Here is a 57,087-nt window from a genome sequence, read left to right on the forward strand (position 1 = left end):
GTTGCCGGCCGGCCGGCCGCCAACCCGAGGGCGGTACGCGCACGAGCAGCACGCCGAGTGTCATGAGGACGGCGTAGGTCACGCCGTGCACGAGGAAGGTCTTCGCGATCCCATCCGTGTCGCTGCCGAAGGCGGAGAGCATCTGCGTCGACCAGGGAGAGGCGATCAGTGCGCCACCGCCGAAGCCCATGATCGCGGTGCCGGTGGCCATGCCCGGCCGGTCGGGGAACCACTTCATCAGGGTGGACACCGGCGAGATGTAGCCGATGCCCAGGCCGATCCCGCCGACGAAGCCATAGCCGAAGACCACCAGCCAGTAGGAGCGGGTGGCGACGCCGAGTGCGGCGATCAGGAACCCGGTGGAGAACGCCACCAACGAGACGAGCATGGCCCATCGCGGACCCCTGCTCTCGACGAGGGTGCCGCCGAAGGCCGCGGAGAGCCCCAGTACGAGAATGCCGACCTGGAACGGTAATGCGCTGGCCGCCCCCGAGATATGCAGCGCGCTCTCCAGGGGTAACTTGAAAACGCTCCAGGCATATACCTGGCCTATCGACAGGTGGATCGCCAGCGCAGCCGGGGGCACCAGCCAACGACTCCATCCTGGTCGCGCGATGATGCGGGAATGCTCAAGAAGTCGCACCGGCGGTCTACCTCCCGGGCCTGGGCAGAAGTAATTGAAAGGCGAATTGCCTGGATGCATGTCCAGCGGCCAAGCGGTGGCGAGTGTAGGGCAACTGATCGCCTCTGCCAATGGTTTGACCTGTCTGCTGTCGAGTGTGGCGACGTTTGCCGGAGGGGAACACTCTGCGCGTAGAGCGGCGCTTTCGGGCGATGTCGGACCACCGGCGACGATGGCCGGAGAACTGCTGGCGATGGTTCGTCAGAAAGCAGCGTGATTCGCCCAGGCAACGGGTAAACGGGTCGAACGGCCCCGGGCCCCGGAGAGAGGTCGGCTCCCCCCGGTGGGCCTCAACCGGAACGGCTGCTACTGTCCGGTAGTGGGCCAACTCGTCGCCGGTCCAACGCCTTTGACTGCACGGAGTGGACCACTACACTCCCTGCCTCAACGGCTGTAGGTGGACCGGTCAACGCGCCGAAACCTGGAGAGAATCATGACGAGAGACATGCGGCCTCCCGCTCCACCCCCCTCGGCGCCGACCACCGGCCACGGATTATCGGCCCCTTTCACTAAAGCCTGCGACCAGCCCTTGTGCGGCCCGGCAGGCGAGCCCGACTTTGCGGCGATCCAGGCCAGCCCGGAGTTCACCCGGCTTCGCCGACGGCTGCGGCTGTTCGTCTTTCCGATGAGCGCGCTTTTCTTTTGCTGGTACCTCACCTTCGCCCTGTTGTCCGCCTACGGTCATGAATTCATGCGGCGCAAAGCCGTCGGCGAGATCAATGTGGGGACCCTCTTCGGCCTGCTGCAATTCCTGTCCACGATCATGATCGTCGTGACCTATGCGCGCTTCGCCAAGAAGCGGCTCGACCCCCAGGTCGACCGGATTCGCGAGCAGGTGCGGGCCGACGCGGAGGTTGGCAGAAAGTGATGGTGCCGATCGCGGCCGGCACGACCGGCAGTCCGACGCTCAATGTGACCGTATTCGTCGCCTTCGTCTGCATCACCTTGTACGTGGTCTACCGGGCCAGCGGCAGCAGCCCCACCGCCTCCGACTACTACGCGGCAGGCAGCGGTTTCAGCGGGATGCAGAACGGCATCGCGCTGTCCGGCGACTTCCTCTCCGCGGCCTCCTTTCTCGGGATTTCGGGAGCAATCGCCGTCCACGGCTACGACGGGTTCCTCTACTCCGTCGGATGGTTGGTCGCCTGGCTGGTCGCCCTGCTGCTCATCGGCGAACGACTGCGTAATACCGGCCGGTTCACCGTGGGCGATGTGATGGCCTTCCGGATGAAACAGCGCCCGGTACGGGCGGCGGCGGCCAACGCCACCCTGGTCATCACGTTCTTCTACATGCTGGCCCAGATGGCCGGCGCCGGCGGTCTGATCGCCCTGTTGCTCAATGTGCACAGCAAGGGCGGGCAGGCCCTGGTCATCACGGCCGTCGGCATCGTCATGGTCTTCTACGTCCTGGTCGGCGGCATGAAGGGCACGACCTGGGTGCAGATCATCAAGGCCACCCTGCTGCTGCTCTGCGTGACCTTCATCAGCGTCTTCATCCTTGGCAAGTTCGGCTTCAGCCTCTCCGGACTGCTGGGACATGCGGCGCAGAACAGCCCCTTGGGCGAGCGCTTGCTGGAACCGGGCGGCTGGTACGGCCAGAACGCGATGAGCAAGCTCGACTTCGTCTCGCTGTCCCTGTCGCTGGTCCTCGGCATCTCCAGCCTTCCGCACGTGCTGATGCGCTTCTACACCGTGCCGGATGCCAAGGAGGCACGCAGGTCGGTGGTGTGGTGCTCCTGGTCGATGTTCACGTTCTACCTGGGGATCCTCATCGTCGGATACGCCGCCACCGCACTGGTGGGCCCGGACAAGATCTTGGCCGCCCCTGGCGGGGAGAACTCCGCGGCACCGCTGCTCGCCTTCCGGATCGGCGGCGCGGTGCTGCTCGGCGTGGTCTCCGCGGTGGCCTTCGCCACCATCCTGGCGGTGGTCGCCGGTCTGACGCTCGCCGCTTCCGCGTCGTTCGCGCACGACGTCTACGCCAACGTACTCCGGCACGGCAAGGCGGATCCGCGGTCCGAAGTACGGGTCGCCCGCCTGACGGCGATCGTGATCGGTTTCCTGGCCATCATCGGCGGCATCGTGGCCAACGGCCAGAACGTCGCCTTCCTGGTGTCGCTGGCCCTGGCGCTCGCCGCGTCCGCGAACCTGTCCACCATGCTCTACTCCCTGTACTGGAAGCGGTTCAACACCACGGGGACGCTGTGGAGCATCTATGGCGGGCTGGTGTCCGGACTGCTGCTGATCGCCTTCTCACCTGCGATGTCGGGCACGCCCACGTCCATCGTCAAGGGCGTCGACTTCCACTGGTTCCCGCTCACCAACCCGGGCATCGTGTCGATTCCGCTCTCCTTCCTCTGCGGGTTCCTGGGCACGGTCCTCAGCAAGCAACCGGCGGATCCCGACAAGCAGGCGGAGATGGAGGTACGAGCACTGACCGGCATCGGCGCCAAGCACTAGCGTCGTCATCCACGCCGGCTCCCGACTCGTCGTCACCGCCGGCCGACCGGTCACGGGCAACCGCAAACATTGCTGATCATTGACGGTCCTCAAGGCGCTGCGGAGCCTGGCCCGAGACGAACGCCTGTCAATGCCGACCCGTGACGACTTCCTGAAGGTGTACTTCTGGTGGACCGGGCCCACGACGACCGCTTCCGCATCACTGAGGAGGCTCGCCGACGAGCTGGGTGCCGACCTCGGCCTCCGACTGTCGGACCGCTCCCCACCTGCAGTTTTGTTTGGGGCCTCTGCCCGTCAGAGACCGAATAGGAATTCGGGGCCCGGCACCACCGATGACAGGCAGCCCCGAACGCCGCCCGGAACCAGAGAAACCGGCCGCTACGAAACCCGGGGCAGCTCAGAGTGTCGGCGGCTGGTGCGGCCGGGGGACGGGCCGGTGTGCGGGCGGTCACCTGGAGCCGCAGCCCGCGGGGGATCAGCGTGGCGACGCGACCGTGGCACGGATAGGCCGTTCGACACCGGCGCGGAGGTGGCGGCCACCACCTGGCTACCCAAATCGGTACATTGCCCGCTAGGGCAGACCAGGATCCCAGGCGCGGCGATGGTTGCGCCCTGTGCTCATGAACCTCGCGGGCGAGGAGAATATGTTCGAATTGAGTGCGCCGATCGTGGCCACGTTCCTCGTGTATGCGGTCGCCATGATCGGAGTAGGTGTCTGGGCGTACACCCGCACTCACACCTTCGCCGACTTCGCCCTGGGGAGCCGCAGGCTCAGCGCGTTGGTCGCCGCCCTGTCCGCAGGGGCCAGTGACATGTCCGGCTGGCTGTTTCTCGCGTTTCCCGGAGCGGTGTACGCGGCCGGCATCGGCGCCAGCTGGATCGCCGTCGGCCTGGCGGTCGGCACCTACCTCAACTGGCGGTTCGTCGCGCCGAGACTGCGCACGTACACCGAGCGTGCCGAGAACGCCTTGAGCCTGTCGGCCTACCTGGAGGAGCGGTTCGAGGACCGCACCCGGATGCTCAGGATGGTCTCGGCGGCGGTCACCCTCGTGTTCTTCACCGTCTATGTCGCCAGTGGTCTGGTCGCTGGGGGGTTGCTGTTCGAGCATGCCTTCGGCGTCCGTTTCGGACTCGGGGTGACCCTGACGGTCCTGGTGATGGTCATCTACTCGGGCCTGGGCGGCTTCCTCGCCGTGAGCCTGACGCACGTGATGCAGGCGACGCTGATGTTCCTCGCCCTGCTCGTGGTCCCCCTGACCGGCATCGGGTCCCTCGGAGGCTTCCGGGAACTGCGCGATGCCCTCGACAAGAAGGCACCGGGCCTGCTGCAGATGGGGGCCAAGGTCAACTACGCGGACGGGCAGTGGTCGGCAGGCGGGTCGCTCGGCGCCGTCGCGATCATCTCGCTGCTCGCCTGGGGTCTCGGCTACTTCGGTCAGCCGCACATCCTGGCCCGCTTCATGGGCATCCGCAGCATCCGGGCCATCCCCGCGGCCCGCCGTATCGGAACGGGGTGGGTCGTCGTCGTACTCGCCGGTGCCACCCTCGTCGGCCTCGCGGGAATCGGGCGGCTCGGCACGCCGCTCCACGACCCCGAGACGGTGTACATCGTCCTGAGCCGCGTCCTGCTCAATCCCTGGATCGCCGGAGTGATGCTGATCGCCGTACTGGCCGCGATCATGTCGACCGCGGACAGCCAGCTTCTCGTGTCGTCCGTCGCGCTCACGGAGGACTTCTACCGCGCGTTCCTCAACCGGCGTGCCTCGGACAAGGTGCTGGTGTGGGTCGGCCGCGGGGCGGTCGTCGTGGTGATCCTGGTGGCCTTCGTGATCGCGCTCCACGGCGGCGGGCTGCTGGGCATTGTCGCCTACGCCTGGGCGGGTTTCGGGGCCGCCTTCGGGCCGGTCGTCCTCCTCTCGCTGTACTGGCCGCGTATGACCTGGGCGGGGGCCATGGCGGGGATCGTGTCGGGCGCGACCACGGTGCTTCTCTGGAAGGAGATCAATCCACTGCTCGGGCCGCTCAACTCGGGCGTCTACGAAATGGTCCCGGGTGTACTGGTCGCCACGGCCGCCGCACTGGTCTTCGGCAGGTTCGTCGGCCGGCCGCCGAAACGGGCCTTCTGGCGGATGCCGGGAGGCGGGGTGAGCCAGCTGATGCTCACGCCGTTCCTCACCCACGCACCGGTCGGCATGGCCGTCCTGGACACGGATCTGCGCTACGTCTGGGTGAACGAGCCACTGAGCCGCCTGATCCCCCTCGAACAACGACTGGGGCGGCAGGTGGGAGAGGTGCTGCCCAGGCCGGAGGCGGAAGCGTTCGAGGAGCGGATGCGCAGGGTTCTCGAGACCGGGGACCCGGTGCTGGACTACGAGTTCCGCGGCCCCAGCTACACCGACCCCGACCGCACGCGCGCGGCCTCCGCCTCCTTCTTCGCCATGAAGGACCGCCAGGGCCGGTACGTGGGCATCTGGTACATGGTCATCGACGTCACCGAGCGCTGGCGGGCCCAGGAACGCCTGGCTGTGCTGAACGACGCCGGTGCCCGTATCGGCAGCACACTGGAAGTGACGCTGACCGCGCAGGAACTGGCCGACGAGGCCGTACCGGCCGTCGCCGAGTTCGTCGCCGTCGACCTGCTGGACTCGGTCATGAGGGGCGAGGAGCCGACCCCCGGACCGGTCGGCATGACGCCCGTCATCCGCCGAGCGGGGCAACAGTCGGTGCGCGAAGGCTGTCCGGAGGCGTCTCTGGCCGTGGGCGAAACGGTCCGGCGTGCGCCCTCGTCGCCCGTGACCCGCTGCCTGCTGGAGAGCAGGACTCTCGTGGAACGGATCCTGGACCGCGCCACCAGCGCCTGGGTGACCGAAGACCCGTCACTGGGCGCCTCCATCCGCGAGTTCGACTTCCGCTCCCTGATGGTGGTTCCGGTGCGGGCGCGCGGCGTCACCCTTGGCGTGGCGACGTTCGCCCGCTCCCGGCGTCAAGGGCCCTTCGAGGACGACGACGTGCGGCTCGCCGAGGAACTCGTCTCCCGCGCGGCGGTGTGCGTCGACAACGCGCGCCGCTTCACCCGCGAGCGCAGCGCGGCCCGCTCCATGCAGCGTTACCTGCTGCCGCAGGAGCTCGCGGGAGGGTCCGCTCTGGAGGTGGCGTCGTGGTACCTCCCGGCGGATGCCCCCAGCGGTGTGGGCGGTGACTGGTTCGACGTGATTCCGCTCTCCGGAACCCGGGTTGCACTGGTCGTCGGGGACGTCGTCGGACACGGTATGAACGCGGCGGCGACCATGGGGCGTCTGCGTACCGCAGTACGCACGCTCGCCAATCTGGACCTCTCCCCGGACGAACTGCTGGCTCATCTGGACGACCTGGTCATCGGCCTCATGGGGCCGGCGGAGGCCGAGGACGAAACCGCTGCTGCCGCGTTCATGGGAGCCACCTGTCTGTACGCCGTGTACGACCCGGTCAGCAGACGGTTCACGCTGGCCCGGGCCGGTCACCTCCCACCGGTGATCGTCCGCCCGGACGGCACCGCCGACGTCCTCGACCTGCCCGCCGGACCGCCACTCGGCCTCGGGTACCTCCCCTTCGAGTCCGTCGAACTGGAGCTGGCCGAAGGCAGCCTCATCGCCCTCTACACCAACGGCCTCCTCGAGACCTTCGACCGGGATCTCGACGCCGGGCTCTCCCGACTGGGCGAGGCCCTCGTGGAGCCGAGGCCGACCCTGCAGGAGACTGGCCTGGGTGCGGTCGACGCCCTGCTGACCCATCCGCCGTCCGACGACGCGGCCCTGCTCCTCGCCCGGACCCGCGTCCTGGCTCCGGACCGGGTCGTGTCATGGAACCTGCCCAGCGACCCGGCAGCTGTGGCGAACGCCCGCACCCTCGCCGGCCGACAGTTGACGGAGTGGGGCATGGACGACCTGACGTTCACCACGGAGCTCATCGTCAGCGAACTGGTCACCAACGCCATCCGCCATGCCACCGGACCGGTGAGTCTGCGCCTGATCCGGGACCGCGGCCTGATCTGCGAGGTCTCCGACGCCAGCAGCACGTCGCCGCGCCTGCGCCATGCCCGGACCACCGACGAGGGAGGACGGGGTCTCCTGATCGTGGCCCAACTCGCCCGACGATGGGGCACCCGCTACACGACGACCGGCAAGATCATCTGGACAGAGCAGGACATTCCCGCCGACATGGGTGCCCGGTGGTGAGCGGGTCCCGCATTGGCCGGGCGAGACGGTACCCCGGATCCAGCGGGCCCGCGTCGTGGGCGGACCGCGCTTCTGCGGCGCGCACTGACCGCCTGCGTCGAGGGCTCCGGTCACGCGGCATCGCCCACCGCATCGCCCGCAAGTGCATCGAGTCCTCACAGCGGCTCGGCCGTCACCGTTGGGTGGTCGAGAGGACCGTTTCCTGGCCGGCCGGCTGTCGACGCCTGCACCGTCGCCACGAACGCACGGCGGAACACTTCCTCACCTTCGTCGCCATCGCCGCAGCCCTCATCGGCTATCGCCACCTCATCTGAAGGAGCGGCACCTTCACCACGGCTCATCCACGCCGGCTCATCCACGCCGGCGGATCACCGCTTTGCCCGCATCCAAGTCGATGCCCGTCCGGGGCGGAGCTCCATCATGCCGATTGTCCTGCAAGGTCAAATCCACTCGGCGCTGTTCCAGTTGTATGTGCTTGTTGCCATTCCACATCGCGTGCAGTTCCTCGGTCATGGTGGCACCCAGGCCCACTCCGCCGGTGGGAGTACGGCCGGCCAGGCGCCGACGCAGCCACACCGGACGACCAGACCTGAGCACCACCTGCCGCGCTGCGGCCAGCAAGAATCCACCGATGACAGGCACCAATATGGCCATCAGGCTCGCGAGCATCACCATGCTCACCCAACACCCAGGCGCGACCCACGGTTCCTCGCCTTCGAGGTGCTACGCGGACAACCACCTTCGGGCAGCATCGCCTCACCAAAAAACGACGTCCAGGCCAAATGAAACAGACAGGGGCAGGCCCTACACCGGGTCTTCACCGCACGCGATGAAGACCCGATGCTCCCGGAATGTTGAGCGCACGGGCGCCAAGAGCGGAATGAACCGTTTCTTGACCTCCCGTACCCTATGCGCCTGTTCGCTCGCCTGCCAGGGTTCTCGTGCAAACCGCTGAGGTACGGGGAGAGGGGACTCTCGGTGAACTTAAAGGTGAGATCGGCACTGGTGGCCGGCGTGCTGGCGGCTGCGGCAGTGGCGGGAACAGCGGGCACCGCCCAAGCGAACACCTACCAGTACAACGTGATGCTCCAGGACTACGCCACCGGCTACTGCCTGGACTCCAACGGCGGCGATGTCTACACCAATCCGTGCCAGCCCGGTAATCCGTGGCAGCGGTGGAACGTCGTGTCCTACGACGGCAACGTCGGTGGCTACTACGACCGGGTGCAGATCGTCCATCGCAAGGAGGGCAACTGCCTTCGAGTCCAGTGGTCGCACTCCGTCTCGTCTCCCAGCGGCTGGTTCGCAACCCGCGCGGCCGGGTGCAATTCGAGCGACTACCACGACCAGTGGAACATGACCTGGGTCGGCAACAGCTCCGGCAACCCTCGTAACAGTTGGCAGTTTGCCAACTACCAGGCGGACACCAATCTCAACGAGGTGCTCTGCCTTGATCGCGGGCAGGAAGGACACTGGAACCAACTGCTGTGGGACCAGGGCCACCCGCAGAGCGCCCCGGTCGCCAAGACCACCTGCTACAACCACACCAACCGGTACCAGATGTGGAACATGGTCCATTAGAGCGTGTCCGAGGGGACGGGTGACGGACTCGTCAGCAGATTGTTCCGTCAGTTGTGGGACGGGGCGATCTGTGCGACACCGCGTGTGCTCGGATGGAGCCGCATCCTCCGAAGAACGTGGGCGGGGGCGGGGGCGGGGGCGGGGGCGGGCGATGGAAGAACCACCGCACAGTCATCAACGGCACCCTCTTCCGCCAGCAGACCGGCACACCGTGGCGTGACTTGCCTGCACGCTTCGGGAAGTGGAAGACAGTGCATGACCGTCACCAGCGATGGCCGGCGGACGGCACGTGGGACCGGATCCTTCGAGCCGATGCTGATGTGGAGGGGCAGATCGACTGGAGCGTGGTGAGCGTGGATTCCACGGTATGCCGTGCCCACCAGCATGCCGCCGGGGCCCACCATCGGGCAGCGCGGATACCAGGACGACAACGTCGCCCTTCTCAGCATCGGTCCGATGAGGCGGTGGGCCGCTCACGCGGCGGGTTCACCACCAAGATCCATCTGGTGAGTGACGGCAGGTACCGGCCGCTGGCTATCCTGATCACGCCCGGACAGTGGGGTGACGCACCGCAGCTGATCTCAGTCCTGGACCGTGTTCGCGTTACAGCTCTCGCCGTGACCGCCGTTACCCGCGGCGTCGGCAGATCCGCACACCATCCCTGAGCGCAGGGACCAGCGGGTCTGGGTCGCGGCCAAATAGCCGCATGGCCACCTACACCTCGATCATCTACGTCACCCACTCCGGCTACTGGGTCAGCGAGCCCACCTGCAACGTCAGCGACAACCCGGGCACGGAAGGCGACGGCCTTGTCGGGCCGGGGCAGGGCTCAGCCACCATCCAAACCGGGCTCGAAGACGGCCCCGTAAAGGTCATCGTCGACAACCTGAACCCCTGGCCCGCCGGGCAGACAGGGCCACAGCCACCTGAACCCCAGCCGCCACCGGCCTCACGGCCCCACACCGACACACATCAGCACGCCGAGGAGGCTCCATGCGCTGGGACAACCTGAGCGTACGGGCTGCGCGCGACAAGGCGGCGTCCCCGCGGGCGAGGTGTCGGGCAGCTTTCCGGGACGCTCCTTCACACCGAGATACGTACCGAGGAGCGGGTCGAGGGCGGCGAGGTCTTCGACATAGCGGTCGGCGACTTCACGGGGCAGCGGGTTCCGGGAATCTGACGTACGCCATCTTCGTGCGGAGTGGGGGTGCGCGTCAGCGGGATTCTGAGCTGCTCTTTCGCTCGGTCCGGTCGGGTTCGGGGGCGGGAGCGCCCTCGGGCCGGGGCGGCAGCAGCGGTCCGCAGTCCCACTGCTGGAAGATCAACCGGGTCTCGACGCGCGCCACTTCGGGCCGCGAGGTGAACCCGTCGAGGACCAGTCGCTGCAGATCCGCCATGTCCGCGACCGCGACATGGACGAGATAGTCGTCGGGCCCGGTCAAATGGAAGACCGTAATGGACTCCGGCAGCGCCCGGATCCGCTCCACGAACGGCCCCACCAACTCCCGCCGATGCGGTCTGACCTGCACGGACAGCAGTGCCTCCAGGCCCCGGCCCAGCTTCGCCGGGTCCAGTCGCAGCTGATGGCCGAGAATCACTCCCGAGCGGCGCAGCCGGGTCACCCGGTCCAGGCAGGTCGACGGCGCGACACCGACCTGCGCGGCGAGATCGCGGTACGTCATCCGCGCGTCGTTCTGGAGCAGCCGCAGCAGATCGAGGTCCACCGGATCCAGTACGACAGAATCGGTCATATTTCGAACGTAACACGGGGTCCGGCACTCCGACCCCGCTCGGTGTTCAGAATCCTGAGCATGGACTCCGGCAGCTTTGACGCATACGACGTACCGGCCGACCCGCAGGGAACCGGCCATGATCTCGACAGCACCGGTCGTCGTGTCCCGGGCGTGCCCGCACCCCGGGCGCTCGCCACCGAGGCGGTGCACGCCGGGCGGGACGACCTCGCGCGGCAGGGAGTGCACGCCCCGCCGATCGACCTGTCCACGACCTACCCCTCGTACGACAGCCGGGGCGAGGCCGCCCGGATAGACGCCTTCGCGGCCGACGGCGCCGAACCGGAGGGCCCGCCCGTCTACGGCCGCCTCGGCAACCCGACCGTCGCCCGCTTCGAGACCGCCCTCGCGCGTCTTGAGGGCACCGAGAGCGCGGTCGCGTTCGCCACCGGGATGGCCGCGCTGAGCGCCGTGCTGCTCGTACGCAACGCGATGGGCCTGCGCCATGTCGTCGCCGTACGACCGCTGTACGGATGCAGCGATCACCTGCTCACCGCAGGGCTGCTGGGCTCCGAGGTGACCTGGGTCGACCCGGCGGGCATCGCGGACGCGCTGCGCCCCGACACCGGCTTGGTGATGGTCGAGAGCCCGGCCAACCCGACCCTCGCCGAACTCGATCTGAGAGCCGTCGCGCACGCCTGCGGTTCCGTCCCGCTGCTCGCCGACAACACCTTCGCCACGCCCGTGCTGCAACGCCCCGTCGAGCAGGGAGCCCGTCTCGTCCTGCACAGCGCCACCAAGTACCTGGGCGGCCACGGAGACGTCATGGGCGGCGTGGTGGCCTGCGACGAGGAGTTCGCCGGGCGGCTGCGCCAGGTGCGGTTCGCCACGGGCGGAGTGCTGCATCCGCTCGCGGGCTATCTGCTGCTCCGCGGTCTGTCGACGCTGCCCGTACGGGTCCGAGCCGCGTCCTCGAACGCGGCGGAGCTGGCCGGCCGGCTCGCCGCCGACCCGCGCGTCGCCCGCGTCCACTACCCGCGCATCGGAGGCGCCATGGTCGCCTTCGAGGTAGTCGGCGACCCCCACGACGTCATCGCGGGCGTCCGACTGATCACCCCGGCCGTGAGCCTCGGCAGCGTCGACACCCTCATCCAGCACCCCGCGTCCATCAGCCACCGCATCGTGGACGCCGACGACCGCCGCGGCGCGGGAGTCAGCGACCGGCTGCTGCGGCTCTCGGTGGGGCTGGAGGACGTCGAGGACCTGTGGGCCGATCTCGACCGGGCGTTGGGGACGGCGTCGGGGCCGGGCAGGGTCCTCCGGGAAGCGGCGGTCGCGAACCGGTAGAACCGCAGACGACGACCGGCCCGGCCAGGTGTCCGCGATGGCCCGGCATCTGGACGAGCAGGTCACCGCGTTCCGTAATCGGCCTCTGGACACCGGGCCGTATGCGTTCATCTGGGTGGACGCGCTGACCCAGAAGGTCCGCGAGGGCGGCCGCATCATCAACGTGCACGCCCTGATCGCGGCCGGTGTCAACGCCGACGGACACCGCGAGATCCTGGGCCTGGACGTCGCCGCCGCTGAGGACGACGCCGGCTGGCTCGCCTTCCTCCGCTCGCTGATCGCCCGCGGCCTGTCCGGTGTCCAGCTGGTCGTCTCCGACGCCCACGCCGGCCTGGTCGACGCGATCGGCGCGGTCCTGCCCTGCGCCTCCTGCACTACCGGCCGGGCCCCGGACTCCGCGAATTCAACCTGAGTAACCTGCACTCATTCAAAGCCTGAACGGCACGCGACACGACACGGCCCGCCGTCCGCCGTCCGCCGTCCGCCGTCCGCCGTCACCGTCGAGCAAGGCGCCACACTCGGCTGGGGCCTTACGTCGGACGTCACGGCACCATCATCGGAATCGACGACTCCGGCATCTGCGGACCGATGGCTTCGATCGAGCCGCGCCTCGGCTTCACGACCGACGCCGTCATCCAAGCCGCCCGCGAACAGCTCGGCCCGTCGTTGTCACTCCGGTAGAGGTCAAGTGCAAGCGCCAGTAGGCCGATGGCGGTGGCATGAAGACGCGTTCCGCCGCTGCACGCCGCCTTGTCTCCCGCCGCCTGCTCCGGATGGCCATCGCGCTGTTTGCCGCCCTTTGGGTGGTGGTGCCCGGGCCTCCCGCCGCGACAGCCAAGGCTTGTGCGCGGTGCCCGGCGGCGACTGTGGACGAGGGGGGTCTTCGGGCACTGTTCGGATCGGAGAACCGTGTGATCCGTACCCGCGAGCGGGTGGTAGCTGTGACGTTCAATGCGGCATGGAACGACGCCGGTGTGGACCGCGTCCTCGCTGAGCTCGCCCGCCGGCACGCGCCTGCCACATTCTTCCTGACCGGCGACTTCGCCGACCGATACCCCCAGGTGGTGAAGAGGATCGCGGCTGCGGGACACGGTCTGGGCAACCATTCCCACAGCCACCCCTACTTCAAGGACTTGACCGCGGCCGGAAGACGCCGCGAGGTCTGGGCAGCGGACCGGTCCCTGCGGGCGGCCGGGGCAGGAGAGGCCCTGACCCCGCTGTTCCGGTTTCCCTACAGCGAGACCACCCCGGCCCAGATCAGGGAGGTCAACGGGCTGGGATTCGCGGACGTGGAATTCACCACCGACACCAATGGCTGGAAGGGCACAAAGGGCGGCATGACCGTGGAGCGCGCAGTGGCCAGGGCGCTGGACGCCCTGCGCCCAGGGGCGATCCTGCAGATGCACGTCGGGGCGCGCGAGGGCCACACCGAAGTGATCGACGCCCAGGCCCTGCCACAGATCCTCGATGCCATCACCGTCCATGGATACCGCGTCATCGACCTCCGCACCCTCCTCACCTCCCGGCCCACCTGTAGTCGCCCCGCGGACAAAGGAGCGAGCCTTGCGGGCGGGGCCGGCACACCTACCAGGCGAGTTCACCGACGCGCCGCACGTCCTCGGTGATCTGTGCCTCTGCGTGTGCCTCGCCCCCGCAGACGGTCAGCCGCACGTAGCCTTCGCCTCCAGGGCCGCATCCGCTCGCGGGGATGCCCAAGAACCCGGGCGACGGTAGCGGTTGGCCCATTTCGACGCGCACGCGCGGGAGATGCCATCTCGGCCGCCACGTGGGCGATCGGGCGGTGCCGGCAACGCTGCACGAGTCGCAGCCGCCCCTCGGGGGACAGCGGAGCATTGCGGTGAAGCACAGGCGTTCCCAGCGCCAGGGATCGAGGGCGAGCTTGCCCCGGGTCTGGCCCGCTTCGAGTTGCTCCAGCACCGCCGGCCCCTCGGCCAGGGGGTGAACCTGGGGGTGCCGGGCGGGTACACGCCGTGGGCGATGAGTGCCTCGATCTCGACGAGCAACGATCGATAGATGGACGGGGCCGCGGCCACCAGGGCACCGATGTGCAGGCCCTTGACCTGGACCTGGTGGGTGAAGAGCGGGTCGTGTGTGCTGAGGCTGGCATCGCCCGAAGCGGCGCCGAACACGACGACGCGTCCGGTGAAGGGTTTGGTGACCGACAGGCTGGCCTCGAACGTAGCCTGTCCCACCGATTCCAGGACCAGATCGACACCGCCGGTCAGGCGGGTGATCTCCTCAGCCAGATCGGGGCGCCGGCTGTCCAGGACCTCGTCGGCACCGAACGCTTCGACGGTGTCGCGCTTCGCTGGTGACGCCGTGGCAATCACGCGCGCACCGTAGTGGCGGGCGAGACGGACAGCGGCAGGTGTGCCAGACGGCCGCGCCTCGCCATGGCCGGCGGTCGGGCGAATTTTCTGCGACCGGAGAGCAACCTGATGAGTTGAGACATCTATCCCGTTGTGCGAATCGGCATTTTATGACCTCTGCCAGAGGTCAGTACGGTCGGATTCATGGAGTGGAACTTTCAGGCTGCAGAAGAACTCGCGGCTGCCTTGCGTGCCGGTGAAGTGACCTCGGTGGAACTGACCGACGAGGCGATTGCCCGTATCGAGCGGGACGACAACGTGATCAACGCGATCTGTGTGCCGGACTTCGACCGTGCGCGGGCCGCCGCGCGCGGTGCCGACCAGGCGCGCGCCCGCGGCGAGGTCAGGCCGCTGCTCGGTATTCCGGTGACGGTCAAGGAGTCCTACAACATCGCCGGGCTGCCCACGACTTGGGGCATGCCGCAGTACCGGGACTATGTGCCGGCCGAGGATGCGGTACAGGTATCGCGGCTCAAGGCCGCCGGCGCGGTGGTGCTCGGTAAGACCAATGTGCCCTTGGGGCTGCAAGATGTGCAGAGCTTCAACGAGATCTACGGCACCACCAACAACCCGTGGGATCATGCTCGCACGTCGGGCGGATCGTCGGGTGGATCGGCGGCGGCCCTGGCGTCCGGATTCGGCGCGCTGTCCATCGGTTCCGACATCGGCGGTTCGTTGCGCACCCCCGCGCATTTCTGCGGCGTCTACGCACACAAGCCGACGCTCGGGCTGGCGGCGAACCGCGGCATGGTCCCGCCGCCCGCGCCGGCATTGCCGGCCGACCTCGACCTCGCCGTCGTCGGTCCAATGGCGCGCACCGCCCGCGACCTCACGCTCCTGCTCGACGTCATGGTCGGACCGGACCCGCTGACGCTCGGCGTGGCGCACGACTTGACGCTGCCGCCCGCGCGCCACGAGCGGCTCGGCGACTTCCGGGTCTTGGTCCTCGACGAGCATCCGCTCCTTTCGACCGGGTCCGCCGTGCGGGCGGGCGTGAACCGGGTGGCCGCCGCGCTCGTCGACGGCGGCGCCCACGTCGAACGGCACAGTCCGCTGCTGCCCGATCTGACCGAAGCCGCGACGCTCTACATGCAGTTGCTGTTTTCGAGCTCCGTTGCACGTTTGCCCGTCGAAGCGTACGAGCAGCTGCGGACCCGCGCCGCCGGAGTGAGCGCGGACGACCAGAGCCTTGACGCCGTGCGGCTGCGCGCCATGGTGTTCAGCCACCGCGACTGGATCGAGGCGAACAACCGTCGCGAGCTCCACCGCCACGGCTGGCGGCAGCTGTTCGCCGAGTTCGACGCCGTGGTGTGCCCGATCACGCCGACTCCCGCGTTCCCGCACGACCACAACCCCGATCTGTTGGAACGCCGGATCGACATCGACGGCGTCGAGTACCCCTACCTCGACCAGCTCGTCTGGGCCGGTCTGGCCACCATGCCCGGCCTGCCCGCCACCGCCATACCAGCAGGCCGGCCCTCCGAGGGCCTGCCGGTGGGAGTGCAGCTCATCGGTCCGATGTTCGAGGACCGCACCCCGCTGCGGCTGGCCGAACTGCTCGAGCAGAGGATCGGCGGCTTCCAGGCACCGAGGTAGGGCGTACTACCGGGTGTCCGTCGAGGATGAGGTGCGGATGACGAGCGAGGGCTGGGGCCTGGTCCTGATGCTCGCGGCCTGGCACGCGGGATCGGCCATGCCGGCCGGCTGTCCCGCCGCCTCGACAGCCGGATCGTGTTCGCATCAGACGCGAAGCCTTCGCGTCTGATGCGAACACCGAAGGTCCACCAAGGATGTTGTCTTTCCACTGACCAGCGGGAACAACCGCCACTGCCCCTGTCTGGTGTATTCGGCTCCCACCCCTTCGTCGTTCCGGCGGGCGCCGGAACGCGACCGTAGGGGGCGAAATCGGGAGGCGCAAATGCGGAGCGGACTCCATTGGATCGGCGCACCATTTGCCCCCCCGGATCGACCCGAGGGGGCGTAATCGACCGACTCGGCCCCCACTTGCGATTCGACCTGAGCGGAGACGATCAACTGGCGCTCAGTCGGGGTGTCACATCATGTGACACCAAACTGCACTCTCTGCGTGGTTCCTACTCGACCCCCTTGTTGAGCTGGTTGTAGACCTGTCGATCTTTAGCAGATGTTGGACGACGTTCTGTCTCTTGATGAAGGCCGGGGTTCGCGACACTCGCGATGAGCGTGATCGGTGATCTTGCTGGGCAGCCTGCTTCTGCTTCGTGCGCGACGGCACTGTGTGTGCACGAGGAACCTGTACGTGCCGTACGCCTCAGTAGGCTTGGGCGCTGAGCAAAGGAGCACGGCGCATGAGCTATTGCCTGAAGGCGATCACCCGCGAGGAGCATCTGGCCTTCGTCACGGCCCGGCCCTCGGTGAGCCACATGCAGGTTCCCTCGTGGGGGGAGGTGAAGCCGGACTGGCGGGCGGAGAGTCTGGGCTGGTTCGACGACAGCGACCGCCTCGTCGGGGCCGGGCTGGTGCTGCTGCGGCCGTTGCCGAAGCTGAAAAGGTACCTCGCCTACCTGCCCGAGGGCCCGGTCATCGACTGGGCCGCGGCAGATCTGGAGCGGTGGCTTGAGCCGATGCTCGCGTACCTGAAGGAGCACGGCGCCTTCTCGGTGAAGATGGGACCGCCCGTCGTCGCCCGCCGCTGGAGCGCCGAGGCGGTCAAGGCCGCAATCGCCGCCCCGCAGGCCCGGCAACTACGGGACGTGGAGGCCACCGCGCACGAACCGCGGGCCTTCGACATCGCCGACCGGCTGCGCCGGATGGGCTGGCACCAGACCGAGCCCGGCGGCGAGGACGGCTTCGCCGCAGGCCAGCCACGCTACGTGTTCCAGGTCCCCTTCGCCGGGCGGTCGTTGGAGGAGATCCAGCGCGACTTCAACCAGCAGTGGCGCCGCAACATCAAGAAGGCGGAGAAGGCCGGCGTCAAGGTCGTCCAGGGCGGCTACGAGGACCTGCCCGCGTTCTACGACCTCTACGTCGAGACCGCTGAACGGGACCGGTTCATCCCGCGCCCGCTGTCCTACTTCCAGCGGATGTGGACCGCGCTGCAGGCCGAGGACAACGACCGGATGCGCCTCTACCTCGCCTATCACGGGGGCGAGGTGCTCGCCGCCGCCACGATGCTGACCGTCGGCGAGCACGTCTGGTACTCCTACGGCGCTTCCACCAGCCGCAAGCGCGAGGTACAGCCGAATAACGCTGTCCAGTGGCGGATGATGTCCGACGCACACGAACTCGGAGCGGCTGTCTACGACTTCCGCGGCATCACCGACACCCTGGAAGAGGACAACCACCTTCTGGGACTGCTCCGGTTCAAGGCCGGCACCGGCGGCCAGGCCGTCGAGTACCTCGGCGAGTGGGACTACCCCCTCAACAAGGTCCTGCACAAAGCCCTCGACCTCTACATGTCCCTCCGCTGAGACGACGGGTGATGTGACTGAGCGCTCCTCGTGGCGGGCGAGTGCTTGAGTTGGCGACGCTGAGCGTCAGAGTTGGCGAGTCTGCCGTGTCACTCGTCGAGGCAAACGAGACCGGCATAGGAGGGGCGCGCCGTAGCGGGGGGTGTGAGACCGCGCATCCGGCGGGCAGGAGGCCGCTCCACGTGCCGGGGCCGCACGCCCTTTCCGGTGGGCGCGGGCCGTCGGATGCTGCGAAGGGGCGGGCTTGGCAGGTGAGGCGCTCGCCGGCCCACTCGGCCAACGCCACCGCGATCGCCCTCAACAGGCTCCCGAGCTGGGCAGTCCGGCGCCCGTAGCGCACGGTCGGTCCGTCCTGGCTGCGGCTGCCTTCCTCGGTTTCCACCCTCGAAGGAGAAGCTCCATGGCCCCCATACGTGCCACCGCAGCCCTGACAGTCACCGCCGCGGCTTTCTCCCTCACTCTGACCCTCGCCACCCCGGCCGCAGCCACGACCCACCCGTCCGTCCCACACGCCGCGCAACTCGCCGAGGACACCGTCAACTGTGTCGACTACAACGTCAACAGCAACCTCATCGGCGACAACCTGTTCGTACTCACCGACCTGAACCCGCAGGAGACGGAGAGCACGCCGCCCGGCACCGTCGACAGTGTGTGCACCACCAGTGCGCTGAGCACCGAACCGGCGACGATGACGGCCACCTTCAGCAACGGCACCACCAAGACCGCGACCATCCAGCCCGGGCAGTCCGTCACCTTCAGGCCCCCGCATGGTGACATCGACGACCGTATCAGGGGCGTCCTCGGCTGACTGGGATAAAAGAGCGGTAGCACCTGTCCCCGCCCCCGGCCCAGGACGGCCGGGCCGATACCTACCTCCACCGCCCCGACTGCGCCCAGGCGCTGTCGACCGGCGGCCGCTGACGGACCGCGAGGCGCTCGCAGCACTCGCCGGGCCGGACGTCACGGAGCCCTGCCCGGTGTGCGCCCCGATGCTGTACTGCGGCACCAGCAATGACACGCGAATCGCCGGCTGGAAAGCCACCAGGCCGGCCTGGTGGCGGTCAATCGGCGGGCGATTCGCCCGGCGCCACGAGGAGATCCCGGAGTTCGGCGGGAAGAGCGTGCTGCGAATGGAGCGGGACACTGATGTCGAGATGCTGCTTCAGGCCGTGACTGCCGCAGGCCCGGACGGACGGATCGACCTCACCGCCGCCCAGGAGGCCGCCGCCGAGCGCTTCATGGACTGCGTGATCACCGCCATGACCGCCGGTCAGCTGGCCATCGAACGTGATCTCCAGCCTCTCGCCCGTCTCGACGGCGCCACCCACCCCGCCGCCCTTGTGGCGGCCGCCACCGCATGCGTCGCGGCCCTCACCCTCGCGGCCACCCTGACCGCAACCCTCGCTCAGGGCACCCCCTGAACCCCCGTCAAGCCCCCAGCACCGCGCCGTGCGCTGTCGTCCGCTCATACCGAGAAGCCCCTCACAGTTCCTTCGGTGAGGGGCTTCCGGGTGTATGAGGAGGTCAGTGGGCCTTGGCGTACGCTTCGCGGACCGCTGCCGGCACCCTGCCGCGATTGCTGACCTCGAAGCCGGCTTCCTTGGCCCATGCGCGGATGGCGGCGCTGTCGTCACGGCTGACGGCGGTGGCCTTGTGGGACTTGCGGGCCCTACCGGTCTTTCGCCCCGCCTTGGTGAAGGGAGCCATCGCCTCAAGCAGTTGGTCGTAGCTGTCGGGAGCCAGGTCAATCTCGTACTGCACACCGTCAAGACTGAAGGTGTGGGTGGTGGCCTCCGAGGACTCTTCACCCGTGAGGTCATCCGTGCAAATGGTTACAACTTTCTGGGCCATGGCACGATTGTAGAAGCTGGCAGTGCAGCCAAGAACGATCCACGCAGCGGGCCGTTACCGACTCATCAGGCAGCCCTAGTGGGCCGCCAGCATCCCCACAACGATGCCCACGACCATCACCACGCCGAGGGCCAGTAGCACGCGCTTGGGATCCACTCCCGTGGGGCGGCCTGCTGACCCACGACGCAGGAAAAGAGGCATCCCGACGAAGCCCTGCGAGTCCCCGGTGTGATGGTGGTGATTGCCGTGGTGGCCGTGGTGGCCCAACCCACCGCCATGATGGTGCCCGCTGAAGCCACCGCCGTGGTGGCCGCCCCCGCTGAATCCTCCGCCGCCGTGCATGGTGCTCTCCCCGTTGTTCGTGATCCGTTCTTCACCACCCCCTGCCCGGGTTCCGCCGGCCCACACCTGAACGGCCGAGGTCCTTCGCGCCTACTCGCTGACTGCGTATCAATCACGTGACGCATCGGACAGCCGCTACCAGCCCTCGCAGGGGCCATCTCCGGCGCCACCAGTTGGTATGTACGCTTGGTCACGTGAAGCAGTACAACCAGCGCGGTACCGATGCACACACCTATACCGTCCTCGCCTTGACCCTGATCGGCACCGCCATCGGCGGCTTTACCTTCAGCGCCGTCTCGGAGTGGCAAGGAAAAATCCTCGCGCTGATCATCTTGATCGGTTGGGGTCTGGGCGTCCGATGGTGGAGCCGCACCCGGCCCCACCACACCAGCGACACCTACTGACCTCGCGAGGTGACGGGAACGCGGGCGGGGACGACGTCACTTCAGCGCCGTATTCGCCGCCGTCGTCAGGATCGACCGTAGCTGCGCAATGATGTCCAGCCGGTTCCGCACGAACTGCGGATCCGTGATCTTTCCGGTCGCCGGATCGGTGTTGCCGGCGCCGAACTGGAGCACCGGTGTGTGCACGTGCCCGCCCGGCAGCGTGTCGTGCAGGCCCAGCCGGTCGCGCAGCAGGGTCGCGCGGTAGGCGATCTCATTGGAGAGGTAGTTGCCGCCGCCGCCCTCGCGGGCCGTGGAGCCCGGGGTGGGGCCGTCGGGGCGTACGACGGGTTCGGTGCTCCCTGTCGGGATCTCGGTGACGGGGGTGTGGTCGTAGGCCGGGAACCGGCCGGTGTGCGCGGTCACGATCGCCTTGTAGGGGAGGGTGGTCGTCGTCCACTGCGGTGGTGTGGCCGGGGCGGCGACCGGGATGGTCCCGGTGCTGCTGATGTTGCCGTTGTCGGGGTAGCCGCCGCGCCAGGCCCCGTTCGTCCGCTCGACGTCGAAGCGGCCCGTCCGGCCCTGGCTGACCGTCGTGTACAGGTCGACCTTCGGCAGGTACGGCGCCAGCGTCCGCTCCACCGTCCCGTTCGCGAAGTCCTGCCAGCGCACCGGGAACGTGACGGCCTCGATGCGGGCCGGTCCGGAGTTGGTCTGGATCACCTTCCCGTCGAGAGCGAGCGCGACGGCCCCGGACGGGTTGGAGATCCTGATGTCCTGGTCCAGCGTGAACGGGTCGAAGCCGGTGACGAGAATGCCCTTGATGCCCGTGGCGCACGACGGGTAGCGGATGTCGCTCCGGCCGCGCGAGGTCCGCTCCAACTGGTCCAGCAGGGCCGAGCGTTGCGCGTCACCGGATCCCGAAGTCCGGCTCCCACGTGCGCACGTCCCGCGTCATCAGCTTGTCGACGACCTTGTTGTAGCGGGCGGTGGTCATCTCCGAGGAGCGGCCCGGCCGCACAGCCGACAGCCACACCAGCTGCCCCTTGTGATCGGTGAGCGCGAGGAAGAGCAGGCCGTGGGCCGCCCGCCTGTCGGCGAGGCGCTGGTCATGGTGCAGGACGCCGAGCACGATCGCGGCAATCGTCCCGGCCGGGAGCTTGCGCACCTGGAGCGGATCTTCTTCAGGTGGGTGCGCAGCAAGCCGGCGACGAGGTTCAAGGTGGCCGTGGACAGCTGCAGACTGGACTGAATAAACAGCTCTCTCCCGGAGCCCTTGGCTGGGCTGGTCTCGTTCGCATGCAACGTCAACTGCCGCCGGGGACACCACTGTTACGGCACGTACCGGACATCGCATTGCGCCCCGGACCGGGTACAGCGTCGATCAACAGCCTGACGGGGCGTGATCTCGAATACGAGTATTGAATTCGACCAGGTCAATGAGGTGACCGTCGGATGCATGCTCTCTCATCCGCCGCGGGTGGCACGGCTGTCACAGTGGTGGTCGCAAGAGAAGGCCGCGGAAGCCTCGCAAGGTCCCTGCGCGCCCCCATTCTACAGCTTGCGCGCCCCTGGCGGATTCTTGTTTATTTTCGCATCAACTGAAATTCTATTCAAGGGCGAAAATGAGCCCCGCGCATCCGAAAGGCATCGGAGCCCCGCGCGTACGTCCGCGCTCACCTCGGCCTCTCCTCCTTTCCCTTGTCGAATTCATGTGGCCACCACGTTCACCACTGGTCTCCCGGCGACAGACGATCGCCCCGCGCCCATCACCCACATGACCAGCACGAATCCCTTAATCAAACGTCACACCAGCCCCGCGACGAGCAATTTCAAGATGGACACCTTCAACGAGGGCCAGGAGCTGATGATCTCTCCATATATCGCACGTTGGTCAGGTGAACAGCCTCACACGACCGGTCTGCTGGTTCGCAATAGTCGGCTTGGCTACCGTGATGAACAGCTGGGCGATCGCGATGGATGCGGCGCGTTGTGGGTGCGATGCCCCACGGCACCGGGTGACGGGCAGATCCAGTTCGGCAGGGTCCACCCCCGTCGCCAGCGTGATGCCATGTGGAACATGCGCTGCCAGGTCTGCGGCCGAGATCCCGACGAGGACGATCGCGGGCTGCTGTGGCTGGAGTCGAAGGCCCCTGACGAGATCGCGGCGGCCCATGGGGTCGGCGCGCCCGTCCTGACCTGCTACCCGCCGATCTGTAGCCCGTGTCTGCGCGCATCGACCGCCCAGTGCCCTGACTTGCGGAAACGCGCGACCGTGCTGCGAGTGCAGGCAGTTCGCCTCTACGGCGTGATCGGTCCCCACTACACACCAACCTCAGACGGGCGGCTCGTCATCGGCACCAGCGAACCGTCCCCCGAAGAGAAAACGTTCTGCTACCACGATCCACGACTGCCCATGGTGCTGGCGTTCCAGCAGCTCATCCAACTCGAGGACTTCACGATCGTCACCGGAACCAACCAAATTGGAGGAAAGACACGATGGGCAACACCCGCAGACGTCTGATCGCCACCATGGGCGCAGCGGCCGTCATCGCCACCATGGCCGGGACGACACCGGCCCACGCGGATGCCTCCGCCGACATCTGGACGGTCTACGCCGGCCATGGGTCACTCGAGGCCAATATGCAGGCGTGCAAGAACAGCCTCATCCCGGTCAACGACGCATGCTTCGGCCTCCAGGACCACGAAGTCCTCGGCCTGGTCGACGGCCTGCTGGCCACCGACGAAATCAACGACGTGGCGCACATCAGGTACGACGACCTCGGTACGCTCCCCCCACCCGAGACACCGACGAACGCCATCATCAGGGCCTGGAACCGACCTGGCATCGACAAACCCACCATGCTCATCGGCGCCGGAACTCCAACGGACCAGACCGCCAACGAGATGTCCGGAATGGAGTTCTACCTCAACCCTGGCCAAGACCTCAACGGGGGCCCATTGGACGGCTACGGCGGGTATGGCAGCGGCGGTCCCGGCTGGAACGGTGGCGGCTGGGGCGGCTGCAACTCCTGCGGGTGGCAAACCCAGGGCTTTGGCAACCAGTTTCCCATGATGGGAGGTTGGAGCGACGTGAATCTCAAGGACGGCATCGTCCCTGTCACCTGGAGCCGCTGAATGAGTTCCCCTAGACCCCGGTCCCCGCAACCGCGGGAACCGGGGGCCACTGAGCAGAGCGAAGATGTACGTCTCCCGGTCAACGGCTTCGACATCCTTGACAAAGTGCTGACCTTGCCGGTCACCACCTGGCACTACAAGACCGACCCCCCGGGCGTCTGCCACCTGGGCCCGATGGCCCAAGACTGGAAAGCAGCCTTCAACCTGGGCGACGATGACACCATGATCTGGTGCGTCGACGCCAACGGCGTCACCATCGTCTCCATCCAGGCCCTCCACCGGCTCATCACCGACCTGCAGACCGCCAATGCCCGCCTCCAATCCCAACTCGCCGACCTCACTACACGCCTCGACTCCATAACTGGTCGTGGGGGTGGTGTGGGTCGTTGATCGCGTACTCATGCTGGTCGCGGGCGATCATCGGAGCTCAAGATCGCCCGCCGTCTCGGCGACCACGGATCCATGGATTCTCCAGCGTGAGCGCGGTGTCTGTCCGTATGTCCGTACGATCCGGACGCAAAGTGCCACACGTGGCCAACGACACGGAACCAGACCTGCGCGAGCTGAGCTGATCGCTGCCCGTCGGGCCGAGCGGGACGTGCAGGTGGAGGAGTTGAGCCAGCAGGTCCAGGCAGCGCGCGAGGAGCTGGAGGAGTTGTCCACCGCCGAGAGGGTCGCACGCCGGCTGGCGGAGCATCTGCACGTCGAGGCCGCGAAGCAGGTGGCACCCTCTCCCGCTACAGGCCAGGTCGCAGGCCGTGCGGTGCTGCTGGTCCCGCACCGTGAACGCGGCCTCGGCATGGATGTACTGCCCGAGGACTACCAGCGGATCACGGATGTGGTCGGCGCGGTGCGGACCGCGGCATCGACCATTCGGCCGGGTCGTGCCATAACAGTGGTGTCCGCGACGGCAGTTGACGTTGCATGCGAAACGGAGCCGGAGCCCACGGCCAGCGCATCTACGACTGGGCCGGCACCGAGGTCAGGCCCTGGCAACGTCCGGACCGCCGGCACTGGGTCCTGGCCCGCCGCAGCCTCACCGCCCCGCACGAGATCGCCTACTACATCGCCTACGCCCCCGCCGATGCCACACTCGATGACCTCATCGCCGTCGCCGGCACCCGCTGGGCCATCGAGGAATACTTCCAAAGCGCCAAGGACGAATGCGGCCTGGACCACTACCAGGTCCGCCGCTACCAAGGATGGCACCGGCACATCATTCTTGCCATGGCCGCCCACGCCTCCCTCACCGTCACCCGCGCGACCGGACTCAACACGGACAAAGCAGACACGGATCCTCCGGACTCGTTCCCCGCAGTGTCCCCGAACTCCGACGCCTGACCACCCGCCTCAGCCAGCCCGCCCACCACAGCATCGAGTTCGTGCTGCACTGGTCCTGCTGGCGCCGCCGACGACAACACCAAGCCAGCCACAGCCGCTACAAACGACGAGGCCATAGCCATAGAAATACCGCCTCGTCACCTCAGACACGGTTGCAGTACTACCACCTGGCTGCGGTCGCGTGGGGTGCCCTCGTGGAAGGCGGCGCTGCCGGTCAGGCGCATGGCACCGAAGCCGATCCGGTTAACCGTGAGGTCCCCGAGCCGCCACGTGCCCGCAGCCGTCGCAGAGACCTTGTCCGACGTCATTTCCTCCACCAGCTCCTTCTGAACGTCCCCCGCCCCTTGCCGGTTCGAGACCAGGCAGGCGTGGAGTATGCCCAGGTGAGAGCCATGACGAGAAGACACCTGGTGGTGGGGGAATGTCACAGCGAAACCGGGAATCTCCACACGGCACGCCCGGTTATGCGTAGTGGTGCTTCACCACTGGAGAAGAGGTGCCACCTGTCACGAACGGGGACGTGCATCTGCTGGATCCGCTGGCCCCGACTTTACGTCGTGATCGAAGGCGTCCGGTACGAGGTCCAACCCGCCATAGCCGACGCTCCAGCCAGCGCGCTGTCCCGCGCCTGGTGCGCTGGCTGGAGCGGCCGAATACACGTACCCCTTCCGGCGCGTCACGGTGCAGAACCGTGCTGTAGGACGTGAGCGGTAGGACGTGAGCTGTAGGACGTGAGGGTTCGCTGGCTGTGTGAGGCATCCCTCTCCCGTCGTCGTGGCGCTGGTGGCCTGGGAAGGTTGACCATGTAGTCATGACCTCCTCGCCCCGCCCGCCGCACGTCGGCGGCCGACCGGATCCCAAAGGCGCGACTACCACGCTCGGTGGAGAGTCCGCTCCCGCCCGCGGGTACCTGCTGGACAACGCGCGCGCCGAGGCGGGCGAGCGATTCGTCTGGCTGGCCGAGCTGTTCGACGGTATAACGCGCGGGCACTTCGATCGACTGGGGGTCAGGGCCGGCTCGCGCTGCTGGGAAGTGGGGGCCGGTGGCCGCAGTATCCCGGAGGCGCTCGCGGCAGCCGTCGGTCCGACCGGGCACGTGCTGACCACGGACATCGACCCGTCGTGGCTGAAGGCAGGCGACGGGTACGAGGTGCGCCGGCACGACGTCGCCGCTGATCCGACCCCGGAGCCGGGGACGTTCGATCTGGTGCACGCCCGGCTCGTACTCGTCCATGTACCCGACCGGGCCCGCGCGTTGGCCACGATGGCGGCAGCACTACGGCCCGGCGGCTGGCTGCTGGTCGAGGACGCCGATACCGCTCTGCAGCCACTGGCGTGCCTGGACGACAGCGGCCCTGCGCAGCGGCGGGCCAACCGGCTGCGCGACGCGGTCCGGGAGCTGCTGACGCGCCGCGGCGCGGACCTGCGCTACGGCCGGACACTGCCGCGGGCATTGCGTGAGGCCGGCTTGGTTGATGTCGCCGCGGCGGGCTCTTTCCCGGTCGGCGGGCTGGCCTGCGACCGGCTGGAGGCGGCGACCATCCGGCACGTGCGCGACGAGTTGCTCGCGGCCGGCCTGGCCGACGACGCCGAGATCGACGCGCACCTGGCCGCCATCCACGCGGGCGAACTCGACCTGACACTCGCGCCACTGATCTCGGCCTGGGGACGCCGTCCAGCCGAGCCCCCTCCGGCACTCGGTTAGGTGCGGATCCAGGCGTTGTCCGACCTGCCCACGGCGCAGTTCGTCGAGGGAGGCCAGGCAGCTCGCGCAGGTGCGCGCTGCGCGTCACCGGAGCTGGGCCGGCCCGCGCACGGGCTTCGAAGATCATGGAGTTCTCGACGCCCCGTGATCCGGGTGAACCTGCGCCGACAGCTGACATCCCTGCCCTGGACCTGGAAGGACATCCCGCTGCTGGGCCGCACCAAGCAGACCAGCCACGGACGATCCGAGATCCGCCGTATCAAGGTCGCCACCGTCAAGAACCTGCTGTTCCCCGGCGCCCGCCAGACCACCGAGGCCCACCACCACGTCCGGGACACCACCTTCACCGAAGATGCCTCCCAACTACGTACCGGCAACGCACCCCGCGCCATGGCCACCTGGCGCGACCTCGCCATCGGCGCCGTGAAATTGAACGGCACCACCAACATCGCCGCAGCCCTCCGCCGCAACGCCCGCGACCCACGCCGCCCACTCGCCCTACTCGGACTCGCGTGATCGCAAAACGCACATCCCACGACTACGCCGAAGCCCTGTTCGTGACGGCGGGCAGCTCCTTCCAGGCCGAATTAGACGTCACGCACCTCTACTTGATGGCGATCGCCGCGTGACCGGCAGTCGGACGACGCTCATCGTAAGAGGAACTGCGCCATGACGAGCCCATACCTTGATTACGCAGAGAGTTCTCACTACCGCACAGTTGGTGATGCGCAGCGGTCGGCATGTCCCGAAATGGGCGGCGTCGGCGCTGTACCCCGTACCAATATCGGCCGCACGGCAGCCCTTTCCGTGGATTCACATGCACGCGATACGGCCGGTCGGTGCTCGTATGAATCGGCGGACATCACGGCTACTCCCCGATAAATCAAGGACGTTGACCCGGTGTCATTTGCACTAGCTGGTGAAGGTGTTGTAGTAATCCTCTTGCACTTCCCGAGCATGACAGGCCAAGGAGGCGCCACTGGCGTTCACTGCCGTTCATTACGTACTCAGTAGTAGCTTATGCGCACCGGAATTAAGCGGCAACAGTGAGTGCAGGAGAAGGGCGTCCCGGGCAGGTGAGGACCCAACCGTATTCGCGAAGGCGCGTGCCGGTTGGCGAGGCGTGGACTTCACCGAGTGACGACTCGACGTCCCCTCCAACATCGACCGTCCAACGGCCTGGGCACCAATTCCCCCACACTTCGAAAGAGTCATAAATGCGCCTTACCCGCGTCATAACTCTGTGGAGAACGTTAGCGGTGATCGCGCTAACCGGGAAATGCCCCTCCCTGCAGGACACTTCATCGGCCGCATGCCGACTGCCGTTGAAAGGCACCCAACACCTCACCTTCTTCGACTACGAGGCTCTCTGGTCCCAGCCACCAGGCCCCTTCAAGGAATCCCCCGCCCAACCATCCCCTCACTCGGCACCATCGCCTCCGACCGAGCCTTCACCATCCAACGCGTCTACGTCGCGGCCTTCTTCGACAAGCACCTCCGCCACCGGCACAGCCACCTGCTCGACGGCCCCTCACACCACCGCCCAGAGAACGACTTCATACGCTGAACCGACCGCAGTCCCCGCTTCCTCGACCACAGCACAGCGCGAGGGGCAACTGGCCGACATCCACGACGGTATGGACGTGACGTCCGTTTCAATCCGCCGGGTTGATGCGGAGGACGGTCCGCCACGACACCACACACATGAGGAGCAACATGGCCAGAGCAGCCCGGCACCTCGCAGCCCTCGTGCTGCTCATCTCCGCCCTCGTCCTTCCCGAGGCGCTCCAGCCCACTGCCGGGGCCGAAAGGGCCCCACTGCCCTACCCGACGCGGTCCGACTACCGCATCAAGGGCATACAGCCGGACTTCTGGTCCAACAAGGACGAGATCGCCGGCAACAACGCGGGCGGTGTGTCCATGAACCTCGTCTGGGCGAACTGGGAGCCAAGCCCAAAAACGGGCCCCTGCGCTGCCAATGAGCAGGAGTTCGACGGTCGCTGCTTCGCCATCCCGCCCGACGTGGACTCGGCCATCAAGGAGTGGACCGACCGCGGCGTGGTGGTCACCGCCATCGTCTACGGCACGCCCGCCTGGGCCCGCCAAGGCCACCCCTGCGATTCCGCACCCGGCCAAGAGCTGTTCTGCGTACCCGACCACCCTGCCGACTTCGGCCGGTTCGCCGGAATGCTGGCCCAGCGTTACGACGGTCTGCACGGGCACGGCCGGATCGCCGACTTCGTGATCGACAACGAGGTCAACACCAACACCTGGTTCAACATCGGCTGCGGCCGGGGCAAGCCCTGCGACACCACACAATGGCTCGACCAGATCGCGGCCAACTACAACGCCGCCTACGACCGCATCACCGCCCAGCAGCCCACCGCAAAGGTACTGACCTCGCTGGACCACCACTTCGGTACGGCCTATGACCAGCCATCCGGCAACGACGCGACGCTGTCCGGCATGACCGTGCTCAAGGGCCTGGCCGCCCGGGCGGGATCGCGCCAGTGGCGGGTCGCCTACCACCCCTACGCACCGGACCTGTTCAAGCCCGCCTTCTCCCCCGACGACTACCCCGACGTCACCTACGGCAACATCGGCGTAGTGGTGGGCTGGCTGCGCCAGCAGTTCCCGGACACCCCCTCCGCCTGGACGATCCAGCTCACCGAGAGCGGCATCAACTCCGGAGACCAGTCCAACGAGTCCCAGCAGGCCGCATCCGTGTGCGACGCCTTCCGCAACGTGCTCGGCACACCGGACATCGAGAGCTACATCTACCACCGGATGCAGGACAACCCCGCCGAGGGCGGCCTCAAACTCGGCCTCCGCAGACAGGACGGCTCGGCAAAACCCGCATGGTCCACGTGGGCGCTGGCCAACCGCAACGACCTGCCCACACCCCAACTCTCCTGCGGCTTCGAGCACCTGCCCTACACCCTGCTGCGCCGCGGCTACAACCCCAACCGGGGACACGTCGCCTCCTCCCGACTGCTGCCACCCGGATTCACCCAGGAGCAGACCTGGAAGCTGCTGCGCCACCAGGCACCCGGCACCACCATGCTCTACGAGTGCAAGGTGGGCGGGCACACGCTGCTGACCCGCGACCCCGGCTGCGAAGGCCAGTTCCCCCTGGGACCCGTCGGCTACCTCCACACCAGCCAGGTGAGCGGGACCGTACCCCTCTACCGCTGCTACACCCCCTCCAGCGGAGACCACTTCATCTCCAGCGCCGCCGACTGCGAGGGCCACACCACGGAGTCCGTGCTCGGCTACGCGTTCCCTTAGCGCCTCTCAGCAGGGTCGGGGACTGGGGGCTCGCACCATGCAGCCCTGGCGAAGAGTGGCTCAAGCGTGCTGGTACGTGGTGAGGCTGCGCCGACCAATGAGGAACCACAGCAGGCTGCCCAGGAAGGGCGCGACGAAGGCGAACACCACCCACACCAGCTTCATCCCGCCATCCATCCGAGCCCTCAGGATACTGACCAGAGCACCAACGAACAGCACGACGGAGGCGACCGCCATACTGATCAGTATGCCGATGCCCGACAGGAACACGGCGCGGTCGGACAGAGCCAGGAGGTTGTGCTGACCAGCGAGAACGGCATGCATGACTGGATCACGGCCTTCGTGCGAAGTGAAGAGGGGACATACGGCACTCGGGCGCCGCCGGCCCCCGCTCCGGATTGTGGCCTTGCTGTGAGAGCCACCCGAGCGGCGGGCTTCCCAGAAATCTACGTCGGCATCGACCGGGAAACACTCACCCTCAGTACGATCCCACCCCCCGTGATCATCAACCGTGGGAGGCAGGGGCCTCCTACTCAAGGGGTACGCCGTCGATCTGATCAGAGCCGCTGCGCTGCCGCTTCTGCGAGTGCCACCGGGCCCCTTGCTTCACCGCGTGGCTCGCCTCAGCCCGGACCACGCCGAGTAACGAGTTCAGCACCCCACCCGATACCCGTCTGCCCCGCCGAGCAAGGCGGCCTCCTCAGCGTGCTCGTCGGGAGTGTTCTCCCCGTCGTACAGCCCAGTTCGATCGTTGCCGCGACGACCTGCCGCCTCGGCCCCGGCCTCGGAGAAGGGCCCACGGTCACTGGGGGCTCACTGCCGTTCGCCCACGGCCTGCTCGTGATGGCTGCCGGGCATGCCCGAGTGCCGCAGCCGCTCAACTACGTGGGGCTGACCGGTCATCGGTCGGCGAGCCGGTAGAGCTGGATGCCGGATCGCTCCATGACCAAGTGGTAGCCAAGTGAAGGAAGCTCCGGCAGACGGGGCAGCTCCCCGCGGAGGCCAGGCATACCGCCGCGGGTGGGATCGCTGATCAGCAGCCACTCCGGCTTGGTGCCGCTGTCCAGGACCTGCGGGAAACGGTAGACGCAGGCCCGTGAAGTGAGCTGCGGGGCAAGATAGTTGACGACGCCGATCTCGGCACCGTCCGGTACGGCGGCCATGACCTCGCGGGCCGGGCCGGCCCAGGGGCTGGGCCGCCACGCGGGCCCGGCCACATCGCGCAGTGGCAGGAACGGAGCGGCCAGCAGGCTTGCCGCGACGCTGACCGCCACGGCCCGCGTGATCAGCCTGGGCCGGTTCAGTCTGCCCAGCGCATCGGCGAAAGCGAGGAAGACGACGGGCATCAGGACGGCGCTGTAGTGGTAGTCCAGCCCCCAGTACGCCGGGTTCGTCGACCAGAAGCGCCAGGCAAGGGTGGGCAGCGCGAGGAGGACCAGCGGCGAGCGCAGGGCCAGGAATGCGGTCGGGGCGAGCAGTGCGAGCAGCGTGCCGAGTTTCTGCGGTGGCAGCAGCAGCCGGGTGAGCGGATTGCCGGTGGCCTCGGTGGCGCTGTCGAGGTAGGCGTAGTGGCCGTCGGGGTTGAGGGCCGGGATGACGACCAGCACGATCAGCAGGCCGGACAGCACACCGCAGGCCATTACGGCACCACCGAGTCGGCGACGGCGGCCGCACAACAGGATGTACAGGCCGATGGCGGTGACCGTCAGCGGCAGGTCTTCCTTGACCAGGACCAGCGGCAGTGCCCAGGCCACGGCGGTGCGCCAGCGGCGCAGGGCCAGGCTTTCCAAGCTGAAGGCGAGCAGGGGGACCGCGAAAGCTATCTCGTGGAAGTCGAAGGCGACGGCTTTCTGCAGGCCCCAGGACAAGCCGTAGGCGACGCCGATCGCGGTGCCCAGCCGTGGGGTGGTGGTGTGGATCGCCAGCCGGGTGACCGGGATGACGGACAGCGCGAGCAGCGCGGCCTGCGCGGTGAGCAGGGTCAGCGGGGTCGGGAAGAGCCGGTAGAGCGGGGCGAGGGTGGCCAGGATCGGGTGGAAGTGGTCGCCGAGGAGGTTGTAGCCGGCGCCCTTGAGTTCGGAGACGGGGGCGCGCAGGTGGGCGTAGGCGCGTACGGCCTGCTCGAAGATGCCCAGGTCGTAGCCGGTGGAACGGAGCTGGAGGTGCTTGGTGACCGACAGGGCGGCGTAGGCGGCGCAGAACAACGCTGCCAGCAGATGGGGGCGGCCCGCGCGTCGCCGCTGGGCGTCACCGCCGCGGGGCAGCGCCAGGTCCACCGACGGTCGGGGGCCAGGGCGGGACAGGGCGGTGGACGGCACCGGGCGCTCCTGCGGGATGCGGGCAAAGACGGACAGGCATCCACCTTCGGCGGCGTGGCATGAAGCAGCGATGAAGCCGCATGAAGCGATCTTCATGTGGGGAATCGCGCCCATGGCACGATGGCGAGCATGCGCGTATTGGTGGTCGAGGACGAGGAGCGACTCGCCTCCGTGCTCCGCCGGGGCCTGGAAAGCGAGGGTTACGCCGTCGATGTGTGCCACGACGGCCGCCACGGCCTGTCGATGGCCCGCCACCAGCCCTACCAGGCGATCATCCTGGACATCATGCTCCCCGGCCTGGACGGGTACCGGGTCTGCGACCGGCTGCGACGCGAGGACATCCGCACCCCGATCCTGATGCTCACCGCCAAGAACGGCGAGTACGACGAGGCGGAGGCCCTGGACACCGGAGCCGACGACTACCTGGCCAAACCGTTCTCCTACGTGGTGCTCCTGGCCCGGCTACGGGCACTGATCCGCCGCGGCGGACCCGTGCGCCGGCCCGCCGTGCACATCGGAGACCTGCACCTCGACCCGGCCACCCGCCGGTGCCGCCGCGGCGGGACCGAGATCGAGCTCACAGCCAAGGAATTCGCCGTCCTCGCCTACCTCGGGCTCCGGGCCGGAGAGGTGGTCAGCCGCGCCGACCTGCTCGAACAGGTCTGGGACGCCCATCACCAGGCCGCCAGCAACATCATCGACGTCCACATCGGAGCACTGCGCCGCAAGATCGACATCCCCTTCGGCCGCTCCACCATCCATACGGTGCGCGGCGTCGGCTACCGGCTGATCGACGATGATCGGTAAGCGCCTGCCGATCCGGCTGCGCGCCGCCCTGGCCGCGGCCCTCACCGCCGCCCTGGCCTTCACCGCCGGCGCCCTGTGGCTGCGCCATGAGGTCTACGCCTCGAAAATGGACGAGGCCCGCAACCGGGCCAGTGCCAGCCTGGGCATCATCGAGCAGCGCTACAAGCGCGGCGCCGACAGCAACAAGCTCCTCTTCGAGACCGCCGACGCGTGGGCGATCGTCGACCATACGGGTCGGTTCGTCGAAGGCGACCCCGACCTGGAGCCCTTCATACCCGATCCCCTGGGTGTGCACCCTGACCTGCCAGGGCCGACCGTCATCATCGAGCGGGACCTCCACCTCGGCACCGTAACCAGCGATGCCCGGCCCGGCAGCGAAGAATTCGCCGACCGCGACTTCAGGGTGATGTCCTCGACCTTCCAGGGCCGTGGCCTGCGAGACGGCAGGTCGAAGGCCCCCGTCGAGAACCTCACCCTGCATGTCCTCGTCACCACCGGGGAGGCCGAAGAGGCCGTCGCCACCGTCGACCATGTGCTGTACGCCGGATATCCCGCGGCGGTCCTCCTGGTCGCCCTGATCGTCTGGGCCACCACCTCACGGGCACTGCACCCGGTGGAGGTCATCCAGCAGCGCCTGCGGGCCATCACCAGCCGTGACCTGAGCCTGCGTGTCCCCGTCCCACCCCGCCAGGACGAGATCGCCCGGCTGGCCGCCACCACCAACGACACCCTGGACCGGCTGGAACGAGCCGCCGAGCAGCAGCGGCGTTTCACCGCCGACGCCTCCCACGAACTGCGCACGCCCCTCGCCGCGCTGCGCGCCGACCTCGAAGTGGCCCTGCACTACCCCGACCGCACGAACTGGCCCGAGGTCGTCCGCGGCGCCCTCGGCGACGCCGAACGCCTTGATCAGCTCACCGAAGACCTCCTCCTGCTCGCCGACCTCGACAACCACACACCGTCGGCCAGCCGCACCGTCGAACTGGGCACCCTGGCCCACAAGGCAGTCGCACAGGCACGCCGGCACGCCCCCGACTCCGTCCAGATCGACTGCCCCGCCAGCGACAACGTCACCGTCCATGGCGATGCACGACAGCTGGAACGGCTCCTGCGCAACCTCCTCGACAACGCCGTGCGCCACGCCCGCAGTCACGTCCTGGTCACCGTCTCCGCCCACGCCGCCACCGCGCTGATCGAAGTCAGCGACGACGGCCCCGGCATACCGGCCGAGCACCGCGAAAAGATCTTCGAACGCTTCACCCGCCTCGACGCCTCCCGCAACCGCACCAGCGGCGGTACCGGCCTCGGCCTGGCCATCGCCCGCGAAGTCACCCACCATCACCGCGGCACCCTCACCCTCAGCGAGCAACCACCCGTTGCCGGAGCCCACTTCGTCGCCGCACTCCCCCTCGCCCCCGACACCGCACCCACGCCCGACGCAACAGCCAGGACGCCCGGCCAACCGCCATCCACCGGGTGACCTGTCGGAAAAGCCGCAGCAAGATCTGACCAGCCATACAAGGGTGGTGGCCCGAACCGTTCACCGGTCCGGGCCACCACATGGATCGCGCCGGGGATGCTCATTCCGGTCCGGAAGCAGAGCCCGCCGGACTGCACGCTGTACTGGTCCGTCTACGAGCCGGACAAGGGCTGGAGCGAGCAGGAGCCCCTCCCTCACGACCAGGCAGCACCCAGAACCCTGCCCTGGCGGAGTTCAACGGCGACCTGTACAGCGTCTACCGACGAGCCGTACCACTCCCAGAATCACAAGAAGCACGGCATGAACGTCCAGGTCATCGCACGGCCGGACGGAACCCCACTCTGGTTCTCACGTGCGACACCAGGGCGCACCACGACCTGACCGCGGCACGAGTCCACCGCATCGTCCAGGCGTGCCTGACCCGGCAGATCCTCGTGCTCGCGGACCGCGCCTATCAGGGAGCCGGCGCCACCATTCACACCCCCCTGCTACCACCACCGCGAACAGCCCGAGCGCTACCAGGAGTTCAACCGTGATCACGCCCGGCCGCGGACTCCTGGAGAACGTGCCTTCGCACAGCCGAAAGCCTGGCAACTGCTCCGGCGGGCCAGATGCTCCACCCGCCGCAACAGCACCATCGTCCAGGCCATCCACACCCTCCCGACCTGCACGTATTCGGGATAAAAGAGGTTCAGTGCTCGCAGAGGGAGAATTCTCGTTCGTAGAGTTGCTCGTTGTGTTCGTCGACGAAGAACTTGCGTTCCTGCATGAGTTGTTCGCGGTAGTTCTTGGCCTGTTCAAGTGTCATGGTCGAGGTGTCGGACCATGGCTGTTGCGGTGGCACATCGGATGTCGAGACGATCTTTTCCGACGGGTCGACCAGGAAGAACGCGAGAATCTTGCGATATCCCGGGCGGGTGGGGTCCGCGAGGCGGAATGAGCCGACGCGGTGTTGCAGGATGTTCGGGAACGCCAGGCAGCGGCCCGCTGGGGTCGATGCCGATCCCAGCATCTGGTTCAGTGCGTCTTCGTCCTCCAGGCCGTAGACCTCACGCAAGCCGTTGTCGTCGTTCTGTTCGTAGTTCGGGTCGTCGAGTGCCGCCCGGAAACTCAGCCGGCTTTCGGTGATGTTCTCGCTGTCCCAGTAGTAGATGCCGGTCGAGACGATCCGCTCGTTCATCATCCCCTCGACATGCCAGGAACCGCCGGGGTACTCGGGCTTGTCCGGGGTGAGATGAATGGTGGCGAGCTTGACGATGACCTGGAGACGGTGGCCGCGCAGGTCGACTCGGGCGGAGTCGTAGGGCAACTCGGGCGGGGTGAACGCCGGGGCGTCCGGGATGACCGGGCGGCGGTTCTCCCACCAGTCGTCCTGGGCCTCTCCCCATGCACGGCGGGCTTCCGCGTAGGTCTCGTCATCACTGTAGGAGGATCTGTCCGGATACTCCGGTTCAGAGTCGTACCACCCGTAAGGATCGGCCTCGATCCGCAGGGGCCGCGGATGGCGCAGATCGGTGAGCACGTTCTCCAGCAGCGGGCGCAGGCGCGCGAACAAGTCCGGCAGGACGGAGACCAGTTCGCGATGAGTCTCGGGGTGGACGTTGTTGACGTACGAACGGAAGGTGACATCGCCGTCGTCACTGACGTCGACGTCCGTGGGCAGCCACTGGAATTTTTCCGAGAATTCGTACTTCGAGTAGCGGTTCGTCGGGTTCTGCCAAGCCCGCTCGGGCGCGCCGCTCACTTCTCTCACCAGGCAGAACAGTGAGGGATGAACCAGATCCAGTACCTGGCCGTCGGATCCGGGGTGCCAGTCCTGTTCTGCTTCGGGGACCTCTTCCAGAACCCGAACCGCCTCGCGCAGCCGGGATCTGAGCTCGTCACTGACCAGTGTGTCCGACTGCCACACCCCGTCGACGGCGGACACCTCGACGCCGGTTCGTCCGTCCCGCAGCGTGGCGTAATGCACGAGTTCGGCAAGCACGTAACGAACCTGCGCTTCGGTGAGGCCCTGGGCGACCGCTTCTTGCGTCCACCTGGCGACGATGTCGGCATCGTTCATCTTGTCGAACCACCCCGACTTCGCCCGAATGTGGGCGCTGCACTGCATCATCTGAAGTTCCCGCAGCGTTCGGGGTGTCGCGAACGATATGGAACGGGAAGCACGAAAGGGCAGCGGGAAAGCAGACAGGCCAGTCAATTCTCTTGGTCCTCCCAGTCGATGTGCCGTGGCGGGAAGGGTACTTCAGCGGACTGACACCGCAGCCGTGGTTGTCCTCGCTGATCCGGGAGCCAGAGCATCGGCGTAGTCGCGTGATGTCCGGTTCGCGCCCAGCCAAGGCCGAGGAGCACGAGGGGAAGACGGGGGTCGCGGGCGTTGCGGCGTAGGCCGGCCGTGACGAGTCCTGCCTGACGGGCACCATCCAGGCGACGGTCAGCCCCACCGGCCACGGCCCCATCGCCGAGATCGCCTGGGTGGTGGGGACCCCGTGGCAGGGAAGAAGCATCGCCACCGAAGCAGCCCGCGGACTCGTCGACTGGCTCAGCGGCAGCCGGTGCACACCCTCATCGCCCACATCCACCCCGAACATCGGCCATCCGCCACCGTCGCCACTGCCGCCGGGCTCACACCCACCGACGAATCGCACGAAGGCGAGATCCGATGGCACCGGAGCACCAGACGATAACTTCACCGATCCACAGGTCTTGGCTTCTCCGAACTACCGGGGCGTCCCGCGCTCAGGTGACGGGACGATCAGTCCCGAGGGGAAGGGCCGGTATGGGGCCGGAGAACGGCTGTGAACGGCGCGGGTGTTAGTTTCCTCCCCGTGTCAAAACACCAGGACGAGACCAGGGCGGCCTACGACGGGGTCGTCGATCTGTATGTGTCGAAGTTCGCTGATCGGTTGGAGACGCAGCCGTTCGCGCGGAACATGATCGGCACCTTCGCCGAGCTCGTGCGTGGCACGGGGAACCTGCGGGCAGCCGACGTCGGGTGCGGACCCGGTCATCTGACGGCCATGCTGCACGACTTGGGGTTGGACGCCTTCGGGCTCGACCTCTCCCCGGGTATGGTCGCCCACGCCCGGCGGGCCCATCCGGCGCTGCGGTTCGACGAAGCGCGAATGGAGGCCCTGCCGGTCGAGGACGGGGCGCTCGGCGGAGTGCTGGCCCACTACTCGATGATCCATACCCCACCTGGAGAATTGCCCGCGCTGCTCGCTGAGCAGGTGCGTGTCCTGGCACCAGGGGGCCTGCTCCTGGTGTCCTTCTTCGGGACCGAGGGGCCGGAGCCGGTTCGCTTCGACCACAAGGTGGCGCCCGCCTATAGCTGGCCGGCGGAGCGGTTTGCCGAGTTGTTGGCCGGGGCCGGACTCGTCACGGTGGCTCGGTTGCTCCATGACCCAGCGTCCGAGCGGGGCTTCCTCGACACCCACTTGCTGGCCCGCCGTCCGTAGGGCGTGGCGCGTGGCCTGGGTCGGGGTGGTGTAGATCATCCGCGTGGATGAAGCTCGTCCGAGGCGCCGGGTTCTTTGTCGGCGTTCACTGAGCGTCGTCGGAGGTGACACCGTCCAGGTCACGAAGGCTCCGGCGGTGCGGCCACCGCAGTGATGCGAGCAACGATCTCCCGGAAGGTGGGAATTCCCAGGTCGAGAGATTCCTGCTGCCGGGAGATCTGCGCGTCGAGTTGGGCGAGCTTCTCCTCGGCGTGGGCCAGGCCGCTCTGCAAGCCCTTCGAACTCGCCGAGCCAACCTTCGCGTTCGGCTTCCAGGATGCGCACGAGGAGGTTGTCGCGGATCTCGACGAGCCGCGGACGTTCCGTCGCGTGAACGATGAGGACGGGACAGCGGACACAGACTTAACCGAACTGATCTTGAAGCAGCCTCTCAGCATCGAGAGAGCCTGTCCGGAAACTGAAGGTGACCACGAAGAATCTGTCGATGTCCGGGTCTTCGGCGTCTCGTGGGCCGTTTGACTTCCGGCTCAGTTTCAAGCCGCACCATGCGAAGGCGGCGCCCCGACGGTCCTCCGGAGCCACTCGTTGAGAGCGGCGTAGTCAGCGTCGGTGAGACCCTGACGGGGATCGACACTGTGGAGCAGGGCGCCCAGCGTGACCGGCCCGTCGAGATCCGAGAGAACCTCCTCGCCCTCATCACCGAAGCCGAACGCGAAGGATGGCTCGGCGAGGTGGAAGGACTCCAGGTGAGCCTTGTCGGAGCGGAGAGGAAACTCGCCCAACTCGATCGGCGCCCCGCCGTCCGGAGCGTCGTCGACCTCGGCATTCCCACGATCACCACTCCCGGCGTCCAGCCCCAGTACGGGCCAGAGGAGCCAACGTGATCACGGCGTTCCACCAACATGGGGACGCCGGCTACAAGTTCAAAGGAGCGACGAGGGTCACAACGCCACGCTCTACACGATCTATCGCACCTTCGGCGACATCCGGGCCCGCCATCGATGGAGTCGAACTCATCCACCACTCTTGACAATTGCTCCAGTGGCGCGGTGGACAGATCGACGGCGACTGGGTAGACAAGCACACGAATCTCCTGGCGATGGATTGATCTTGGTCGACAAGTCATCTGCCAGGACCTACCCCTTTCATTGCCCCAAGCACCCACAACCAGACAGAGGTTGGAAAGGGCTCAGTCTCATCAACCGCCCACACGCAACCCGACAGCACATCAGGAGAAACAACGCCAGACCGGCCCCGCGTCTCTCGCCGCCCTCGGCTGTCATCTTCGCCCTCGTCCCTCCAACAGGTACCCGCAGGTGACGATGGATGCGTCGTAGCGGCCGTCCCTGGTGTTTGACCGCACCACAGCACAGAGCGAGGTGAAAGCATGTTCCGAAGTGCCATAAGATCCATTGCCGCCGTGACGTTTCTGCTGGCCATGACCCTGAGCGGAGTCGCCGACGCGACGGCACCCCCCGCAACGCCCTCCGCGGCACCGTCTGCCGCACAACCACGTGCCCTGGGCACCGACTCATACCGGCCGAGTCCGGGTCCCATCGTGGGGAGCTCGGCGTACGACTACGCGCCGAGCGTCATGATGGACGGCGTGTACAAGATGTGGTGGTGTGGCCAGACGCCCGGAGGGAAAGTTCCTGGCGATGACATCCTGTATGCGGAGTCGTCCAGCCTGAACGGCCCGTTCCACGCGCGGGGCAGCTCGGCACCCCACCAGATCGTGTTCGACGGAACCGGCACCGGCAGCTTCGACAACGAGCACACCTGCGATCCTTCGGTCGTGCGTGCCAACGGCACGTACTACCTGTACTACGCCGCCGAGCGGCACGACGGTGAGCCCACCACGATCGGTGTCGCCTCAAGCCCTGACGGGATCAACTGGACCAGACTCCACAACGACCAGCCGATCGTCACCGCGGCCAACCAGCAAGAGACGCACAACGAATACGGCGCAGGTCAGCCGAGCGTGACCTATCTCAACGGCCAGTTCTACCTGATGTTCACCGACACCACCGGTGCCGGGGCGTCGAGCAACGGAGCCGGCCAGTTCGTCTGGCGCTCGCCCGACCCGACGTTCCAGTCTGGTGTCGAGGTCTCCACCGCCTCCGGCTGGCAGGCCAAGACCGACGCCAACTCTCGCAGCTTCTCGGTCGTCAACGCCTTCTCTGCGGACTGGCAGTACTCGGACGCCTTGCGTGCGTTCGTCATCGCCCATGACAACACCCCCGGCCAGACCACGTTGACGTTCCTCAGCCCCGACAACCTGGCCAGGCAGCCATACGCCGAGGTCGCCGTCCCCGGCCAGTGGTCGGAAGGACCAGGAATCGTGTCCCGCCCGGACAAACACTCCGTCGTAGCCAGGAACAACGACTGCGGACGCATTCCCATCGACGTAATCCACTCCAGCACGGGGTCTCCACCGCAGCAGCTGACGCACGACGGTCTCGACCTCCTCAGCAGCAACAGCTGCCAGTCCATGCCGGCCGGCCAGATCGCCGCGATGTACGAGGGCTACGGATTGCAGTCCAGCGGCCTGCCCGCGGCCGTCGTCGTGGGTGGCAAGCGGCTACAGATCCAGGACACCTCCGTCTACACCGACCTGACCCGCAATCGGATCAGTGTGCCAGCGTCGATCTACTCCGCCGTCCCCTACGGTGCCTCGTTGCGCGACGGAGCCACAGTGCTCGGAGCATCGGGTCCGCCAGGAGCGTTCCAGCTCGACAACAACACCCTCTGGCCGGTCAATGCTCCGCAACTGGTGACGGACAACCACTCTTCGATCACCATGGTGGACCGCGCGCAGTGGCTGTCGCACCCGCGCGGGCCCAGCCTGTTCTACCTCTGGTAGACAGCGCCACCCGGGCGGGCGTTCACTGGCGGATCTCGCGGCAGTGAACCAGTCAGCCGGCGGCGCGATCGTGCCGCCGGCAGTGCGCAACCATGTTGCTCCTTATGGTTTGAGCTGGTCGTGCGCCCAGGCTGCGACCTCCGCGGCACCCCTGACCCGCTAGTGTCCTGAGTCGGAGATTCGGTGGCAGTAAGCAGCGACTTTGTCGAGGATTTCGTCAGCGGTCTTGGTCCAGACGAAGGGCCGTGGGTGCTCGTTCCAGTCGGCGAGCCAGGAACGGATGTCGTGGGCCGCACCGATTCGGAACGGCAACTCCCCTATCTCCTCGCGCACATCGCCAGACAGTGAATTCCCGGCCCTGCGACCACGGCCTGACGAGGTGCGTCAACTCCGGTGCGCGCCGCACTCCCCCCACAAACCAGCCCGTGCCGTGCTCCATGTCACGTGATGGATGCGCTGGATCTGCCGCGACGGCATGTCGTTGCGGGCGTCGCGGCGAATGGCCGCGAACAGCTCGACCAGCGATGACAAAGTGGACCTGCTTCGACGTGTTCATGCGCGAGTGACAGGTCGCGGGCGCTGGTCGGTTGGTGCGTTCGTGCCGGCGAACTGGATCGCAACGCGGCGGGCTGATCGCACGGCGGCCGGGGTGGTCGTGACCGCGGCGACGACGATGACCAGAAGTCCGCCGAGGCCGATCGTCCACCAGCCCGGGTGACTGGCGGCTGCCAACGATGCCGGTATCGCGTGGCCATTGATTCCCGGAACGACGATCGCCCCGATGATGGCGACACCGAGCGCCTGTCCGACCTGACGACCGGTGGAAGCAACAGCAGAGGCGACCGCGGACTGGGCCGGCGGCATCCCGGAGACCGAGATCGTGGTAACCGGTGCGTTCAGCATTCCAAAGCCCAGCCCGAACAGGACGAACGAGACGATCAGCGTCCAGGTCGGGCTGGACGGCTGCAACCCGACCAGGACGGCCGCGCCGGCAGCGATGCCCGCACCGCTGATCATGAGCGGGATCCGTGGTCCACGGTGGGCGGCCAGACGCCCGGAGAGGGGCGCGATCACCAACACCATGACCGCAACCGGCAGCAGGAACATGCCCGCTTGGGACGGGGGCATGGTCCGAGCGTATTGCAGGTAGAAGGTCATCACCCACAGGTAGCCGCCGGCGGCGGCCATCCCGACCAGCGCCATCACGACACCACCGGAGAACGGCGCGCTTGCGAAGAACCGCGGGTCGATGAGCGGCTCCTGTCGGCGCAGTTCCCATCGCAGTAGCAATCCGGCACTGGCGGCCGCGACAACGGTGAGGGTGACCACGGTGATCGACCCCCAGCCCAGGGAACGACCCTCGATGATCGCGTACGTCAGGCTCAGGAGCATCAGGACGACCAGCCCTTGGCCGACGGGGTCGGGGTTTCGTGGGTACGGCGCTTTCGACTCGGGCACGAACCGGGCGCACAGCACGATCGCGAGGACGCCGATCGGGATGTTGATCCAGAAGATGGACCGCCACCCCGGGCCTGCTACCAGGAACCCGCCCAGGATCGGCCCGATCGCCATGCTCAGTCCGTACACGCCGCTCCATACCCCGAACGCCTTGGCGCGTTTGGCCGGGTCGGGATAGACCTGTGCCACGATCGCCATCGCGACCGGGTTCATCATCGACCCGCCCAGGGCTTGCAGGACCCGGAACGCGATGAGCCACCCGACTGTCGGGGCGAGACTGCACAACAGCGAGGCAACGGTGAACAGACCGAGACCGGTTTGCAGGGTCCGGCGTCGACCCCAGCGGTCCGCCGTCGAGCCGGCCATCAGCAAGAAGGCGCCGAGAACAAGCTGGTAGGCATCCACGGTCCACTGGGATGCGACGAAGGACGTGTGGAGATCGGTGCGCATGTTCGGTAGTGCGATCGTCACGATGGTGTTGTCGACACCCACGATCAGCAGGCTCAAGCAGCAGATTCCCAGTACCGCACCAGGGCGGACGCGCGACAAGGACGACATGCGCCCACTGTCCGACGGCCGGCGCCCCCCAGTCCAACAATGATTCTGTTTCAGTATCGATTCCCTTTCGGTATCGGTACGATGAAGCCATGACGACGACCCTCGACATCGTCACCTTGCGCAGCTTGGTCGCAGTCGCGGCGTGCGGTGGGTTCCACAAGGCCGCTCACGCCCTGCACCTGACGCAGGCCACGGTGAGCCGGCACGTCCAACGTCTCGAAGACGGAATCGGAGCAGAACTGATCACCCCAGACGGTCGAGGAATCAAGTTCACCGCCGCCGGTGAACGCATGTTGACCCATGCCACAGCCATCCTTGAGGCGCACGATGAGGCCGTCGCCGAGTTCGTCACCCCCGTCGACACCCTCACCATCGGCGCCATGGACCACGCCGCCGACCTTCTGCTGCCAGGGCTCGTGGAGGACCTCCGCGCCGCGCTCCCGCACAAGACCATCCAGGTGCGGCTCGGGCGAAGCGCACGCCTGCGAGAGGCGATCGCGAACAATCAGCTCGACGCGGCACTGGTGCTGCAGCGAATCACCCATGACCCCACCGAGCCAGGGGCCATCCCGACTCAATGGGTCGCAGCACAGAACGCGGCACAGAACATCGGGACGACAATGCCGATCGCGCCACCGGTGCCACTGGTGCTGTTCGATCACCACTGCGGCCTACGGACCGGTGCCCTCAAAACGCTCGACGAGGCCCGCATCCGCTACACCATCGTGGCCGAAGCGCCCGACCTCGCCGGAGTCCAGTCAGCGGCCCGGGCAGGCATCGGCATCACACTCTTGCCGCGGCTGGGCCGGGTTCCCGACAAACTCCAGCCGGTCGATGGCCTCCCCCAACCTCCCGGGGTGGTGGTCGCCGTCCAAACCGCAACCCACGTCACCACCCGTGACGCGAAGACCATCAGAAAACTGATCGCCACCCGCCTCGACAGCAGCTACTGACATCGGTATCCAGCGACTGGCCGACCGTCCGGGCTCAGCAACTGCCACAGGCGCCCGCGATTGACGTGCCCGGGTTCGGTGTCGACTGGGCCCTGGCCCCGGGGAACGCCTTACCCGGAGAGGACGAGGTCACCTCTGGCAGGCATCGCCCACGAGAGGCCGGCGCCGCCGTGAGGCGGGCAGTGCTCCAGCACCCGGGGACCACCCAGCCGGAACCCGCGAACCCGCGAACCCGCGCCGTGCTGCACTTGCGCGTCGAGGTTCGCCAATACACCTGCGCGCAGTGCTGAGGTGCGGGGCGAAAGGATGCACTCCCCCGTTTTCGGCGCACAACCCCCTCCGGGGCACCGCTTACCCCAGACCAGATGCCGACGGAAATTCCTCATTTTGCCTTGTGCCAATTTTGCTCAGTGCAATACTGATCTTGGGGGCCGGAGCCCGAGACCGGCCCTGCCGGAGGGTTGTGCCGTCAACCACGGAAGGGGGCCGTACATGCTCATCGAAACCGGGGTGGAACTCATCGAGTTCATCTGCCCACGGTGCGCCGAGCGCTGGACCCGCTCGTACGAGCTGGTGCACAGCGAGCTGCCGAGCGGCGAGGTACGCGACTACTTCACCGCCGACGATGTACGGGTGATGTCCCCGTACACCCCGGAGGGCGCCCCACCGTGTCTGCGCTGCTCATGGACGACCGTCGCCAGGCTTGTCGCGCGGCGTTCCCTCGGTGGTACGTCGGAGACGGCGGACGTCGCACGGTCATCAGAGGCCGGTCCGCCGTCCTCCGGCCACGGCACACCGAGCACCTCTTCGCTTGCGAACGGCGTTCCCGTTTCCGCTTCGGCTCGCCATGCGCGCCGCCCGGGGGCCATCCCTGGGCAGAGGCGGAGGAGCCGCATATGAGAGCGGTGGTCTGCGGTGCCGGGATCGCGGGACTCGCCCTCGCGCAGCGTCTTGACGCTCTCGGCTCGGATGTCGTCGTCCTGGAGAAGGCGCAAGGCCCTAGAACGCAGGGTTACATGGTCGACTTCTTCGGGCCTGGCTACGACGCCGCCGAGGCCATGGGCGCACTGCCCCGGCTGCGCGAGCTCGGGTACCAGGTCGAGGAAGCGTCTTTCCTGGACGGAAACGGGCGCCGCCGAGGCGGAGTGCAGTACACACACTTCGCCAAGGCCGTGCAGGGACGACTGCTGAGCATCATGCGGCCCGACCTTGAGCGAGCCCTGCGCGAGTCCCTCTCGAACAACGTCGTCATCCGCTTCGGCACGTCCCTCACACACGTCACCGACCGCGACGACGGTGGCGTGCGCCTCACACTGACCGACGAAAGCACCCTCGACGCCGACCTCCTCGTCGGCGCCGACGGCATCCACTCGACCGTGCGCAGCCTGGTCTTCGGCGCCGAACGACAGTACCTGCGCTATCTCGGCTTCCACACGGCCGCGTTCACCTTCGACGATCCCGGGATCCACGCCCAGGTGCGGGGACGGTTCTGCCTCACCGACACCGTCGGCAGGCAGATGGGCTTCTACGGACTGCGTGACGGCCGGGTCGCGGTCTTTGCCGTGCACCGCACACCCGATCCCGCCCTGCCGGCCGATGTCAGGGCCGCGGTCCGCGAGGAGTACGGCTCGCTCGACTGGATCGTCCCCCGGGCGCTCGGCCGGTGCCCTTCGTCCGCCGAGGTGTACTACGACCAGGTCGCCCAGATCACGATGCCGCGCTGGAGCCGGGGCCGGGTCGTGCTCATAGGGGACGCCTGCCAGGCGGTGTCACTGCTCGCAGGCCAGGGAGCCTCACTGGGTGTCGCCGGCGCCTACGTACTCGCCGAACAGCTGGCGCGGGCCGACTGCTTGGAAAACGGACTGACTCGGTACGAACGGATGTGGCGGCCGGTCGTGGAGGAGAAGCAGCAGGTAGGACGCAAGAGCGCCCGCTGGTTCCTCCCGGAGTCGCAGCTGCAACTGCGGGCGCGCCGCGCCGTCATGAAACTCCTGGGTCTGCCCGGCGGTGGCCGGTACCTCGCTACGACGCTGGCGGGAAAGCCGACAGCCGTCGTCAAGGAGCTCCACGCGACCCGTCAGATGCCCCGCCACATCACCCGGTAGTGAGGCGGCGAGGCGCCACACCACCACACCAGGTCCGCCCGGCCAGGCGCGTTCCGCACCCGCTGGGCCCGGTACACCCCGCCCGTGCCCGCACCCCACCCCCAGGAGGACATGAACGTGCCGTACAAACTCAGGGACGTCCCCTCACCCACCGGGCTGCGTCGCCTGGTGGCACGCGCCCCGATCCACCTCTACCGCTGGCACCTGGGGCGGCTCCTCGGCACTCGCGTTCTGCTGCTCACTCACACCGGCCGCGTCAGCGGGAAGCCCCGGCAGGTCGTCCTGGAGGTCGTGGCGCATGACCCCCAGGACGACACATTCCTGGTTGCCTCTGGCTTCGGCACCGGCGCCGCGTGGTACCGCAACATCCGGCAGACACCCGCCGTCACCGTTCAGGTCGGCGGTCGCCGCCTCCGAGCCACCGCCCACCCGCTCACTCCCGAAGCGTCCGGACGCGCCATGGCCGCATATGCCTGCCGCCACCCCCGCCTCGCCCGAAGGCTCATGCGCGTCTGCGGACTTGAGGTCGACGGCACCGCTGAGGAATGCCCGGAGGCGCGTCGGACGGCCCGATGGATGGCCCGACGGACGGTCGCAGGGTGCCATGGGCGTCGTCGGATGTCGCGTCGTCGCTCAAGGCGGGCGGTCACCAGCCGACGTCGGTGCGGGGCCCGTGCGCGAGGGGTTCGCCACCGGCCTCGGTGAACGCCTGGAGAGTCGCCACGAGCCCGGCGCGCTGGTCGGGCGACATGGTGCCGACGATGCGGGCGATCTCCGCCCGCCGCCGCTCGGTCGCCTCGTGTACGACCCGGCGTCCAGCGTCGGTGAGGCTGATGAAGATCTCACGCCGGTTGGTGGGATTGGGCTTGCGGTCCACCATGTCTGCGGCCGCCAGCCGGTCGACCATGCGCATGGCCGTGGACGGTATGACGTCCAGGTGCTCGCCGAGCCGGGAGATGTTCATCGCCCCCCGGCTGTCGAGGACCACCAGCATCCGGAACTGCGGGAGCGTGAGGGTGTCCTCGGCGGAGGCCAGCGAGCGGGCGGAGACCGCCACCAGCAACCGAGAGGCCGTCAGGACCGCGGTGACAACCTCGTCGGCCGCACCGTCGGCCATGTCGCCGGGCGCGTCGTCAACAGGGGAAGAGGGGGCCGCGATGGGCGCACGCTTGGGCATGTACACCTTTCTACACTCCTTCGCACCGCTTCGATCCGGCCCCCGTCTCAAGGATTGAGCAACAGTTGCACAGCGCAAAATCCCATATTGCATAATGCAAACATGGTGAATCCCGCTGAACCCGCAGCTGCCGGCCCCACTCCGGGTACGCCTCCGCTCGTGCGCCGCGGCATACCCGCCGCCGCCTCCGCCCTCCGTGAGGCCAAGGCCGGCCTGCTGGTCCTGGCCCTGCTCGTGGGGGCCGGTGCCGGACTCGGAGCGATCGCCTTCCGCTGGCTGATCAGCGTTGGGAGTGTCGGGCCCGGGTGGTGCCGTCGTGGCCAAAGTCGGGAGAGCCGCCCATCATGCTCAGCATGTCCTTGCCGCCGGTACGCAGAAACCGGATGACCAGGGCAGCAGCCAGCAGGAGGAAGGCGACGTTGAGCCAGGTGGTGTAGTTCCAACTCACCCCGCTGTCCGGGACGGTGGCGTCGGCGCGGTCGGGAACGAGACCGAGGCCTCCGAAGATGAACTCAACCAGGTATCCGGCCACGGCCATGGCGGCAAAGAAGGTACCGAGCAGGAACAGCGCCATACGGGCGCCGTAGTACTTCCGATAGATGTTCAGGATCGGCAGGATCACCAGGTCGGCGAAGAGGAAGGCCACGACCCCGCCGAAGCTGATGCCTCCCTTCCACAGCACCACGGCCAGCGGCACGTTGCCTACGGAGCACACGAACGAGGCGATGGCCACCACCGGCCCGATCAGAGGTCCCCACAGCTTGGCCGCCAGTGGGTGACCGTCGAAGAAGAAGGCGCGCCAGAAGGAGTCAGGAACCCAGGCGGCGATGGCACCGGCGATCAGCAGGCCCGCGACCAGGTCGCGCAGGATGGCCGCCCACTCCATGACAAAGGCGTGGGAAACCGAGGTGGAGCCCTCGCGGGAGAACAGCCGTTGGGCGAAGGAACCCTCACGCCGAACGGACATGTCCATCGCGGCGTGGCCCTCCATGGAGCCGGCCACGCCGCGGCCGGCCTGCTCGCGCGCTTCACGCAGGAGTTTGTCGCGCAGCAACAGCCGGAACAGCACGGCCAGCACCGCAATCATCACCGGGCCGCCGACGAATTCGGCGGCGGTGAACTGCCAGCCCATGAGCAGGGCCAGGATCACGCCGAGTTCGACCACCAGGTTGGTGGAGGCGATCTCGAACGCCATCGTGGCGGTGAAGTCGGCGCCCTTGCGGAACAGGGAGCGAGCCAGCGCGACCGCCGCGTAGGAGCAGGACGAGGAGGCGATGCCCAGCCCGGCTGCGGCGGCCAGGGTGCGGGGGCGGTCGTCGCCCAGCAGGGAGACGACGGTGGACTTGCGGACCACGGCCTGGACCACGGCGGACAGGGCGAACCCCAGGATCAGGGCCCAGGTGATCTCCCACGCCATCGAACCGGCGATCGACAGTGCGTGCCAGATTGCGTGCATGGGCCTCCTCCTGTTCGGCTGTGCTCGGCGCACCGCCCGAATCGTGTACCCCTAAGGGGTAACCCCAGCCGGGGGCGCGAACACGTTCCGACCCGTCGACGCGACCACGTTCCGACCCGTCGACGCCTACGCCCTGACGCTTTCCGGTCAAGCCCGTACTCCTCTGCGGCCCACCCGACCAGCGGTGGAATGCGACGTGGCGTCGACAGGGCCGCAGCCCCCTGCCCGCACCCCCGGTCACGTGGCGAAGAGTCCTCCGGCCCCGTGACTCCACCCCAACCGCACTGGGCGGTGTTGAGGCTGCGGCCAGCAGGTCCCGGCTCAGCCACGACCGGTTGGTGCATCAGGTGAGGACGTCGAGGACGCCCGGCGGCGCAGCTTGAGGGCGTAGATGGCGTCGCGGGAGAGCAGCTGGCTGGTGAGGGGGGCCGGGACGATGGCGAGCATCAGCGGCAGGATGATCGAGTACTGGCCAGTGAGCTCGAAGAGGATGACGACGGCGGTGGACGCCGATGCCCTTGATCTTGACGCTTCCTTAACGGATCCATAGCGCCCCCCTGTCGTATCGTTAACACCCGGTGAGCCGGGAAGTCTGGTCGGCATGCAGTGAGTTTTCCTCGTCGTCGGCCTTGAAGGGCTTTCCTGGCATGACCCTCCTCCCCCGAACCGCCCCCTCCGCAGCCTCGTCTCCTGGGCGCTCGCGCCGGGGGCCGCGTACATCGGTGCTGTTCATCGCCTTCGCCTTCGCGGTGATCGCGGATCCGGTCTCCTCCGTCGCCTACGCCATCGAGGCCGCCCTACGTGCCCTGCACGGTGACCTGGCGCTGTTGCTGCCCACGATGTCCCTCGTGGTCGGTCTGGTCATCGTCGTGACCGCCAACTACTGGCAGCTGGTGCGCCGCTTCCCCAAAGGCGGCGGGGCAGCAGCCGCGGCCGGGCGGGCGTTCGGGCCGCGCTGGACCTTCCTGCCCATCGGGGCGCTCGTAGTCGACTTCGTACTGACCATCGGCATTTCGATCGCGGCAGCGACCAGCGCCGCGATCGCGCTCTTCCCCGCACTCGCCGATGTCCGCGTCCCCCTGGCCCTCGGGCTACTGGTGCTGGTGGCCGGCCTGACCTGGTTCGGGCACGGCGGCCGCCTGCTGTTTGCGGCGATGACCGTGTTGTTCGTCGTCGTCTCCGTCGCGGTACTCATCCTCGGATTCGCCCACCCCCACGCCCTGGGCCACGCCCCGATCACCACCGATGCGGGCCGGCCCGCCGCGCTTGCCGTGGTGCTCGCCTTCCCCGTCGCGATGGCCCTGGCCACCGGCATCGAAGCACCCTCCACCGCCATCGCCCAGCTCGGGCAGCTCGACGACACCCGCCGGAGGCGCTTCGGCCGCGGCACCCTCGCCCTGCTGCTGATCATCGTCGGCGGACTGACCATCGCGCTCACCGCCCTCGCACTGCGCCTGCACATCGGCATCCCGGGCACCGACTCCACCCAGATCGCCGACATCGCACGATCCGCCACCGGGACCGGCTGGCTGTACAGCGCGTTCCAGCTCACCAGCTCCCTGCTCCTGCTCGCCGCGGCCAGCTCCTCCTTCCAGGCAGGGCCCGGACTGCTCAAGGCCCTGGCCGGAACGGCGGGCGCGCCCGGCGTCCTGCCGCCGATCCTGGGCCGCACCAACAAGCACCACACGCCGTACTGGTCGGTCGTGGCCTATCTGCTCGCCGCCGCCGTGATCATCGTGGTCGCAGCAGGCGAAGAGCAGGAACTGGTCCTGTTCTACGCGGTCGCCGTCTTCGTCAGCTTCCTGGTCGGCCTGGTGGCGATGGCCAGCTTCGCCCGCACGGAGAACAAGCCCGGCCTGGCCTGGGTCAACGGCCTCGCCGCCGGCGCGGTCGCCTTCACGCTCGCCGTCAACCTGCTACGTGGCTGGCCGGTGCTCTCCCTCGCAGCGACCCTCGTCATCGCAGGCGCCCTGTACATCCGGTGGGCACGTGCGGGACGCCCCAGCGGCATAGAGGACATCGAAGCACAGGCCGAGACGATGACAGCCTGAACCAGCGAGCCCCCAGCTGTGCGCACGATGGTGCAGGGTCTGCGAGCGCGCGGTCAGAACCAGTGCAGGCAGCGCGGGGGCGGTCGGCCGCCCCGTCCCCGTCCCGTTCCGCCCCGTCCCGTCCCGTCCCGTGGGGGAGCCAACGCGCCCACTGGTACCAGGCGCCGGAAAAAGGGAAGCGGAACAGAATCGGAGTGCGCGAAACTCGCCTGGTGACCACCGACTTCCACGTGCGCCAAGCCTGCGCCGCCGACGCTCCCGTTCTGGCCCGATTGCGCTGGGCGTTCAAGCAAGAAGACCACGAAGGAGAGGTCTCCACACCGGTTCGGTCCGTGCAACAGGCCGAGCAGTGGATCCGGGAGCGGCTCGACAGCGGACGTTGGCTGGCCTGGGTAATGGAGAAGGGGGAGGAGATCTGCGGCCATGTCTTCCTCCACCTCGTGGAGAGAGTGCCGGATCCCTACGAGGACAACACTCCTGTCGGTTACGTGACGAACTTCTACGTCGTTCCTCCACAGCGCAACCGCGGGTTCGGGTCCCAACTGCTTGAGGCCCTGCGGCTGCACGCTCGAAGCCGAGGGATGGACGTACTCATCGTCTGGCCGTCCGACCGCAGCGTCCCCCTCTACCGCCGGGCCGGGTTTGAGCCGTCGGACCAGCTGCTGGAAGCACGCTGAACCGAGACGCGACCGACGGCGACGCACCAGCGAAGGCCGGCTCAGGGCATCGACGCTGAGGTGCGCGCACAGCTCCGCGCAGCGGTGCGGCCCAGCAGGGTGACCGCGAGGCATCAGGCCCTGCCGCCCGCGCGGGTCCGGCCGAGTCGGCCGGACCCGCGTCAGCTGAGCCGCCAACTTCGGGAGCCCCCGGCCGACTCCGGGGATGCTACCGGGGATCTACCCACAGCGCCGAGGCGACCGCGCACAGGTCGCCCCCCGCCGTGGCCAAGGCGGCACCGACCCGGTGCTTCCGCCCTTCCTCCGAGAGGACCCACGCATACGACACCAGCCGCGAGGAAACCGGCACCGGCTGGAGCAGCCGAGCCGTGAGCGAAGCCGTCACCGCCCCCTCCCGCAAAGCCCCCCGCAGCCGCCCCGCCGCGTTCCCCGGGCAGTCGAGCGCCCCCCACACGAGCTCCGCCCGCAGCATTCCCTCGGTGTCGGCGAGTGCGGGCCCCGCCGTCCACGCGGCGGCCACCAGATCCCGTCCCGCCACGACCCCGCAGTGCTGGCGCAGGCCGGTGTCGGGCGTGCGGTCGAGTCCGCACCCGAAGCAGTCCACGGCCCCCTCCGGCGGAGCCGCGCGGTACGCCTCGGCCGCCGCCGACGCCTCGTCCCAGGAGGGCGGTTCAGGCGCTTCGAGGTCCAACTCATCGGGCGTGGCCACCGCGAGCACTCCGTCCGCACCGGTCAGCACGGCCCCACCGTCGGCGGTCCCCGCAAGCCCCACCGGCACCTCCACCGGGGTCGGCCGTCGGAAGTCCACCCGTACGGTCTTGGCCGCCACCCGCCCGGCGAGCAGCCCCGCTACGTATCCGCCGAACGCCACCCCGGGATACCCCCGCAGATGGCCGGGCACCGTGATCGTCTCGATATCGGTCATGACGCTCACTCCACCACACCCCCGTCCCTGCGGCCGGAGAGCGGGGTACGTTCGACGCCCCTGCCCGCCCCTGCCCGCCCCCGAGAGGACCCCACCGTGACGGTCGAACGCCTTGGCCCCGACCCGGCTGCCGATCGGGCTCATGGCCGCGCCCGAGTCGGCATGTCCGGTGGCGCCGGCGCACCCTGCAACGGCGAGCACCGCGGCGGCTCCCAGCACGGCCAGCTGTGACATACCGGGGGTCAGGCATACCGGGGTCTGGAGGAGGTGGCGATGCGGGTTCTGGTGGTCGAGGACGAGCCCAGGATGCGCGAACTGCCGCGGCGGGCGCTGACCGAAGACGGCTACGCCGTGGACGTCGTCACCGATGGTCCGCAGGCCCTCGGGGGGCATCGAGTCCTGCGGGCGGTGGTGTCGCGCCGGACGCGCAAGCGTTTCTGATGATCGCGTTGCCCGAGTACGGCAAGGACGAACGACCTCCGGCTGACGGTACGATCCCCTTTCCCGCTTGATCGCGGCTGGAAGAGACTGATGTCCTTCGTATTTCATGGGGAACGGCGGGGAAGACCAGCGATGACCACAATGAGAACCGGCACCGTCCAGGGGGCGGACGGACCGCCGCCGCCCCCGCCGAGAGTCGGCCGGAACCGGCTGGTGGGTGCGGCACTGATCGTTCTGTCCCTGGCCGCCGCACTGACCTGCTACACCGTCTTCACCACCTGGCTGCCCACCGATCGCACCCTGTACCGGGAGTACAAAGCGGCCGAGGCGTGCCCCACCCTGACGGCGATACCCAGGTCTGAGGACTGCCTGCGGAAGGTCGCCTTCACCGTCGAGAGCACCCGGAACACCCCCAAGGACATACGAGCGACCCTGCTCGGCCCGGAGCCCTTCCCCAGGAGGGTCGTGCGCTTCGGCGACTCGGAGCCGGTGCTGAGCGGGCTTCAGCGGGGGGCCCGGGTCACCGGTACCGTGTGGCGCGGTGTCGTCGTGGTGGTCGCCGAGGGGGCGTACGCCAGAATTCCTCCGACGCGCCTCGCGACGAACCCCAGATGACAGCCGCCATCGGCACGTTCGCGGGGCTGCTGGCGGCGTTTGCGCTGATGTTCGGTGTGATGCGTCTGGTCAGGCCGCGCGACCCCGGACTCTTCACTTGGCGCCCGTACGGCAAGTGGCTGCTCATCGTTGCGGGGGCCGCATGCGCCGCCGTGGGCCTGATCGCCGTGTGGACGGGCCTCCCGTGGCCGGTCGTGCCCGCAGTGTGCGGGGCGGTCGTCGCAGGTACGGCGTGGTTCCTCCACCGAGACCTGCGGCTCGGACGGGTCGGCCGGTAGAACGGGCATGACAATTGCGAACAACGGGAGTTCGCTCCAGTCTTCTTGTGTATCGCAAAAGTACCGCGCCGGGGTTGACCAGGGCTGGCGGCAAAGCGCCCTCCTGGCTTGATTGCGCAGGGCAGGGCAGGGCACGGATCTCGGTGAGCGGGCCTGCAAGAGTCTGGACGGACCAGCGGGGTGAGCGCCGTCCTGTCGTACGCCTCTGCGACCCCGCCACGGAGATCGTCAACGGCACCTACTACGACCGCGACCAGCGCGTGGAGCCCGCCCCCGTCGCGACCGAGGAGCGCACGCTCAAGTGCCTCACCAAACTCGCCGGCCAGCTGGTCGGGCAGCATGCCTGAGGACCACCGTTTCGCCGAGGGCAGGGGCAGGGGCAGGGGCAGGGGCAGCTGAGAATCGCCAGCCGAGGCCGTGCAACGCCCCGCGCCAGTTCTCCGGCGCCTCGGCCTCGGCCTCGGCTGCCGTCGCCGGGCCGACGGTCGCCGAACCCGCAACGGTTGGGCGCAGCGCACAGGGGGCCTGTTGCTGGCACTACCTCACGGCACTCGTACGCCCCATGGGCGGAGTGCAGGTCCGGACGAGCGGCTCAAATCCGCATCCAGCGCACCCACCGGTCCAGTGACCCGCTCTCCGCCGTCTGACAGCCCTGGCTGCGCCTCGGCACCGGCGTCAAACCGGCACAGGGCGGTACCGTGGCGGGCATGGGGAACGTGTTCCATGGAGGGACCCGCAGTCTGTCCATGTCCAACGGAGGCACGTCGGTCTTTGTCGAGGTGCTCATGCTGGCGGTTACCGACCTCGCCGGCAGACCGTGGGACTATCGCTTCGCCACCCTGCTGACATTGCAGGACCAGAGCATCATGGGGCGCGGGGCAGTCGGGTTCGACTTGGAAGACATCGACTGGGGCCGGTCCCGGCAGCAGCAAGCCGAAGCGAAGGACTTCGTGCTGCGCGTGATCGACCTCGCTTTGCGTCGGCACCGGTGGGACGAACTGCGTTACGACCCGCCGTTCGCCCAGGACTATCTTCACGAGTTCCGGGACATGGTCGATGCCTTCGATCCGGCGATTGCCGAGCGCCACAGCGGTACGTTCCCGAGTGCCGACGAAGCCGCCTCGGCCTCGTGCGTGCGGCACCGAGTACTGAGCTCACTGCCGCACTGGGAAGGCTGCGTCTTCTGCAACACTTGATTCCGCCACGTCAGGGCCGGTCACCACGGCATGGGCAGTGCGCTGATGGTCAACGAGCCCGGCGCGCCGGCCCTCGACTACCATCAACTGATCTTGAACGCGGCAGCCCATCTGGCTCACCCAGGCCCAACAGCATGGGCCTCCCGGCCGGCGTTCTACGACTTCACCGGCACCACAGCCCAGCGGCACCGCACCGAGCCGCGGGTCTCAACTCCCCCTTCACATAAGGGAGTTCAGATATGCCGACGGGGCCCGCGCGCTCGCGGGCCCCGTCGGCGTGGGCAAGTCGTCAGTGGCGCCCGGAGAACGCCTTCGCGAGGCGGGCGGCGTCCAGGGTGCCCCAGCCGGAGGCCAGGTCGTAGCCCTTGGTGGCACGGTAACCCTTCACGCCGTGGGCCGAGTTGTCGCCGCGGGTGACGTCGACGACCCCGTTGCCCGCCGCGTTCCTGGCGCCCAGCTCGTAGAGCTTCTCGTTCAGGTTCCCCAGCCGCTTGCCGGCGGCTTGGTCGGCCAGAGCCACGATGCCCGCGAACATCGGGGTGGCCTGGCTGGTGCCGCCGGTAACCTCCCAACCCGTGGCGCTCGGGTCGTAGCTGCTGTAGACCCAGGCACCGCCCGCCGGGTCGGCGCTCATACTGATGTCGGGCAGACCGCGGTGGGCGCCGGTGACGTTCTTGACACCGTCCTGGTAGCCCGGGCGCCCGAAGACCCGCGAGACGCCGCCGCCCGCGTCACTCCACACCTCGTCCGCCTTCAGCCGCTTGCCCTGGTCGTCCAGGTGCAGGCGGGTGCCGCCGACGGCGGTGACCAGTGGGTCGGAGGCGGGCCAGCCGACCTCGCGGTGGGCGTAGGTGTGCTTGCCGTCCAGCTTGTAGTCGGTCGCGCCGTCGTCGCCGCTGGCGCCCAGAACGGTGATCTTCGCGGCGGCAGCGGCCTTGAGCCCGTAACGCAGGTTCTTCAGCAGGTGGTAGTCGCCGGACTTCTTGGCCTGCTCGGCGAAGCTGTCCTCGCTCGCGCCGAGGCTGAAGCTGACGATGTCCGCACTGCCCTTGGCCGCGAGGTCCTTGACCGCGTCCATCATCTCGGGCAGGCCTTGGGAGCCCTCGGTCTCCGAGACACCCGTCTCGATCAGCTTGATCTTCGCGCCGGGCGCCATGGCGTGCGCGTACTCGACGTCGAGCGTGGTCTCGCCGGCCCAGCCGGTCATGTCGTGGTTCTTGGGATCGAACGGCGGGACCTTGCCCCACTTCTGCACGTCGACCTTGGTGGCCGGCAGGCCGTACTGCTTGTCGAACACGTCCAGGTCGTGCTGGATCGTCGGGGAACCGAAGGCGTCCACGATCGCGATCGTTTTGCCGCGCCCGTCGATCTTCTTGTCAAGGAGCGGGCCGGTGTTGTACGCGGCCTGGTACTGCGTGGGGCCGTAGCAGTCCGCGCCGAACTGCTTGCGGCACTCGGAAGTGGGCAGCGGCTGCTTCCGGGACGTCGTGAGGACGTGCCCCGCCGACGCCGGCTTCGGCACCACCGAGTGGGCCGACGCGGTGCCGGACGAGCCGGCGACCGCCAGAACGGGGGCGGTGACGGCGAGTGCGGCGGCGGTGGCGAGGGCTATGCGGCGCGGACGGCGCGCGGGCGTCGTGGGCATACGGGATTCCCCTTGAGGCGAGCGAGGCCGCGCGCAGGGCGCGACCGGATCGGCGAAGCGGCTGGTCACACCGCTGCGGTCGGCCTGGAACCGGATCCGTCACGCAGATTCCGAAGGCCGGAATTCCGCCCATCCTCGAGCACCTGGGGCGGGTTCGCGATGTGTTCTTCTTCACGCAACGCGCCGCTCACGCCCGCCGTCTTCCGTCTTGATGCGCTGGTTTGATGCGCTGGATGGGAGGAGGCCAGGAAGGCGCTCCAGAACCGTCCGGAGAGCTCCGATCCGAGCAGCCGACAACTGCCCTTGTGACCAGGGGCAGTTCACCGCCCCCCGCGCATCCCCAGCCTTCGTCAAGCTCGCCTTCTCGCACATGCCGGAGAACGGCTCACTCGACACAAGCGTGCTCCGTACCCACACGTGCGGGGGCGCATGTTGCGAATGACGACCCGCTCCGCCGGAGAGACACCCGACGACAGTTCGCGGACGACCGCGGTCTTGCCCAGCCTCCCACCCGGACATCCCCATGGACGAGTCAACCGCGCCGAGGGCGCCGCCCACCCCACCAGCTCGGACGTCCGCACGTTCTGCCCGGATTCGTAGCGATGCGTCCCTGTACGGGCCACGGCCTGAAGCGCTGGCTGGACAGCGAGATGGGCCGGATGATCCGGCTGCGCACCCAGCAGAGCCAGATCTACCGGACGCTGGGCCGCATGTGCGACGCCGGC

The 57,087-nt window shown here is 67.9% G+C and carries 48 protein-coding genes and 12 pseudogenes (1 of these 60 only partly in view); 41 read left to right on the forward strand and 19 right to left on the reverse strand.

What is annotated here, in order from left to right; all coding sequences use genetic code 11:
• The coding region (locus tag SNA_RS19895) for an MFS transporter (protein WP_476718251.1) at positions 1-586 on the reverse strand (586 nt) is incomplete at its 3' end.
• A 529-nt stretch (positions 587-1,115) separates the two neighbouring features.
• Here SNA_RS19895 and SNA_RS19900 point away from each other — a divergent pair.
• From SNA_RS19900 to SNA_RS41410, 4 genes and pseudogenes are all read left to right on the forward strand, one after another.
• Positions 1,116-1,550: a DUF485 domain-containing protein gene (locus tag SNA_RS19900; protein ID WP_030063295.1), complete on the forward strand. Its 435-nt coding sequence runs from the start codon at positions 1,116-1,118 to the stop codon at positions 1,548-1,550.
• Positions 1,550-3,142, forward strand: coding sequence for a solute symporter family protein (locus SNA_RS19905; RefSeq protein ID WP_030063296.1), 1,593 nt, complete (start codon positions 1,550-1,552; stop codon positions 3,140-3,142). Before SNA_RS19900 ends, SNA_RS19905 begins: the two co-directional genes overlap by 1 nt.
• Positions 3,143-3,786: 644 nt before the next feature.
• Positions 3,787-7,356: a sodium/proline symporter PutP gene (gene putP, locus SNA_RS45025; RefSeq protein WP_044366536.1), complete on the forward strand. Its 3,570-nt coding sequence runs from the start codon at positions 3,787-3,789 to the stop codon at positions 7,354-7,356.
• 89 nt (positions 7,357-7,445) lie between these two features.
• Positions 7,446-7,670: pseudogene (locus SNA_RS41410) on the forward strand (IS5/IS1182 family transposase); the annotation flags it as partial.
• A 37-nt stretch (positions 7,671-7,707) separates the two neighbouring features.
• Here SNA_RS41410 and SNA_RS19920 read toward each other — a convergent pair.
• A complete protein-coding gene (locus SNA_RS19920; protein WP_157879999.1) occupies positions 7,708-8,031 on the reverse strand; it encodes a DUF6191 domain-containing protein in 324 nt (107 codons plus the stop codon).
• A 303-nt stretch (positions 8,032-8,334) separates the two neighbouring features.
• Here SNA_RS19920 and SNA_RS19925 point away from each other — a divergent pair, with 303 nt between their 5' ends.
• The 3 genes and pseudogenes from SNA_RS19925 (at position 8,335) to SNA_RS42535 (ending at position 9,949) form a co-directional block, all read left to right on the forward strand.
• Positions 8,335-8,937 carry an RICIN domain-containing protein gene (locus SNA_RS19925; protein WP_157880000.1) on the forward strand — a complete coding sequence of 201 codons (603 nt, stop codon included), beginning with the start codon at positions 8,335-8,337 and terminating at the stop codon, positions 8,935-8,937.
• A 53-nt stretch (positions 8,938-8,990) separates the two neighbouring features.
• A pseudogene (locus tag SNA_RS39995) lies at positions 8,991-9,618 on the forward strand (IS5 family transposase); the annotation flags it as partial.
• A gap of 25 nt (positions 9,619-9,643) precedes the next feature.
• Positions 9,644-9,949: a hypothetical protein gene (locus tag SNA_RS42535; protein WP_030063301.1), complete on the forward strand. Its 306-nt coding sequence runs from the start codon at positions 9,644-9,646 to the stop codon at positions 9,947-9,949.
• Between the two features lie 202 nt (positions 9,950-10,151).
• Here the strand turns inward: SNA_RS42535 and SNA_RS19935 are convergent, their stop codons facing one another.
• Entirely contained in the window at positions 10,152-10,688 is a 537-nt protein-coding gene (locus SNA_RS19935; RefSeq protein WP_044366080.1) for an Lrp/AsnC family transcriptional regulator, read from the reverse strand.
• Positions 10,689-10,748: 60 nt separating this feature from the next.
• On the opposite strand from SNA_RS19935, the gene SNA_RS19940 reads away from it, so the two are divergent.
• The 3 genes and pseudogenes from SNA_RS19940 (at position 10,749) to SNA_RS19950 (ending at position 13,639) form a co-directional block, all read left to right on the forward strand.
• Entirely contained in the window at positions 10,749-12,014 is a 1,266-nt protein-coding gene (locus tag SNA_RS19940) for a trans-sulfuration enzyme family protein (protein WP_241779749.1), read from the forward strand.
• A gap of 25 nt (positions 12,015-12,039) precedes the next feature.
• Positions 12,040-12,384 (forward strand): annotated as a pseudogene (locus SNA_RS19945) (IS256 family transposase); the annotation flags it as partial.
• 541 nt (positions 12,385-12,925) lie between these two features.
• Positions 12,926-13,639, forward strand: coding sequence for a polysaccharide deacetylase family protein (locus SNA_RS19950; protein WP_051877063.1), 714 nt, complete (start codon positions 12,926-12,928; stop codon positions 13,637-13,639).
• Between the two features lie 93 nt (positions 13,640-13,732).
• Here the strand turns inward: SNA_RS19950 and SNA_RS41415 are convergent.
• Together SNA_RS41415 and SNA_RS44045 are read right to left on the reverse strand one after the other, a co-directional pair.
• Positions 13,733-13,881 (reverse strand): annotated as a pseudogene (locus SNA_RS41415) (helix-turn-helix domain-containing protein); the annotation flags it as partial.
• 178 nt (positions 13,882-14,059) lie between these two features.
• Positions 14,060-14,365: pseudogene (locus SNA_RS44045) on the reverse strand (zinc-binding dehydrogenase); the annotation flags it as partial.
• Between the two features lie 183 nt (positions 14,366-14,548).
• On the opposite strand from SNA_RS44045, the gene SNA_RS19960 reads away from it, so the two are divergent.
• The 4 genes from SNA_RS19960 (at position 14,549) to SNA_RS19975 (ending at position 19,274) form a co-directional block, all read left to right on the forward strand.
• Positions 14,549-16,000 carry an amidase gene (locus SNA_RS19960; protein ID WP_030063308.1) on the forward strand — a complete coding sequence of 484 codons (1,452 nt, stop codon included), beginning with the start codon at positions 14,549-14,551 and terminating at the stop codon, positions 15,998-16,000.
• 731 nt (positions 16,001-16,731) lie between these two features.
• Entirely contained in the window at positions 16,732-17,853 is a 1,122-nt protein-coding gene (locus SNA_RS19965; protein ID WP_030063309.1) for a lipid II:glycine glycyltransferase FemX, read from the forward strand.
• 400 nt (positions 17,854-18,253) lie between these two features.
• Positions 18,254-18,661 (forward strand): hypothetical protein, encoded by a 408-nt coding sequence (locus SNA_RS19970; RefSeq protein WP_030063310.1) that lies wholly within the window; start codon positions 18,254-18,256, stop codon positions 18,659-18,661.
• A gap of 169 nt (positions 18,662-18,830) precedes the next feature.
• A complete protein-coding gene (locus SNA_RS19975; RefSeq protein WP_198535095.1) occupies positions 18,831-19,274 on the forward strand; it encodes a hypothetical protein in 444 nt (147 codons plus the stop codon).
• 103 nt (positions 19,275-19,377) lie between these two features.
• Here SNA_RS19975 and SNA_RS19980 read toward each other — a convergent pair whose 3' ends face one another.
• The gene (locus SNA_RS19980; protein ID WP_044366086.1) at positions 19,378-19,704 is read right to left on the reverse strand and encodes a histone-like nucleoid-structuring protein Lsr2; all 327 of its coding nucleotides are present in this window, start codon (positions 19,702-19,704) and stop codon (positions 19,378-19,380) included.
• Positions 19,705-20,240: 536 nt separating this feature from the next.
• On the opposite strand from SNA_RS19980, the gene SNA_RS19990 reads away from it, so the two are divergent.
• Positions 20,241-20,450 (forward strand): hypothetical protein, encoded by a 210-nt coding sequence (locus SNA_RS19990; RefSeq protein WP_044366089.1) that lies wholly within the window; start codon positions 20,241-20,243, stop codon positions 20,448-20,450.
• A gap of 36 nt (positions 20,451-20,486) precedes the next feature.
• On the opposite strand, the pseudogene SNA_RS19995 reads toward SNA_RS19990, so the two are convergent.
• Positions 20,487-21,454, reverse strand: a pseudogene (locus SNA_RS19995) (pyroglutamyl-peptidase I); the annotation flags it as partial.
• A gap of 752 nt (positions 21,455-22,206) precedes the next feature.
• Here SNA_RS19995 and SNA_RS42540 point away from each other — a divergent pair.
• The 4 genes and pseudogenes from SNA_RS42540 to SNA_RS20015 all read left to right on the forward strand — a co-directional run.
• On the forward strand, positions 22,207-22,953 hold the full coding sequence (locus SNA_RS42540; RefSeq protein WP_157880002.1) for a hypothetical protein: 747 nt from the start codon (positions 22,207-22,209) through the stop codon (positions 22,951-22,953).
• Entirely contained in the window at positions 22,929-23,567 is a 639-nt protein-coding gene (locus SNA_RS20005; protein WP_030067549.1) for a hypothetical protein, read from the forward strand. The genes SNA_RS42540 and SNA_RS20005 overlap by 25 nt, the downstream gene beginning before the upstream one ends.
• Positions 23,568-23,957: a tail fiber domain-containing protein gene (locus SNA_RS20010; protein WP_052808945.1), complete on the forward strand. Its 390-nt coding sequence runs from the start codon at positions 23,568-23,570 to the stop codon at positions 23,955-23,957.
• A 543-nt stretch (positions 23,958-24,500) separates the two neighbouring features.
• Positions 24,501-24,908 (forward strand): annotated as a pseudogene (locus SNA_RS20015) (transposase); the annotation flags it as partial.
• 155 nt (positions 24,909-25,063) lie between these two features.
• Here SNA_RS20015 and SNA_RS20020 read toward each other — a convergent pair.
• Positions 25,064-25,216: pseudogene (locus SNA_RS20020) on the reverse strand (aldo/keto reductase); the annotation flags it as partial.
• A gap of 503 nt (positions 25,217-25,719) precedes the next feature.
• Between SNA_RS20020 and SNA_RS20025 the strand changes: the two are divergent.
• The 3 genes from SNA_RS20025 (at position 25,720) to SNA_RS20035 (ending at position 29,901) form a co-directional block, all read left to right on the forward strand.
• Positions 25,720-26,613: a methyltransferase domain-containing protein gene (locus SNA_RS20025; protein ID WP_030067553.1), complete on the forward strand. Its 894-nt coding sequence runs from the start codon at positions 25,720-25,722 to the stop codon at positions 26,611-26,613.
• Between the two features lie 144 nt (positions 26,614-26,757).
• On the forward strand, positions 26,758-27,129 hold the full coding sequence (locus tag SNA_RS20030; protein WP_241779750.1) for a hypothetical protein: 372 nt from the start codon (positions 26,758-26,760) through the stop codon (positions 27,127-27,129).
• A gap of 1,200 nt (positions 27,130-28,329) precedes the next feature.
• A complete protein-coding gene (locus tag SNA_RS20035; protein ID WP_030067555.1) occupies positions 28,330-29,901 on the forward strand; it encodes a DUF5722 domain-containing protein in 1,572 nt (523 codons plus the stop codon).
• Between the two features lie 60 nt (positions 29,902-29,961).
• Here SNA_RS20035 and SNA_RS20040 read toward each other — a convergent pair whose 3' ends face one another.
• Positions 29,962-30,225 (reverse strand): PLD nuclease N-terminal domain-containing protein, encoded by a 264-nt coding sequence (locus SNA_RS20040; RefSeq protein WP_030067556.1) that lies wholly within the window; start codon positions 30,223-30,225, stop codon positions 29,962-29,964.
• A gap of 575 nt (positions 30,226-30,800) precedes the next feature.
• Complete coding sequence (locus SNA_RS20045; RefSeq protein WP_051877367.1) at positions 30,801-32,219, reverse strand: DUF2079 domain-containing protein; 1,419 nt, start codon at positions 32,217-32,219, stop codon at positions 30,801-30,803.
• A gap of 129 nt (positions 32,220-32,348) precedes the next feature.
• On the opposite strand from SNA_RS20045, the gene SNA_RS20050 reads away from it, so the two are divergent.
• The 3 genes and pseudogenes from SNA_RS20050 to SNA_RS40010 form a co-directional block, all read left to right on the forward strand.
• Positions 32,349-33,026 (forward strand): response regulator transcription factor, encoded by a 678-nt coding sequence (locus SNA_RS20050; protein ID WP_030067558.1) that lies wholly within the window; start codon positions 32,349-32,351, stop codon positions 33,024-33,026.
• Entirely contained in the window at positions 33,016-34,506 is a 1,491-nt protein-coding gene (locus SNA_RS20055) for a sensor histidine kinase (protein WP_052808946.1), read from the forward strand. The genes SNA_RS20050 and SNA_RS20055 overlap by 11 nt, the downstream gene beginning before the upstream one ends.
• A 255-nt stretch (positions 34,507-34,761) precedes the next feature.
• A pseudogene (locus tag SNA_RS40010) lies at positions 34,762-35,190 on the forward strand (transposase family protein); the annotation flags it as partial.
• Positions 35,191-35,197: 7 nt separating this feature from the next.
• On the opposite strand, the gene SNA_RS20060 reads toward SNA_RS40010, so the two are convergent.
• A complete protein-coding gene (locus tag SNA_RS20060) occupies positions 35,198-36,706 on the reverse strand; it encodes a DUF4246 domain-containing protein (protein ID WP_030067560.1) in 1,509 nt (502 codons plus the stop codon).
• A gap of 194 nt (positions 36,707-36,900) precedes the next feature.
• Between SNA_RS20060 and SNA_RS44050 the strand changes: the two are divergent.
• Together SNA_RS44050 and SNA_RS20065 are read left to right on the forward strand one after the other, a co-directional pair.
• Positions 36,901-37,193: pseudogene (locus tag SNA_RS44050) on the forward strand (GNAT family N-acetyltransferase); the annotation flags it as partial.
• A gap of 141 nt (positions 37,194-37,334) precedes the next feature.
• Complete coding sequence (locus SNA_RS20065) at positions 37,335-37,964, forward strand: class I SAM-dependent methyltransferase (RefSeq protein WP_030067561.1); 630 nt, start codon at positions 37,335-37,337, stop codon at positions 37,962-37,964.
• Positions 37,965-38,083: 119 nt separating this feature from the next.
• On the opposite strand, the gene SNA_RS44055 is transcribed toward SNA_RS20065, so the two are convergent.
• Positions 38,084-38,236, reverse strand: coding sequence for a hypothetical protein (locus tag SNA_RS44055; protein WP_241779751.1), 153 nt, complete (start codon positions 38,234-38,236; stop codon positions 38,084-38,086).
• A gap of 363 nt (positions 38,237-38,599) precedes the next feature.
• On the opposite strand from SNA_RS44055, the gene SNA_RS40025 reads away from it, so the two are divergent.
• The gene (locus SNA_RS40025) at positions 38,600-38,848 is read left to right on the forward strand and encodes a hypothetical protein (protein WP_078970039.1); all 249 of its coding nucleotides are present in this window, start codon (positions 38,600-38,602) and stop codon (positions 38,846-38,848) included.
• A 674-nt stretch (positions 38,849-39,522) separates the two neighbouring features.
• Positions 39,523-40,827, forward strand: coding sequence for a glycoside hydrolase family protein (locus SNA_RS20080; RefSeq protein WP_157880003.1), 1,305 nt, complete (start codon positions 39,523-39,525; stop codon positions 40,825-40,827).
• Positions 40,828-40,986: 159 nt separating this feature from the next.
• Here SNA_RS20080 and SNA_RS44060 read toward each other — a convergent pair.
• Both SNA_RS44060 and SNA_RS20085 read right to left on the reverse strand, forming a co-directional pair.
• Positions 40,987-41,112, reverse strand: a pseudogene (locus SNA_RS44060) (IS630 family transposase); the annotation flags it as partial.
• Between the two features lie 267 nt (positions 41,113-41,379).
• A complete protein-coding gene (locus SNA_RS20085) occupies positions 41,380-42,792 on the reverse strand; it encodes an MFS transporter (protein ID WP_241779752.1) in 1,413 nt (470 codons plus the stop codon).
• A gap of 140 nt (positions 42,793-42,932) precedes the next feature.
• Here SNA_RS20085 and SNA_RS20090 point away from each other — a divergent pair, with 140 nt between their 5' ends.
• The 4 genes from SNA_RS20090 (at position 42,933) to SNA_RS40030 (ending at position 46,606) form a co-directional block, all read left to right on the forward strand.
• Entirely contained in the window at positions 42,933-43,796 is an 864-nt protein-coding gene (locus SNA_RS20090) for a LysR substrate-binding domain-containing protein (RefSeq protein ID WP_051877370.1), read from the forward strand.
• 492 nt (positions 43,797-44,288) lie between these two features.
• Complete coding sequence (locus SNA_RS42545) at positions 44,289-44,696, forward strand: hypothetical protein (RefSeq protein ID WP_157880004.1); 408 nt, start codon at positions 44,289-44,291, stop codon at positions 44,694-44,696.
• Positions 44,693-45,901: an FAD-dependent monooxygenase gene (locus SNA_RS20095; protein ID WP_030067567.1), complete on the forward strand. Its 1,209-nt coding sequence runs from the start codon at positions 44,693-44,695 to the stop codon at positions 45,899-45,901. The genes SNA_RS42545 and SNA_RS20095 overlap by 4 nt, the downstream gene beginning before the upstream one ends.
• 111 nt (positions 45,902-46,012) lie before the next feature.
• Positions 46,013-46,606 (forward strand): nitroreductase family deazaflavin-dependent oxidoreductase, encoded by a 594-nt coding sequence (locus tag SNA_RS40030; RefSeq protein WP_078970040.1) that lies wholly within the window; start codon positions 46,013-46,015, stop codon positions 46,604-46,606.
• On the opposite strand, the gene SNA_RS20100 is transcribed toward SNA_RS40030, so the two are convergent.
• From SNA_RS20100 to SNA_RS45265, 3 genes are all read right to left on the reverse strand, one after another.
• The gene (locus tag SNA_RS20100) at positions 46,548-47,078 is read right to left on the reverse strand and encodes a MarR family winged helix-turn-helix transcriptional regulator (protein WP_078970122.1); all 531 of its coding nucleotides are present in this window, start codon (positions 47,076-47,078) and stop codon (positions 46,548-46,550) included. The two genes, SNA_RS40030 and SNA_RS20100, sit on opposite strands and share 59 nt — an antisense overlap.
• Before the next feature lie 280 nt (positions 47,079-47,358).
• Entirely contained in the window at positions 47,359-48,534 is a 1,176-nt protein-coding gene (locus tag SNA_RS20105; protein ID WP_030067569.1) for a permease, read from the reverse strand.
• A gap of 321 nt (positions 48,535-48,855) precedes the next feature.
• Complete coding sequence (locus SNA_RS45265; protein WP_420823506.1) at positions 48,856-48,981, reverse strand: hypothetical protein; 126 nt, start codon at positions 48,979-48,981, stop codon at positions 48,856-48,858.
• 275 nt (positions 48,982-49,256) lie between these two features.
• Here SNA_RS45265 and SNA_RS20110 point away from each other — a divergent pair, with 275 nt between their 5' ends.
• Together SNA_RS20110 and SNA_RS20115 are read left to right on the forward strand one after the other, a co-directional pair.
• Entirely contained in the window at positions 49,257-50,585 is a 1,329-nt protein-coding gene (locus SNA_RS20110) for an amino acid permease (protein WP_044366096.1), read from the forward strand.
• A gap of 212 nt (positions 50,586-50,797) precedes the next feature.
• Positions 50,798-51,262 carry a GNAT family N-acetyltransferase gene (locus SNA_RS20115; protein ID WP_030067572.1) on the forward strand — a complete coding sequence of 155 codons (465 nt, stop codon included), beginning with the start codon at positions 50,798-50,800 and terminating at the stop codon, positions 51,260-51,262.
• A 208-nt stretch (positions 51,263-51,470) separates the two neighbouring features.
• On the opposite strand, the gene SNA_RS20120 is transcribed toward SNA_RS20115, so the two are convergent.
• Entirely contained in the window at positions 51,471-52,187 is a 717-nt protein-coding gene (locus tag SNA_RS20120) for a hotdog family protein (protein WP_044366560.1), read from the reverse strand.
• Positions 52,188-52,460: 273 nt separating this feature from the next.
• Here SNA_RS20120 and SNA_RS43320 point away from each other — a divergent pair, with 273 nt between their 5' ends.
• From SNA_RS43320 to SNA_RS20135, 5 genes and pseudogenes are all read left to right on the forward strand, one after another.
• Positions 52,461-52,628, forward strand: coding sequence for a response regulator (locus SNA_RS43320; RefSeq protein ID WP_107070877.1), 168 nt, complete (start codon positions 52,461-52,463; stop codon positions 52,626-52,628).
• A 132-nt stretch (positions 52,629-52,760) separates the two neighbouring features.
• Entirely contained in the window at positions 52,761-53,243 is a 483-nt protein-coding gene (locus tag SNA_RS38405; protein WP_157880005.1) for a hypothetical protein, read from the forward strand.
• A complete protein-coding gene (locus SNA_RS38410) occupies positions 53,240-53,521 on the forward strand; it encodes a hypothetical protein (protein ID WP_051877372.1) in 282 nt (93 codons plus the stop codon). Before SNA_RS38405 ends, SNA_RS38410 begins: the two co-directional genes overlap by 4 nt.
• A gap of 194 nt (positions 53,522-53,715) precedes the next feature.
• Positions 53,716-53,868: pseudogene (locus SNA_RS20130) on the forward strand (SDR family NAD(P)-dependent oxidoreductase); the annotation flags it as partial.
• 360 nt (positions 53,869-54,228) lie between these two features.
• A complete protein-coding gene (locus SNA_RS20135; protein ID WP_030067574.1) occupies positions 54,229-54,717 on the forward strand; it encodes a hypothetical protein in 489 nt (162 codons plus the stop codon).
• Positions 54,718-55,006: 289 nt separating this feature from the next.
• On the opposite strand, the gene SNA_RS20140 is transcribed toward SNA_RS20135, so the two are convergent.
• Positions 55,007-56,362 (reverse strand): S53 family peptidase, encoded by a 1,356-nt coding sequence (locus tag SNA_RS20140; protein WP_044366100.1) that lies wholly within the window; start codon positions 56,360-56,362, stop codon positions 55,007-55,009.
• A 602-nt stretch (positions 56,363-56,964) separates the two neighbouring features.
• Here SNA_RS20140 and SNA_RS41440 point away from each other — a divergent pair.
• On the forward strand, positions 56,965-57,087 hold the 5' portion of the coding sequence (locus SNA_RS41440; protein ID WP_044366563.1) for a PadR family transcriptional regulator. 108 nt of this gene lie beyond the right edge of the window; only the first 123 of its 231 coding nucleotides appear in the window; it begins with the start codon at positions 56,965-56,967; its stop codon lies beyond the right edge, outside the window.

This window comes from Streptomyces natalensis ATCC 27448 (genome assembly GCF_000935125.1).
Lineage (GTDB): Bacteria > Actinomycetota > Actinomycetes > Streptomycetales > Streptomycetaceae > Streptomyces > Streptomyces natalensis.

Bases quoted from the DNA above. Each gene is read 5' to 3' on its own strand.
- SNA_RS42545 (WP_157880004.1), top strand. From the start codon at position 44,289: ATGCTCATCGAAACCGGGGTGGAACTCATCGAGTTCATCTGCCCACGG.
- SNA_RS38405 (WP_157880005.1), top strand. From the start codon at position 52,761: ATGACCACAATGAGAACCGGCACCGTCCAGGGGGCGGACGGACCGCCG.
- SNA_RS20100 (WP_078970122.1), bottom strand. From the start codon at position 47,078: ATGCCCAAGCGTGCGCCCATCGCGGCCCCCTCTTCCCCTGTTGACGAC.
- SNA_RS20005 (WP_030067549.1), top strand. From the start codon at position 22,929: ATGGGCAACACCCGCAGACGTCTGATCGCCACCATGGGCGCAGCGGCC.
- SNA_RS19980 (WP_044366086.1), bottom strand. From the start codon at position 19,704: ATGGCCCAGAAAGTTGTAACCATTTGCACGGATGACCTCACGGGTGAA.
- SNA_RS19970 (WP_030063310.1), top strand. From the start codon at position 18,254: ATGGCCCCCATACGTGCCACCGCAGCCCTGACAGTCACCGCCGCGGCT.
- SNA_RS19940 (WP_241779749.1), top strand. From the start codon at position 10,749: ATGGACTCCGGCAGCTTTGACGCATACGACGTACCGGCCGACCCGCAG.
- SNA_RS20010 (WP_052808945.1), top strand. From the start codon at position 23,568: ATGAGTTCCCCTAGACCCCGGTCCCCGCAACCGCGGGAACCGGGGGCC.
- SNA_RS20095 (WP_030067567.1), top strand. From the start codon at position 44,693: ATGAGAGCGGTGGTCTGCGGTGCCGGGATCGCGGGACTCGCCCTCGCG.
- SNA_RS20105 (WP_030067569.1), bottom strand. From the start codon at position 48,534: ATGCACGCAATCTGGCACGCACTGTCGATCGCCGGTTCGATGGCGTGG.
- SNA_RS20050 (WP_030067558.1), top strand. From the start codon at position 32,349: ATGCGCGTATTGGTGGTCGAGGACGAGGAGCGACTCGCCTCCGTGCTC.
- putP (WP_044366536.1), top strand. From the start codon at position 3,787: ATGTTCGAATTGAGTGCGCCGATCGTGGCCACGTTCCTCGTGTATGCG.
- SNA_RS20120 (WP_044366560.1), bottom strand. From the start codon at position 52,187: ATGACCGATATCGAGACGATCACGGTGCCCGGCCATCTGCGGGGGTAT.
- SNA_RS45265 (WP_420823506.1), bottom strand. From the start codon at position 48,981: ATGCTCGCCATCGTCCCGGCCCCCCTCACCAGCCAGCTGCTCTCCCGC.
- SNA_RS40030 (WP_078970040.1), top strand. From the start codon at position 46,013: ATGAACGTGCCGTACAAACTCAGGGACGTCCCCTCACCCACCGGGCTG.
- SNA_RS20140 (WP_044366100.1), bottom strand. From the start codon at position 56,362: ATGCCCACGACGCCCGCGCGCCGTCCGCGCCGCATAGCCCTCGCCACC.
- SNA_RS20055 (WP_052808946.1), top strand. From the start codon at position 33,016: ATGATCGGTAAGCGCCTGCCGATCCGGCTGCGCGCCGCCCTGGCCGCG.
- SNA_RS19900 (WP_030063295.1), top strand. From the start codon at position 1,116: ATGACGAGAGACATGCGGCCTCCCGCTCCACCCCCCTCGGCGCCGACC.
- SNA_RS20135 (WP_030067574.1), top strand. From the start codon at position 54,229: ATGGGGAACGTGTTCCATGGAGGGACCCGCAGTCTGTCCATGTCCAAC.
- SNA_RS19905 (WP_030063296.1), top strand. From the start codon at position 1,550: ATGGTGCCGATCGCGGCCGGCACGACCGGCAGTCCGACGCTCAATGTG.
- SNA_RS19920 (WP_157879999.1), bottom strand. From the start codon at position 8,031: ATGGTGATGCTCGCGAGCCTGATGGCCATATTGGTGCCTGTCATCGGT.
- SNA_RS19960 (WP_030063308.1), top strand. From the start codon at position 14,549: ATGGAGTGGAACTTTCAGGCTGCAGAAGAACTCGCGGCTGCCTTGCGT.
- SNA_RS20090 (WP_051877370.1), top strand. From the start codon at position 42,933: ATGACGACGACCCTCGACATCGTCACCTTGCGCAGCTTGGTCGCAGTC.
- SNA_RS20040 (WP_030067556.1), bottom strand. From the start codon at position 30,225: ATGCATGCCGTTCTCGCTGGTCAGCACAACCTCCTGGCTCTGTCCGAC.
- SNA_RS20035 (WP_030067555.1), top strand. From the start codon at position 28,330: ATGGCCAGAGCAGCCCGGCACCTCGCAGCCCTCGTGCTGCTCATCTCC.
- SNA_RS42540 (WP_157880002.1), top strand. From the start codon at position 22,207: ATGACCAGCACGAATCCCTTAATCAAACGTCACACCAGCCCCGCGACG.
- SNA_RS19965 (WP_030063309.1), top strand. From the start codon at position 16,732: ATGAGCTATTGCCTGAAGGCGATCACCCGCGAGGAGCATCTGGCCTTC.
- SNA_RS19935 (WP_044366080.1), bottom strand. From the start codon at position 10,688: ATGACCGATTCTGTCGTACTGGATCCGGTGGACCTCGATCTGCTGCGG.
- SNA_RS20025 (WP_030067553.1), top strand. From the start codon at position 25,720: ATGACCTCCTCGCCCCGCCCGCCGCACGTCGGCGGCCGACCGGATCCC.
- SNA_RS38410 (WP_051877372.1), top strand. From the start codon at position 53,240: ATGACAGCCGCCATCGGCACGTTCGCGGGGCTGCTGGCGGCGTTTGCG.
- SNA_RS43320 (WP_107070877.1), top strand. From the start codon at position 52,461: ATGCGGGTTCTGGTGGTCGAGGACGAGCCCAGGATGCGCGAACTGCCG.
- SNA_RS42535 (WP_030063301.1), top strand. From the start codon at position 9,644: ATGGCCACCTACACCTCGATCATCTACGTCACCCACTCCGGCTACTGG.